This window comes from Umezawaea beigongshangensis, assembly GCF_016464305.1.
GTDB classification, from domain to species: domain Bacteria; phylum Actinomycetota; class Actinomycetes; order Mycobacteriales; family Pseudonocardiaceae; genus Umezawaea_A; species Umezawaea_A beigongshangensis.
On record NZ_JAEIOJ010000008.1, the window covers coordinates 6,870 to 62,647 of the forward strand.

58 protein-coding genes (1 of these 58 only partly in view) are annotated in these 55,778 nt (G+C 72.8%); 18 read left to right on the top strand and 40 right to left on the bottom strand.

From position 1 onward, the window contains the following. Positions 1–108: 108 nt before the first annotated feature. The 3 genes from nusB to IMZ35_RS19810 all read right to left on the bottom strand — a co-directional run bounded on the left by nusB (position 109) and on the right by IMZ35_RS19810 (position 2,254). A complete protein-coding gene (nusB, locus tag IMZ35_RS19800; protein ID WP_199442634.1) occupies positions 109–528 on the bottom strand; it encodes a transcription antitermination factor NusB in 420 nt (139 codons plus the stop codon). A 1-nt stretch (position 529) separates the two neighbouring features. After that, positions 530–1,093 (bottom strand): elongation factor P, encoded by a 564-nt coding sequence (gene efp, locus IMZ35_RS19805; protein ID WP_199442635.1) that lies wholly within the window; start codon positions 1,091–1,093, stop codon positions 530–532. Positions 1,094–1,168: 75 nt separating this feature from the next. Further along, the gene (locus IMZ35_RS19810; RefSeq protein ID WP_199442636.1) at positions 1,169–2,254 is read right to left on the bottom strand and encodes a M24 family metallopeptidase; all 1,086 of its coding nucleotides are present in this window, start codon (positions 2,252–2,254) and stop codon (positions 1,169–1,171) included. A gap of 134 nt (positions 2,255–2,388) precedes the next feature. Between IMZ35_RS19810 and IMZ35_RS19815 the strand changes: the two genes are divergently transcribed. Continuing rightward, a complete protein-coding gene (locus IMZ35_RS19815; protein WP_199442637.1) occupies positions 2,389–2,820 on the top strand; it encodes a B-4DMT family transporter in 432 nt (143 codons plus the stop codon). On the opposite strand, the gene IMZ35_RS19820 is transcribed toward IMZ35_RS19815, so the two are convergent. From IMZ35_RS19820 to IMZ35_RS19845, 6 genes are all read right to left on the bottom strand, one after another. After that, positions 2,784–4,286 carry a beta-xylosidase gene (locus tag IMZ35_RS19820; RefSeq protein ID WP_199442638.1) on the bottom strand — a complete coding sequence of 501 codons (1,503 nt, stop codon included), beginning with the start codon at positions 4,284–4,286 and terminating at the stop codon, positions 2,784–2,786. The genes IMZ35_RS19815 and IMZ35_RS19820 overlap by 37 nt on opposite strands. An 83-nt stretch (positions 4,287–4,369) precedes the next feature. After that, positions 4,370–5,281: a GNAT family N-acetyltransferase gene (locus IMZ35_RS19825; protein ID WP_199442639.1), complete on the bottom strand. Its 912-nt coding sequence runs from the start codon at positions 5,279–5,281 to the stop codon at positions 4,370–4,372. Then, on the bottom strand, positions 5,278–5,712 hold the full coding sequence (aroQ, locus tag IMZ35_RS19830; protein WP_199442640.1) for a type II 3-dehydroquinate dehydratase: 435 nt from the start codon (positions 5,710–5,712) through the stop codon (positions 5,278–5,280). Before aroQ ends, IMZ35_RS19825 begins: the two co-directional genes overlap by 4 nt. Then, complete coding sequence (gene aroB, locus IMZ35_RS19835; protein WP_199442641.1) at positions 5,709–6,815, bottom strand: 3-dehydroquinate synthase; 1,107 nt, start codon at positions 6,813–6,815, stop codon at positions 5,709–5,711. The genes aroQ and aroB overlap by 4 nt, the downstream gene beginning before the upstream one ends. A gap of 45 nt (positions 6,816–6,860) precedes the next feature. Further along, positions 6,861–7,859, bottom strand: coding sequence for a DNA glycosylase AlkZ-like family protein (locus IMZ35_RS19840; protein ID WP_199442642.1), 999 nt, complete (start codon positions 7,857–7,859; stop codon positions 6,861–6,863). A gap of 41 nt (positions 7,860–7,900) precedes the next feature. Next, positions 7,901–8,401 carry a shikimate kinase gene (locus IMZ35_RS19845; RefSeq protein ID WP_199442643.1) on the bottom strand — a complete coding sequence of 167 codons (501 nt, stop codon included), beginning with the start codon at positions 8,399–8,401 and terminating at the stop codon, positions 7,901–7,903. Between the two features lie 165 nt (positions 8,402–8,566). On the opposite strand from IMZ35_RS19845, the gene IMZ35_RS19850 reads away from it, so the two are divergent. Beyond that, on the top strand, positions 8,567–9,049 hold the full coding sequence (locus tag IMZ35_RS19850) for a metallophosphoesterase family protein (protein ID WP_307868438.1): 483 nt from the start codon (positions 8,567–8,569) through the stop codon (positions 9,047–9,049). 7 nt (positions 9,050–9,056) lie between these two features. On the opposite strand, the gene aroC is transcribed toward IMZ35_RS19850, so the two are convergent. The 4 genes from aroC to IMZ35_RS31805 all read right to left on the bottom strand — a co-directional run bounded on the left by aroC (position 9,057) and on the right by IMZ35_RS31805 (position 11,716). Continuing rightward, positions 9,057–10,253 (bottom strand): chorismate synthase, encoded by a 1,197-nt coding sequence (aroC, locus tag IMZ35_RS19855; RefSeq protein ID WP_199442644.1) that lies wholly within the window; start codon positions 10,251–10,253, stop codon positions 9,057–9,059. Positions 10,254–10,278: 25 nt separating this feature from the next. Next, complete coding sequence (locus IMZ35_RS19860; RefSeq protein WP_229372806.1) at positions 10,279–10,860, bottom strand: prepilin peptidase; 582 nt, start codon at positions 10,858–10,860, stop codon at positions 10,279–10,281. 131 nt (positions 10,861–10,991) lie between these two features. Continuing rightward, on the bottom strand, positions 10,992–11,447 hold the full coding sequence (locus IMZ35_RS19865) for a PTS sugar transporter subunit IIA (RefSeq protein ID WP_199442646.1): 456 nt from the start codon (positions 11,445–11,447) through the stop codon (positions 10,992–10,994). Then, positions 11,444–11,716 carry a PTS sugar transporter subunit IIB gene (locus IMZ35_RS31805; protein ID WP_307868440.1) on the bottom strand — a complete coding sequence of 91 codons (273 nt, stop codon included), beginning with the start codon at positions 11,714–11,716 and terminating at the stop codon, positions 11,444–11,446. Before IMZ35_RS31805 ends, IMZ35_RS19865 begins: the two co-directional genes overlap by 4 nt. A gap of 79 nt (positions 11,717–11,795) precedes the next feature. Here IMZ35_RS31805 and IMZ35_RS19875 point away from each other — a divergent pair, with 79 nt between their 5' ends. Genes IMZ35_RS19875 through IMZ35_RS19885 form a run of 3 tightly spaced genes read left to right on the top strand, consistent with a single transcriptional unit; the run spans position 11,796 to position 14,242 of the window. Next, positions 11,796–12,611, top strand: a complete 816-nt coding sequence (locus IMZ35_RS19875; RefSeq protein WP_199442648.1) for a GntR family transcriptional regulator — start codon at positions 11,796–11,798, stop codon at positions 12,609–12,611. After that, entirely contained in the window at positions 12,608–13,927 is a 1,320-nt protein-coding gene (locus IMZ35_RS19880) for a PTS transporter subunit EIIC (RefSeq protein WP_199442649.1), read from the top strand. The genes IMZ35_RS19875 and IMZ35_RS19880 overlap by 4 nt, the downstream gene beginning before the upstream one ends. A 45-nt stretch (positions 13,928–13,972) precedes the next feature. After that, positions 13,973–14,242 carry an HPr family phosphocarrier protein gene (locus IMZ35_RS19885; RefSeq protein ID WP_199442650.1) on the top strand — a complete coding sequence of 90 codons (270 nt, stop codon included), beginning with the start codon at positions 13,973–13,975 and terminating at the stop codon, positions 14,240–14,242. 58 nt (positions 14,243–14,300) lie between these two features. Here IMZ35_RS19885 and IMZ35_RS19890 read toward each other — a convergent pair whose 3' ends face one another. The 4 genes from IMZ35_RS19890 to IMZ35_RS19905 all read right to left on the bottom strand — a co-directional run bounded on the left by IMZ35_RS19890 (position 14,301) and on the right by IMZ35_RS19905 (position 20,781). Beyond that, entirely contained in the window at positions 14,301–15,158 is an 858-nt protein-coding gene (locus IMZ35_RS19890) for an SDR family oxidoreductase (RefSeq protein WP_199442651.1), read from the bottom strand. A gap of 183 nt (positions 15,159–15,341) precedes the next feature. Next, complete coding sequence (locus IMZ35_RS19895) at positions 15,342–15,737, bottom strand: TIGR03618 family F420-dependent PPOX class oxidoreductase (RefSeq protein WP_438816886.1); 396 nt, start codon at positions 15,735–15,737, stop codon at positions 15,342–15,344. 73 nt (positions 15,738–15,810) lie between these two features. Continuing rightward, positions 15,811–18,744: a glycoside hydrolase family 48 protein gene (locus tag IMZ35_RS19900; RefSeq protein WP_199442652.1), complete on the bottom strand. Its 2,934-nt coding sequence runs from the start codon at positions 18,742–18,744 to the stop codon at positions 15,811–15,813. Positions 18,745–18,855: 111 nt separating this feature from the next. Continuing rightward, a complete protein-coding gene (locus IMZ35_RS19905) occupies positions 18,856–20,781 on the bottom strand; it encodes a glycoside hydrolase family 9 protein (protein ID WP_199442653.1) in 1,926 nt (641 codons plus the stop codon). A gap of 1,215 nt (positions 20,782–21,996) precedes the next feature. Between IMZ35_RS19905 and IMZ35_RS19910 the strand changes: the two genes are divergently transcribed. Then, the gene (locus tag IMZ35_RS19910; RefSeq protein ID WP_199442654.1) at positions 21,997–23,748 is read left to right on the top strand and encodes a glycoside hydrolase family 6 protein; all 1,752 of its coding nucleotides are present in this window, start codon (positions 21,997–21,999) and stop codon (positions 23,746–23,748) included. Positions 23,749–23,827: 79 nt separating this feature from the next. Next, positions 23,828–24,793, top strand: a complete 966-nt coding sequence (locus tag IMZ35_RS19915) for a glycoside hydrolase family 6 protein (protein WP_229372781.1) — start codon at positions 23,828–23,830, stop codon at positions 24,791–24,793. Between the two features lie 53 nt (positions 24,794–24,846). On the opposite strand, the gene IMZ35_RS19920 is transcribed toward IMZ35_RS19915, so the two are convergent. The 5 genes from IMZ35_RS19920 to IMZ35_RS19940 all read right to left on the bottom strand — a co-directional run bounded on the left by IMZ35_RS19920 (position 24,847) and on the right by IMZ35_RS19940 (position 30,527). Next, positions 24,847–25,869, bottom strand: coding sequence for a LacI family DNA-binding transcriptional regulator (locus IMZ35_RS19920; RefSeq protein ID WP_199442655.1), 1,023 nt, complete (start codon positions 25,867–25,869; stop codon positions 24,847–24,849). Then, entirely contained in the window at positions 25,866–27,266 is a 1,401-nt protein-coding gene (locus IMZ35_RS19925; RefSeq protein WP_199442895.1) for a GH1 family beta-glucosidase, read from the bottom strand. The genes IMZ35_RS19920 and IMZ35_RS19925 overlap by 4 nt, the downstream gene beginning before the upstream one ends. Positions 27,267–27,307: 41 nt before the next feature. Then, the gene (locus tag IMZ35_RS19930; RefSeq protein WP_438816890.1) at positions 27,308–28,132 is read right to left on the bottom strand and encodes a carbohydrate ABC transporter permease; all 825 of its coding nucleotides are present in this window, start codon (positions 28,130–28,132) and stop codon (positions 27,308–27,310) included. Between the two features lie 68 nt (positions 28,133–28,200). Then, positions 28,201–29,160 (bottom strand): carbohydrate ABC transporter permease, encoded by a 960-nt coding sequence (locus IMZ35_RS19935; RefSeq protein WP_229372813.1) that lies wholly within the window; start codon positions 29,158–29,160, stop codon positions 28,201–28,203. A gap of 62 nt (positions 29,161–29,222) precedes the next feature. Then, positions 29,223–30,527 (bottom strand): ABC transporter substrate-binding protein, encoded by a 1,305-nt coding sequence (locus IMZ35_RS19940; RefSeq protein ID WP_199442657.1) that lies wholly within the window; start codon positions 30,525–30,527, stop codon positions 29,223–29,225. A 394-nt stretch (positions 30,528–30,921) separates the two neighbouring features. Between IMZ35_RS19940 and IMZ35_RS19945 the strand changes: the two genes are divergently transcribed. Beyond that, positions 30,922–31,338, top strand: coding sequence for a LapA family protein (locus IMZ35_RS19945; RefSeq protein WP_307868443.1), 417 nt, complete (start codon positions 30,922–30,924; stop codon positions 31,336–31,338). Positions 31,339–31,372: 34 nt separating this feature from the next. Here IMZ35_RS19945 and IMZ35_RS19950 read toward each other — a convergent pair whose 3' ends face one another. From IMZ35_RS19950 to IMZ35_RS19965, 4 genes are read right to left on the bottom strand one after another with little or no spacing between them, the layout of a single operon-like run. Next, entirely contained in the window at positions 31,373–33,151 is a 1,779-nt protein-coding gene (locus IMZ35_RS19950; protein ID WP_199442658.1) for an aminotransferase class V-fold PLP-dependent enzyme, read from the bottom strand. Further along, positions 33,152–33,919 (bottom strand): amino acid ABC transporter ATP-binding protein, encoded by a 768-nt coding sequence (locus IMZ35_RS19955; RefSeq protein ID WP_307868445.1) that lies wholly within the window; start codon positions 33,917–33,919, stop codon positions 33,152–33,154. It abuts the gene before it with no gap. Position 33,920: 1 nt separating this feature from the next. Then, complete coding sequence (locus IMZ35_RS19960; protein ID WP_199442659.1) at positions 33,921–34,823, bottom strand: amino acid ABC transporter permease; 903 nt, start codon at positions 34,821–34,823, stop codon at positions 33,921–33,923. Next, a complete protein-coding gene (locus IMZ35_RS19965) occupies positions 34,810–35,745 on the bottom strand; it encodes an ABC transporter substrate-binding protein (protein WP_438816887.1) in 936 nt (311 codons plus the stop codon). The genes IMZ35_RS19960 and IMZ35_RS19965 overlap by 14 nt, the downstream gene beginning before the upstream one ends. Positions 35,746–35,900: 155 nt before the next feature. On the opposite strand from IMZ35_RS19965, the gene trxA reads away from it, so the two are divergent. Next, complete coding sequence (gene trxA, locus IMZ35_RS19970) at positions 35,901–36,296, top strand: thioredoxin (RefSeq protein ID WP_199442660.1); 396 nt, start codon at positions 35,901–35,903, stop codon at positions 36,294–36,296. 74 nt (positions 36,297–36,370) lie between these two features. Here the strand turns inward: trxA and IMZ35_RS19975 are convergent, their stop codons facing one another. Beyond that, positions 36,371–37,348, bottom strand: coding sequence for a YihY/virulence factor BrkB family protein (locus IMZ35_RS19975; RefSeq protein WP_199442661.1), 978 nt, complete (start codon positions 37,346–37,348; stop codon positions 36,371–36,373). 130 nt (positions 37,349–37,478) lie between these two features. Between IMZ35_RS19975 and IMZ35_RS19980 the strand changes: the two genes are divergently transcribed. From IMZ35_RS19980 to IMZ35_RS19990, 3 genes are read left to right on the top strand one after another with little or no spacing between them, the layout of a single operon-like run. Beyond that, complete coding sequence (locus tag IMZ35_RS19980) at positions 37,479–37,883, top strand: phage holin family protein (RefSeq protein ID WP_199442662.1); 405 nt, start codon at positions 37,479–37,481, stop codon at positions 37,881–37,883. Next, the gene (locus tag IMZ35_RS19985; protein ID WP_199442663.1) at positions 37,880–38,215 is read left to right on the top strand and encodes a DUF3618 domain-containing protein; all 336 of its coding nucleotides are present in this window, start codon (positions 37,880–37,882) and stop codon (positions 38,213–38,215) included. Before IMZ35_RS19980 ends, IMZ35_RS19985 begins: the two co-directional genes overlap by 4 nt. Continuing rightward, the gene (locus IMZ35_RS19990) at positions 38,212–38,493 is read left to right on the top strand and encodes a DUF4235 domain-containing protein (protein ID WP_199442664.1); all 282 of its coding nucleotides are present in this window, start codon (positions 38,212–38,214) and stop codon (positions 38,491–38,493) included. The genes IMZ35_RS19985 and IMZ35_RS19990 overlap by 4 nt, the downstream gene beginning before the upstream one ends. Positions 38,494–38,552: 59 nt before the next feature. On the opposite strand, the gene IMZ35_RS19995 is transcribed toward IMZ35_RS19990, so the two are convergent. The 6 genes from IMZ35_RS19995 to IMZ35_RS20020 all read right to left on the bottom strand — a co-directional run bounded on the left by IMZ35_RS19995 (position 38,553) and on the right by IMZ35_RS20020 (position 42,175). Beyond that, the gene (locus tag IMZ35_RS19995; protein WP_229372782.1) at positions 38,553–38,831 is read right to left on the bottom strand and encodes a hypothetical protein; all 279 of its coding nucleotides are present in this window, start codon (positions 38,829–38,831) and stop codon (positions 38,553–38,555) included. A gap of 5 nt (positions 38,832–38,836) precedes the next feature. Further along, a complete protein-coding gene (locus tag IMZ35_RS20000; protein ID WP_199442665.1) occupies positions 38,837–39,001 on the bottom strand; it encodes a hypothetical protein in 165 nt (54 codons plus the stop codon). Positions 39,002–39,126: 125 nt separating this feature from the next. Next, positions 39,127–39,801, bottom strand: a complete 675-nt coding sequence (locus IMZ35_RS20005; protein WP_199442666.1) for a DUF3618 domain-containing protein — start codon at positions 39,799–39,801, stop codon at positions 39,127–39,129. Beyond that, positions 39,777–40,187, bottom strand: a complete 411-nt coding sequence (locus IMZ35_RS20010) for a phage holin family protein (RefSeq protein WP_199442667.1) — start codon at positions 40,185–40,187, stop codon at positions 39,777–39,779. The genes IMZ35_RS20005 and IMZ35_RS20010 overlap by 25 nt, the downstream gene beginning before the upstream one ends. Beyond that, positions 40,174–40,914 (bottom strand): hypothetical protein, encoded by a 741-nt coding sequence (locus tag IMZ35_RS20015; protein WP_199442668.1) that lies wholly within the window; start codon positions 40,912–40,914, stop codon positions 40,174–40,176. Before IMZ35_RS20015 ends, IMZ35_RS20010 begins: the two co-directional genes overlap by 14 nt. Positions 40,915–41,119: 205 nt before the next feature. Beyond that, positions 41,120–42,175 (bottom strand): LacI family DNA-binding transcriptional regulator, encoded by a 1,056-nt coding sequence (locus tag IMZ35_RS20020; protein WP_199442669.1) that lies wholly within the window; start codon positions 42,173–42,175, stop codon positions 41,120–41,122. A 256-nt stretch (positions 42,176–42,431) separates the two neighbouring features. Here IMZ35_RS20020 and IMZ35_RS20025 point away from each other — a divergent pair, with 256 nt between their 5' ends. From IMZ35_RS20025 to IMZ35_RS20040, 4 genes are read left to right on the top strand one after another with little or no spacing between them, the layout of a single operon-like run. Continuing rightward, positions 42,432–43,151 (top strand): (Fe-S)-binding protein, encoded by a 720-nt coding sequence (locus tag IMZ35_RS20025; RefSeq protein ID WP_199442670.1) that lies wholly within the window; start codon positions 42,432–42,434, stop codon positions 43,149–43,151. Next, entirely contained in the window at positions 43,130–44,563 is a 1,434-nt protein-coding gene (locus IMZ35_RS20030) for a lactate utilization protein B (RefSeq protein WP_199442671.1), read from the top strand. The genes IMZ35_RS20025 and IMZ35_RS20030 overlap by 22 nt, the downstream gene beginning before the upstream one ends. Continuing rightward, positions 44,556–45,182 (top strand): LutC/YkgG family protein, encoded by a 627-nt coding sequence (locus tag IMZ35_RS20035; RefSeq protein WP_199442672.1) that lies wholly within the window; start codon positions 44,556–44,558, stop codon positions 45,180–45,182. The genes IMZ35_RS20030 and IMZ35_RS20035 overlap by 8 nt, the downstream gene beginning before the upstream one ends. Positions 45,183–45,236: 54 nt before the next feature. Beyond that, positions 45,237–45,755: a VOC family protein gene (locus tag IMZ35_RS20040; RefSeq protein ID WP_199442673.1), complete on the top strand. Its 519-nt coding sequence runs from the start codon at positions 45,237–45,239 to the stop codon at positions 45,753–45,755. Positions 45,756–45,792: 37 nt separating this feature from the next. Here the strand turns inward: IMZ35_RS20040 and IMZ35_RS20045 are convergent, their stop codons facing one another. The 4 genes from IMZ35_RS20045 to IMZ35_RS20060 form a co-directional block, all read right to left on the bottom strand. After that, complete coding sequence (locus IMZ35_RS20045) at positions 45,793–46,266, bottom strand: GNAT family N-acetyltransferase (RefSeq protein WP_199442674.1); 474 nt, start codon at positions 46,264–46,266, stop codon at positions 45,793–45,795. 290 nt (positions 46,267–46,556) lie between these two features. Then, on the bottom strand, positions 46,557–47,105 hold the full coding sequence (locus IMZ35_RS20050) for a TetR/AcrR family transcriptional regulator (RefSeq protein WP_199442675.1): 549 nt from the start codon (positions 47,103–47,105) through the stop codon (positions 46,557–46,559). Positions 47,106–47,391: 286 nt separating this feature from the next. After that, on the bottom strand, positions 47,392–48,840 hold the full coding sequence (locus tag IMZ35_RS20055) for a serine/threonine-protein kinase (protein WP_199442676.1): 1,449 nt from the start codon (positions 48,838–48,840) through the stop codon (positions 47,392–47,394). Between the two features lie 88 nt (positions 48,841–48,928). Continuing rightward, the gene (locus IMZ35_RS20060) at positions 48,929–49,510 is read right to left on the bottom strand and encodes a pyridoxamine 5'-phosphate oxidase family protein (RefSeq protein WP_199442677.1); all 582 of its coding nucleotides are present in this window, start codon (positions 49,508–49,510) and stop codon (positions 48,929–48,931) included. 163 nt (positions 49,511–49,673) lie between these two features. Here IMZ35_RS20060 and IMZ35_RS20065 point away from each other — a divergent pair, with 163 nt between their 5' ends. Further along, the gene (locus tag IMZ35_RS20065; protein ID WP_229372823.1) at positions 49,674–50,447 is read left to right on the top strand and encodes an enoyl-CoA hydratase/isomerase family protein; all 774 of its coding nucleotides are present in this window, start codon (positions 49,674–49,676) and stop codon (positions 50,445–50,447) included. Between the two features lie 6 nt (positions 50,448–50,453). On the opposite strand, the gene IMZ35_RS20070 is transcribed toward IMZ35_RS20065, so the two are convergent. Beyond that, entirely contained in the window at positions 50,454–52,535 is a 2,082-nt protein-coding gene (locus tag IMZ35_RS20070; RefSeq protein ID WP_199442679.1) for a glycosyltransferase, read from the bottom strand. Positions 52,536–52,542: 7 nt separating this feature from the next. Beyond that, the gene (locus IMZ35_RS20075; protein WP_199442680.1) at positions 52,543–53,394 is read right to left on the bottom strand and encodes a WecB/TagA/CpsF family glycosyltransferase; all 852 of its coding nucleotides are present in this window, start codon (positions 53,392–53,394) and stop codon (positions 52,543–52,545) included. 177 nt (positions 53,395–53,571) lie between these two features. Here IMZ35_RS20075 and IMZ35_RS20080 point away from each other — a divergent pair, with 177 nt between their 5' ends. Next, complete coding sequence (locus IMZ35_RS20080) at positions 53,572–54,792, top strand: MFS transporter (protein WP_199442681.1); 1,221 nt, start codon at positions 53,572–53,574, stop codon at positions 54,790–54,792. Between the two features lie 204 nt (positions 54,793–54,996). Here the strand turns inward: IMZ35_RS20080 and IMZ35_RS20085 are convergent, their stop codons facing one another. Further along, positions 54,997–55,778 carry the 3' portion of a TolB family protein gene (locus IMZ35_RS20085; RefSeq protein WP_199442682.1) on the bottom strand. It continues 202 nt past the right edge of the window, so 782 of the gene's 984 nt are visible here — the last part of the coding sequence; its start codon lies off the right edge, out of view; its stop codon occupies positions 54,997–54,999.

Sequence of the window (55,778 nt, forward strand, 5' to 3'; positions counted from 1 at the left end):
CTCTCCGGGCGGGGGGCGGCCCCCCCCCCCCGCGCCCGCCCCGCCTCCGCTGGTGCGGGGGGGGGGGGGCGCCCCCCCCCCCCCCCCCCCCCCACCACCCACGAGGTGCTACAGGACGGCCCTGAGCTGGTCCGCGATCACCGCGATGCGGCCCAGCACGCCGTTGACGAAGCGCGGCGAGTCGTCCGTGGACAGGCCCTTGGCCAGCTCCACGGCCTCGTCGATCGCCACCGCGTCGGGCACGTCGTTGGCCCAGAGCAGCTCGTAGAGCCCGATGCGCAGCACCGCGCGGTCGACCGCGGGCATCCGCTGCAACGTCCAGCCCTCGGCGTGTTCGGAGATCAGGTCGTCGATGCGCGCGCGGTGCGCGGTGACGCCCTCGACGAGGGTGACCGTGTAGTCGTTGACCGGAGGCACGTCCGGCGAGCCGATCCGGCCCGAGATCAGCGTGACGGCGTCGTCGCCGCGCAGGTCCGCCTCGTAGAGGACGTCGACGGCGCGTTTGCGCGCCTTGCTGCGTGCACCCATGTCAGCTGTTCACTCGACCGAGGTAGCGGCCGTCGCGGGTGTCGACCTTGATCTTCTCGCCCGTGGTGACGAACAGGGGGACCTGGATCTCCGCGCCGGTCTCCAGCGTGGCGGGCTTGGTGCCGCCGGTGGAGCGGTCGCCCTGCAGGCCGGGGTCGGTGTGCTGGATCACCAGCTCGACGGAGGTCGGCAGCTCGACGAACAGGGGCACGCCCTCGTGCGTCGCGACCATGGCCTCCTGGTTCTCCAGCATGTAGTTGGCGGCGTCGGCCACCGTCTCGCCGGGAACGCTGATCTGGTCGTAGGTGTCGCCGTCCATGAAGATGAAGTCGGCGCCGTCCTTGTAGAGGTAGGTCATCGACCGCTTGTCCACGGTGGCGGTCTCGACCTTGGTGCCGGCGTTGAACGTCTTGTCCACGACCTTGCCGGTGAGCACGTGCTTCAGCGTGGTGCGGACGAAGGCGCCGCCCTTGCCGGGCTTGACGTGCTGGAAGGCGGTGACGGTCCAGAGCTGGCCGTCGAGGTTCAGGACCAGGCCGTTCTTGAGGTCGTTGGTGGTGGCCACGGTGGTGGTCTCTCCTGTGGGTCGACGGTCGGGCCCGGCACGCGGGCCGGCGGAAGGTGGACGCCCTGCTCGGCGTCAGACGACCACGAGCTCTTTCGTGGTCAGGGTGAGGAGCTCGGGTTCGCTCTCGCGCACCACGAGCGTGTCCTCGATGCGGACACCACCCCTCCCGACCAGGTAGACGCCGGGCTCGACGGTGACCGCCACACCGGCGAAGAGCATACCTTCACCGCTCGTGGACAGCGCCGGAGCCTCGTGGATCTCCAGGCCGACGCCGTGGCCGAGTCCGTGCGGGAACTGCTCGCCGAACCCGGCGCGCTCGATCACCTCGCGGGACGCGGCGTCCACGGCCCCGGTCCTGGTTCCCGCGGTCAGCGCGGCGCGGCCCGCGGCCTGGGAGGCCGCGACGAGGTCGTACAGCTCGCGCTGCCAGTCGGCCGGGCGGCCCACGACGAGGGTGCGGGTCATGTCCGAGTGGTAGCCGTCGACGAGCGCGCCGAAGTCGAGCTTCACCAGGTCGCCGGGGCACACCGCGGCGTCGGTGGGCCGGTGGTGCGGGACGGCGGAGTGCGGCCCGGCGGCGACGATCGTCTCGAACGACGGCGCGGCGGCGCCGTGGTCGAGCATCCTGGACTCCAGCTCGCGGGCGATCTCCCGCTCGGTGCGCCCGACGCGCAGCCCGCCGTGCTCGATCAGGTCGGCCAGCGCCCGGTCCGCCGCGGCGCACGCCATGCGCAGCGCCTCGACCTCGGCGTCGTCCTTGACCGTCCGCAGCCGCTCGACGAGGCCGGGCGCGCGCACCAGGTCGGTGCCGCTGGCGGCGGCGCTCAGCCGGTCGAGGCCCTCGACGGTCACGTGGTGGCTCTCGTAGCCCGTGCGCTCCAGCCCGTCGCGCGCCGCGCGCCGCGCCAGCGCGTCCGCGCACGAGCGGTCCACCAGCCGCTCCAGGTCGGGCACCTGCCGCTGGGACTGGGTGAGGTACCGGCCGTCGGTGCAGAACACGGTGCCGTCCTCGCCGTCGGAGCGCACCAGCAGCGCCGCGTTCGAGCCGGTGAACCCGGTGAGGTAGCGGACGTTGAGCGGGTTCGCGACCAGCAGCGCGTCCAGCTCCCGGTCCCGGAGCAGGGTCCGCAGGGCGTCGCGTCGAGAGCTGTGCGGCATGGTTCGAGCCTAGGCGTGTTCCGGAGGTCTCGTCCGGTGGTGCTCCGGCCGGGCGCGCTGTCCCCTCCGCACGACCCGGTGCGCGGTGACGCGGGCCGCCGTTGTCGTCGTGGCGCGGTCCTACACTGCCGGTCATGCGCGCGTGGATCGGCCGGGGCCTGTGGATGGCGCTGCTGCACGGCTCGGTGCAGACCGGGGTGGCGGCGGTGGCGGCGCGGAGGGCCGAGTCCGGCGAGGCGGTGCGTCCCGTCGCGCTGGTCCTGCTGGTCGCCGCGGCGGTCGTGTGGGGCGCGGTGGACGGCTGGCGGCAGCGGGAGGACCGGGGCACGACCTGGTTCGGCGCCGCGCTGCTGGCCGGTCCCCTCGCCGGTGTCCTGGGCGTGCTCGGCACGGCGCTGCTGGTCGACCAGTCGGGCACGGAGTCGCTGGGCGTCGCGCTGACCGGCGGCGCCGCGTTCACCGCGCTGCTGGTACTGGCGCCCGCCGCGGTGGGGCTGGGCCTGGGCGGCGCGCTGCCGGGGCCGGCGGATCAGCGCGACGAGGTCAGCACCGAGCGCCGGTCGTAGTCGCGCCACCGCTCGGCGTCCACGTCCTGCGTGGTGGAGCCGTTGAGCGCGACGATCTCGGCGGCGGTGGCCGCGGGCAGCTCCCACAGCCGCCCGTCGTCCAGGACGAGCCCGAGGGTGCCGTCGGGTCCGCGCACGGCCTGCGCGCCCGCGGACAGCCTGGCGGCGACGGGCATCTGCTCGACCAGCTCCGGCCGCCGCGACAGCAGGCCGCGGGCGAGCCGGTCGGCCACCGAGCGGCGTTCGACGCGCAGCAGCTCGCCGTCCACCACCAGGTCGACCGTGCGCTCGGGCGAGGGCACGGCGTGGCCCTGGAGCACCGCGCCCTGCCGCTCGGTGGCGCAGCCGGGCAGGTTCACCAGGTCGAGGCCGAAGTGGCTGAGGCCGGTCGGGGCGCCGGCCGCGCCGATGGTGGTCGCGCGCACGACGTCCACCGAGAGGCGGCCGCACGGGTCGGTGGTGCTGACGGGAGCGTGTCCCTCGCCGGTGCGCAGCAGGCCGGGGCCCTCCTGCCACGGGCCGGGGATCGTGGTGGGCGCGACGGGGTTGCGGGTGAAGTCCTCGTCCCAGAAGGTCAGCGTCGTGCCGCTCTCGGTCTCGTGGGCGATGGCGAAGGCGCCCAGCGCGTCGATCCACGTCCAGTCGGCGCTGAAGGCGTCGACGACGGAGCGCGTGCGCGGCTCGGCGGTGGTGGCGCTCGGGGCGAAGCCGCCGGTGCCCAGCGCCTCGACGCGGTCGACGAACAGCGGGTCCGTCGAGCGCAGCACGAACTGGCCGGCGCCGTTCCAGCCGGCCGCGCCACCGGTGGTGTCGGTGAACATCAGGTAGAACCAGCCGCCGACGTGCACCGCGGACGGCTGGCCAGCGCCGTAGGTGTTCTCGCGGCTCTCGTCGTAGGAGGGGCTGACGATCGGCCGGCCGCCGTTGGCCCGCGTCCAGTTCACCCCGTCGGGGCTGGTGGCGACCCCGATGGCGTTGCCGTGGGCGTGATCACCCGCGGCCCCGGTGTAGTAGAGGTAGTGGGTGCCGTTCACGTGGATCACCGACGGGTCGCAGGTGTGCATCCCGTCGAAGCCGTTCACGCTGCCGCTGAACACCGGCTTCGCGGGGCCGAACGGGCCGCCGACGGTCGCGCTCTCGGCGAGCAGGAGGTCGTCACCGGCCGGCTGGGCGTGGCCGAGCTGGCTGCACCACCACATCCGCACCCGGCCGCCGTCCAGCAGCAGGGTGGGGCCGTAGTCGTAGGGCGAGTCGCCGCCCCCGGCCGCGACGACGCCTCCGCTCTGCCGCGGCGCGTCGACCGCGGCGACGACCTGCTCGCGGGGCGGCGCGGGCTCGTCCTCCGCCGGCGAGGAGCCGACCGGGCTGCGCGAGGCGTCGCGCAGCTCGCCGCCCTCGGCGCTCGTGCACGCGGTGAGCAGCACCGAGACCAGCAGGGGCACGAGCAGCGTGACGGCCGATCTCATGCCCGACTGCCCCTCACGGTCGACCTGATTCATCACCGAGGGGAACGCTCATCACTCGGTGGGGGTTCAGTGTAGTGATCGATTCACCCGTTCGGGCAGGGCATCCGCTCCGCTACGAGTTCGACCTCGAACCCGTCCGCGTTCTCCAGGTAGGCGGCGTACTGCTCCGGTCCCCCCGCGTGCGGATGCCGGTCGGCGAACATCAGCCGCCACCCGTGCGCGGCCGACTCCGCCACCAGCGCCTCGACGTCGCCGGGAGACCCCGCGTGCAGCGCCAGGTGGTTGAGCCCGGCGGCCGTGCGGTCGTGCCCGCCGCGCCGGTCCGCCGAGTCCTCCACCACGACGTACGTGCGCCCCAGCTTCCAGCTCGCGCCCCGGCTCCACCGCTGGTGCTCCGTCCAGCCCAGCGCGCGCAGCAACCAGCCGATGCTCGCCTCCGCGCGCGGCAGGTCGGGCACCCACAGCTCCACGTGGTGCAGCGGTCCCGCGCCGCCGGGCAGCGCGACGAGCACGCGGTGCACGTCGCCGTGGTGCGTTCCCGAGCCCACGTCGAGCAGGCCGAGCTTCGCGGCGAGCGCCAGGCTTCCCGCGTCGCACTCGTGCACCAGCGCCCACACCGCGGGCAGTCCGAGGCGGTTCAGGCCGTGGTCGAGCAGCGCCGCCGCGGCCTCGGTGGCCAGGCCGCGGCCCTGGTGGGCGACTCCGACGTACCAGCCGATCTCCGGCACGTCGCCGGGCAGCTCCAGCGACGGCCACAGGTGACCGAGACCCACCAGCTCGTCGCCCAGCACGAACGCCCAGTGCCCCAGCCCCTCCGGGCACGTCCCGGCGAGCCCGCGCGCGACCACCGCCCGCGCCCGCTCCGGGTCGGTGAGGTCCGCCGCCAGGTACCGGCTCAACGCCGGAGCGGCGAAGAGCCGGACCACGTCCTCCGTGTCGTCGGCGCGCAGCGGACGCAGCTCCAGCCGCGCGGCGCGCAGCACCGGCGGGCTCACCGCCCGGCGAGGAACCGCAGCGCCGCCGCGTACCCCCGCACGCCCAGCCCGGCGATCACGCCCTCCGCCACCGGCGAGACGACGCTGGTGTGCCGGAACGCCTCGCGCTTGTGCACGTTCGAGATGTGCACCTCGACCAGCGGCGCGGTGAGCTGGGCGCACGCGTCGCGCACGGCGATCGAGTAGTGCGTCCACGCGGCCGGGTTCAGCACGACGGGCAGACCCTCGTCCGCGGCACCGTGCAGCCAGCCGAGCATCTCGCCCTCGAAGTCGGTCTGCCGCACCTCCACCTCGACGCCCAGCTCCGCGCCGGTGCTCTCGCACAGGGCCACGAGATCGGCGTAGGTGGTGCTGCCGTAGACGGCCGGCTCGCGGGTGCCCAGGCGACCGATGTTGGGGCCGTTGAGCACGAGGACCTTCGCGACGCTCACAGCGACACCGTCGTCCCGGAACGCCGCTCGCCCGCGACCGCCGAGTAGGCGGCGGCGATCAGCGACGGGTCGGGGCCCTCCAGGCGGCCCGGCTTCGCCAGCCCGTCCAGCACCACGAACCGCAGCACGCCCGAGCGGTTCTTCTTGTCCGAGCGCATCCCCTCCATCAGCTGCGGGAGGGCGTCCGGGTCGTAGGTGGTCGGCAGGCCCAGCGAGGTGAGCACCGCGCGGTGCCGGTCCGCCGTGGCGTCGTCGAGCCTGCCCGCGAGGCGCGCGAGCTCGGCGGCGAACACCAGGCCGACGCTCACCGCGGCGCCGTGCCGCCACGAGTACCGCTCGCGCCGCTCGATCGCGTGCCCGAGGGTGTGGCCGTAGTTGAGGATCTCGCGCAGGCCGGACTCGCGCAGGTCGGACGACACCACGTCCGCCTTGACCTGGATCTTGCGGCGGACCAGCTCCTCGAGCACGTCACCGGCCGGGTCCAGCGCGGCGACCGGGTCGGCCTCGATCAGGTCGAGGATGACGGGATCGGCGATGAAACCGCCCTTGACGATCTCCGCCGCGCCCGCGACCAGCTCGTTGCGCGGGAGCGTCTCCAGCGTGGCGAGGTCGGCGAACACCACCGTCGGCTCGTAGAACGTGCCGACGAGGTTCTTGCCGGCGTCGGTGTTGATGCCGGTCTTGCCGCCCACCGCCGCGTCGACCATGCCGAGCAGCGTCGTGGGGACGTTGACCAGCCGCACCCCGCGCATCCAGGTGGAGGCGACGAAACCGGCGAGGTCGGTCACCGCCCCGCCGCCCAGGCCGACCACGGCGTCGTCGCGGCCGAGGCCGATGCGCCCCAGGACGTCCCAGCAGAACCCGGCGACGCCGAGGTCCTTGCCCTCCTCCGCGTCGGGGATCTCCACGCGGTGCGCGTCGCACCCGGCGTCGGCCAGCTCGGCGCGCAGCGCCTCGGCGGTCTCCTTCAGGGTGGGCGGGTGGACGATCGCCACCGTGGAGGTGCCCCGCAGCGCGTCGACCAGGTCGCCCAGCAGACCGCGGCCCACCACAACCTCGTACGGTCGCTCCGCGGCAACGCGGATCCGGACCGGCTCACCCATCGTCGTTCTCCTCGGTTCGTTCTTCGTGCGTGTCGACACGGACCCTCACACCACCACGACGTGCGGCTCCAGGGCGTCGGCGCCCCGGACGTGCGCGAGCAGCTCCGCCTGCGCGGCCAGCTCGCGGCGCGGTGTCGTTCCCCGCGGCGCGTCGACCTCGACGGTCATCGTCCGCCCGGTGGTGGACGACCGCCACGTGCCGGTCACCACGCCGTCGACGACCACGGCGCCGGGCGAGCCGACCGGCCGCCACAACCGGCGCGCGACGTCCGCGTCGGGCGCGACGAGCCAGCGCGGGCCCAGCAGGTACGGGTCGCGGGGCGGCAGCAGCAGCACGCGCGGCGGATCGGGGGCGGGCAGCAGACCGGCGTCGTGCAGGAGCAGCAGCACGCGCTCGTCCACCACCACGGAGCGCAGCTCGGGCCACGGGTCGCGCGGCCCGGCGCCGAGCCACGTCCTGGCGTCCTGCCGGGTGACCGGACCCACCAGGCGCAGGTAGGCGGTGAGCAGCGTCGGCTCCCCCGGCGGTTCGACCGGCGGTGGCGGCCCCTGCGGGCGGCGGAACACCAGGCGCGACCCGGCGGGTTCCAGCTCGACGCCCGCGAGCAGCGTGCACAGCCGGAAGACGCCGTCGAGCACGTGCTCGGCGCCGCAGCCCTCGCACCAGCGGGTCAGCTCGCGCGGCGCGCGGGAGCCGACGGCGGCGGACAGCTCGCCCTTGGTGGCGGTGTCGCCGGGGAACTCCGACCGGATCAGCTCCACGAGCGCGTCGACGTGCTCCACGCCCGTCACGCCGTGGCCGGGCGCCCACTCGGCGAGCTGCGCGTCGCTGCGGGGGCGCAGCTCGCGGCGCAGCACGGGCAGGTCGGCGCGGCGGTGCAGGTGCGGAGCGCCGCGCAGGCTGAGCACGCGCACCGCGTCGAGGGCGTCGTGGTCGCGGCGGGTGGTGCGCTGGGCGAGGCTGACCGCGGCGGAGCCGGGCGGGGTGTCCTGGAGTCCGAGCGCCAGCACGTCGAGGCGCTCGTCGCGGTGCAGCCCCTGCACCGCCGCGCGGTGCGCGAGGACGGCGGCGCGGGACGACTCCGTCAGGACAGCTCTCCGTACCTCTCGGCGACGGCGGCCGCGACCTCGTCGGGGGACAGCGCGTCGGTGACGACCTCGATCACGGCGACCTCCCGGTACAGCGGGAGGCGGGCGTCGAGCAGCGCCTTGAACGTCGCGCGGGGGTTGATGCCGGTCAGCAGGGGCCGCGCGCTGGACATGCCGGTGCGGCGCACGCCCTCGGCCATGCCGACGTTGAGGAACACCACGGTGTGCCCGGCCAGGCGCGCGCGGGTCCGCTCGGACAGGATCGCGCCGCCGCCGAGGGCGAGAACGCCGTCGTGCTCCGCCAGCGCGGTGGCGACGGCCTCCTCCTCCAGCGCCCGGAAGACCGGCTCGCCGTCGGTGGTGAAGATGTCGGAGATCGGCTTGCCCGCACCGGCCACGACGTCGTCGTCCACGTCGCGGAACGGCACGTCCAGGCGCTCGGCGAGCAGCCTGCCGACGGTGGTCTTGCCCGCGCCGGGAGGGCCCAGGACGATCATGGTGGGGCGCGTGGTCACCCGACGAGCCTAGCGGCTGTTTGCGCAGGCCCCGCACGGGTAGCCGGGTGGCGTGAATCCCGCGCAGCCGCCCGGCCGGAGCCGTCGCGACGAGGACGGTCCCGCCGCGCGCGACGCGGGGGGACCGCGCTGAGCACCCGCGTGGTCGTGCTGTCCGACACGCACGCACCCCGGTTCTGGAAGGGCTGCCCGCCGTCCGTGGCCGAGCACCTGCGCGGAGCCGACCTGATCCTGCACGCGGGCGACGTGTGCACCGCCGGAGTGCTGGACGAGCTGGCCGGGTTCGCCCCGGTGCGCGTGGTGCTGGGCAACAACGACGGTCCCGACGTGGCGGCGTGGGGCGCGCCGGAGAGCCTGGAGCTGGAGGTCGACGGCCTGCGGGTGGCGATGGTCCACGACAGCGGCCAGAAGACGGGCCGGACCCGGCGCATGGCACGCCGGTTCCCCACCGCGGACCTGGTCGTGTTCGGCCACTCGCACGTCCCGCTGGACGCCGCGGGCGACGGCGTGCGGATCTTCAACCCCGGCTCGCCGACGGACAAGCGCCGTCAGCCCACCGGCACGCTGGGCGTCCTGCGCGTCGCGCGCGGGCGGCTGACCTCGGCACAGATCGTCCCGGTCACCCGCTGAGCCCGGCTCAGATGCCGTCCCAGCGGGCCTCCAGCGCCGCGAGGTAGGACTCGGCGTTGCGCCGGGTCTCCGCGAGGGAGTCGCCGCCGAACTTCTCCAGCGCCGCCTCGGCCAGCACGAGCGCCACGACGGACTCCAGCACGACACCGGCGCGCGGCACCGCGCACACGTCCGAGCGCTGGTGGATCGCGACGGCGGGCTCACCGGTGCGCACGTCCACCGTGGACAGCGCCTTGGGGACCGTCGAGATGGGCTTCATGGCGACGCGGGCGCGCAGCGGCTCGCCGTTGGTGATGCCGCCCTCCAGGCCACCGGCCCGGTTGGACCTGCGGGTCACCCCGGAGGGGCCGGGCCCCCGGTCGATCTCGTCGTGCGCCCGGCTGCCCCACCTCTCGGCGGTGGTGAAGCCGTCGCCGATCTCCACGCCCTTCATCGCCTGGACGCCCATCAGCGCGGCGGCGAGCCGGGCGTCGAGGCGGCGGTCCCAGTGCACGTGGGAGCCGAGGCCGGGCGGCAGGCCGTAGGCGAGGACCTCGATCACCCCGCCGACGGTGTCACCGGCGTTCTTCACCGCCTCGACCTCGGCGACCATCGCCTCGGTCCCGGCGGGGTCGAAGGCGCGGACGGGGCTCGCGTCGATCGCGGCGAGGTCCTCGGGACCGGGCAGCGGGCCGTCCGGCGTGCGCGCCCCGCCGATGGACACGACGTGGCTGATGATCTCGACGCCCAGCAGCTGGCGCAGGAACTGGCGGGCCACCGTGCCCAGAGCGGTGCGGGCCGCGGTCTCGCGAGCGCTTGCGCGCTCCAGCACGGGCCGGGCCTCGGTGAAGCCGTACTTCTGCATGCCGGGCAGGTCGGCGTGACCCGGCCGGGGGCGGGTGAGCGCCTCGTTGCGGCCGGTCGGCTTCAGCTCGGACGGGTCCACCGGGTCGGCCGACATGACCTTCTGCCACTTCGGCCACTCGGAGTTGTCGATCTTCACCGCGACGGGGCCGCCCTGGGTGACGCCGTGACGCACCCCGCCCAGGAACTCGACCTGGTCGGTCTCGAAGCCCATCCGCGGGCTGCGGCCGAAGCCGAGCCTGCGGCGTTCGAGCTGAACGGTCAGGTCGGACGTCGTGACCTCGACCCCGGCGACCATGCCCTCCAGCACGGCGACGAGGGCGGGTCCGTGTGATTCCCCAGCGGTGATCCAGCGCAGCACGGCCGAATCCTTTCACAGCGTTCTTTCAGAGCGCGAACACCGCGACCACCCAGGTGGCGACCAGCAGACCGGGCCCGTGCGGAATCCCCCGATCCAGCGATCTGCGCGCGACCAGGCCCAGGACCAGCGTCACCGCGCACGCCAGCACCGCGCCGACCAGGAGCGCGTACCACGACACCGCGCCCAGCACGGCGCCGAGGGTGAACGCGAGCTTGACGTCTCCCCCGCCCATCGCGGAGGGCACGAGCACGGCCACGAGGAGGTGGGCCGCGCCGAACACCACGGCCCCGGAGGCGGCGCGCGGGAGGTCGGAGGGGTCGTGCAGGGCGATGGCGGTGGCGAGCACGGGGAACGCGCTGAGGGTCAGCGCGTCGGGCAGCCTGCGCTGGGTGAGGTCCACCAGGCCGAGCAGGACGCCGAACCAGGCGAGGGCGAACACGACGGGCAGCCACGTGGGCGGTCCGCCGTGCAGCGCGGCGACCGCCCAGAGCACCGCGACGGCCGCCGCGCACGGCACCGCCCCGACGCTCGTGCCGCGTGCCAGCGCGCCCAGCAGCCGCGCGCCGATCGCTCCCGCGAACCAGCCGCCACCGAGCACCGCGAACATCTGTCCCACGTGGACGATGGGACCAGAGTCGCGGAGGTGCGGCAAGGCGAGTCCACCAACGGTCCACTCGCGACACGAAAGAGTCCGCCTCCCGCACGGAACGTGTCCGGGCGGGAGGCGGACTCCGCGGATCAGCGCGTCCAGGTGAACAGGGCGTCCCCGGCGGTGACGGCCGTGCCGTCGGCCAGGTCGCCCAGCGCCTCGGCCGTCGCGTCCAGCGCGACGACGGGGCAGATCGGCGAGAACCCGGCCGCCTCGACCTCGGCCGGGTCCCAGCTCACGACCGCCTGTCCGGCCCGGACCGTCTCGCCCTTCACCACGTGCAGCGAGAAGCCCTCGCCCTTGCGCTTCACCGTGTCAATGCCGAGGTGCACCAGCACGGCGGCGCCCTCGGCCGTCGCCACGACGAACGCGTGCGGGTGCAGCGTCACCACGGTGCCGTCGACCGGCGAGACGACCTCCGCCGCCGTCCGGTCCGGCTCGACGGCGACGCCGGGGCCGACCATCGCCTGCGAGAACACCGGATCGGGCACCTCGGACAGCGGCACCACCCGTCCCGCGACGGGCGACGCGACGCGCAGGGTCACAGCAGGTCCTCGATGTCGCTGGCGATCGTGTCGGCCTCGGGCCCCACGACGACCTGCACGACGTTGCCCGAGCGCATCACCCCGTGCGCGCCGAGCGCCTTGAGCGCGGCCTCGTCGACGAGCGAACCGTCTTCGAGTTCGCAGCGCAGCCGCGTGATGCACGGCTCGATCTCCACGATGTTGTCCGCCCCGCCCAGCGCGGCGAGGATCTTCTCCGGCCTGTCGTCAGCCACTTCGCGTCCCTTCTGCACTGCCGCCGGGTTCGGCACGAACCCGTAACGGCTGTTGACACCCGCTCGCGAACGGGAGCATTCTGCCGCACCAACTGGTCTAGACCGGAAAGTACCAATGAGAGCAACGCGGGGCGAGAGGCGGGGAGGTGTCGTGGCCGGACCGGAGCTGCCGGAGCTGATCGTCGACGGCCCGAAGCCCAAGCACGCCCAGCTCAGGGAGATCCTGCGCCGGCTCGCCGAGCAGGAGCTGTCCCCCGGTTCGCCCATCCCGTCCGAGCGCGATCTCGCCGAGCGCTACGGCGTCTCCCGGATGACGGTGCGCGCCGCGGTGGGCCAGCTGGTGACCGACGGGCTCCTGACCAGGTCGAAGGGCCGGGGCACGTTCACCGCGCGCCGCCGGGTGGACGCGCAGCTCTACCTGGAGTCCTTCACCGACGACATGCACCGGCGCGGGATGGTGCCCGCGACCGAGGTGCTGACCAGCACGGAGGGCGTGCCGCCGGAGAACGTGGCGACCGCGCTGGACCTCGCCGCGGCCGAACCAGCCCACCGGCTGGTCCGGCTGCGCCGCGCCGACGGCGTGCCGCTCGCCATCGAGCGCGGCTGGTACAACCGCCGGGTGGTCCCCGACCTGGGTGCGCACGACCTGAGCGGCTCCCTCTACTCGCTGTTCGCCGACGTCTACGGCGTGCAGCTCGACAACGCGCGGCAGACCGTCTGGGCCGAGGGGGCCGACGCGGAGACCGCGCGCCTGCTCGACGTCCGCAGGGGCAGCCCGCTGCTCTCCTTCCGCCGGATCTCCAGCTCCGCTGGCCGTCCGGTGGAGCACATGACCTCCTGGTACCGGGGCGATCTTTACCAGGTGACGATGCAGTTGGACCGGACGAACCCGGGAGCCGGCCCGAATTCCGCCAAGGGAGGTACCCGATGAGCGCCAGTGCCCCACAGGCAACGGGCGGTCGCGAGATCAAGGGTCTGGCCACGCTCCAGCGGTTCGGCCGCAGTCTCATGCTGCCGATCGCCGCGCTGCCCGCCGCCGGTCTGCTGCTGCGCCTGGGGCAGCCCGACCTGCTGGGCAAGGACGGCCTGGGCTGGAACAACGTGGCGGCGGTCATCGGCAACGCCGGTGACGCGATCTTCGCCAACCTGCCGCTGCTGTTCGCGGTCGGCATCGCGATCGGGTTCGCCCGCCGCGGCGACGGCTCCACCGCACTGGCCGCCGTGGTCGGCTACGTCGTCATGCAGGGCGTGTTCAAGGCGATGTCGCCGATCATGCTCCCCCTCGCGAACCCGGACGACCCGGCCGCGAAGCAGGAGCTGATCGACTACAAGGTGCTCGGCGGAATCGTGGTCGGCCTGATCGCCGCGCTGCTGTGGCAGCGGTTCCACCGCATCAAGCTGCCCCCGTACCTCGCCTTCTTCGGCGGTCGCCGGTTCGTGCCGATCCTGGTCGCGGGCGTGATGATCGTCGTGGCCGTCCTGCTCGGCCTGCTGTACCCGCTGTTCGACCGGGGCATCACCAGCCTGGGCAACGCGATCACCGGCAGCACCGTGATCGGCGCCGGCGTCTACGGCGTCGTCAACCGCCTGCTCATCCCGCTGGGCCTGCACCACATCCTCAACAACGTCGTGTGGTTCCAGTTCGGCGAGTACAACGAGAAGACCGGCGACATCCCGCGCTTCCTGGCCGGGGACCCGTCCGCTGGCACCTTCCAGACGGGCTTCTTCCCGATCTTCATGTTCGCGCTGCCCGCCGCCGCGCTGGCGATCGTGCACACCGCGCGCCCGAGCCAGAAGAAGATCATCGGCGGCATCATGGGATCGGCCGCGCTCACCGCGTTCATCACCGGCGTGACCGAGCCGCTCGAATTCGCGTTCATGTTCGTCGCCTGGCCGCTGTACCTGATCCACGCGGTGCTCACCGGCACCTCGCTGGCGATCAGCAACGCGCTGGGTGTCCACGACGGCTTCTCGTTCTCCGCCGGTGCGATCGACTACGTGCTGAACTGGAACATCGCGACCAAGCCCTACCTGCTGATGGTGCTCGGCGTGATCTACGCGGTGATCTACTACTTCGTGTTCCGCTTCGTCATCACCCGGTGGAACCTGAAGACGCCCGGCCGCGACGAGGACGAGTCCCCGGAGGCCGACGAGAGCGTGGTCACCGCGGGCGAGGCGTCGGCCGAGTCCCGCGCGGAGTCCAGGGCCGCGGCCCGTCGCGCAGCGCGCGACGAGACGACGACCTGACCGCGCACGACCCGCACCACCAGAACACGAGAGGGAGTACGGATCATGCCTGAGCGACGGGTCACCGTGGCGAGCAAGGTCGGTCTGCACGCGAGGCCGGCGGCGCTGCTCGCCAAGGCCGCCGCGGAGCAGCCCGCGCGGGTCACCATCCGCAAGGGGGACGGCGCCCCGGTGGAGGCGAGCAGCGTGCTGGGTCTGATGACGCTCGGCGCCATGCACGGCGACGAGGTGGTCCTCGCGGCCGACGGCGAGGGCGCGGACGCCGCGCTCGACGCCGTCGCCGCGCTCGTCGAGACCGATCACGACGCGGGCTGATCCGCACGGCCTCACCGGAGCCGGTGTTCCCCGTTCGGGGGACACCGGCTCCTTCGCGTCACACCAGGTGCTGCCAGCTCGCCGGTTCGGCCCGCAGGAATTCCTCCAACGTCCACGGGCGTCGCCCGGTCAGGTGCTCGATGGTGTGGCTGGTCACCGACGTCTCGCCGGTGGCGACGGCCTCGTAGGAGCCGACCCAGCCGTCGATCTGCCACTCCGGCGCCCCGGCGCGCGACGCGCGGGCCTCGTCCGGCGTCTCGTCGTGGTAGGTGATCCGGCGTCCGGTCACCTCGCCGAGCACCCGCGCGGTCTCCCGCAGGTCGATCGCGACGGGTCCGGTGACGTCGTAGACCTGCCCGGCGTGCGACGCGTCGAGCAGCACCTCCGCGGCGAGCCTCGCGACGTCCTCGCGCGCCACCCACGCGAGCCGCCCGTTCCCCGCCGGGCCGCGCAGCACCCCGTCCCCGCCGACGAAGTGCGGCGCCACGTCGGCGTACAGGGAGTTGCGCAGGGCGGTGAGCCGGACGCCCGAGTCGACGATCGCGCGCTCGGTCAGCGCGTGGTCGCGGGCGTAGGTGAACGTCGCCCGCGGCGAGGCGCCCAGGAAGGACGTGTAGACGACCCGCCGGACGCCCGCGGCGGCGACGGCCTCCACGGCGCGCAGGTGCAGGTCGAGACGCCGCGGGTCCTCGTGCCCCGACACCAGGAACAGGGTGCTCGCGCCGCGCAGGGCCTCGGTGAGCGCGGCGGGGTCCTCGAAGGACGCGACGGCGGTCTCGGCGCCGTCGACGTGGGGCGCCCTGGCCGGGTCGCGCACGACCAGTCGCTGGCGCGCCCCGCGCCCGGCGAGGTGGCGCACGACCCGCGCACCGAGCTGTCCGGTCGCCCCGGTGACTGCGATGATCTCCTCAGGCATGGTCGCCAGCCTGTCATCCGCGAACGGGACCCGCAGCCCTCAGCGCGCACCGCCCCGAGTTGAGCGTTCGAGCACCCCGGGTGGAGCGTTCGAGCACCCCGGGTGGAGCGTTCGCGACGCGGACGCGTCCCGCGCGGGTGCTCCGGGGGTCGACTCGCGGTGCCCGAACGGGCAACTCGCGGGTCACAGGCCCAGGACGCCGGTGATCTCGATCTCCAGGACCACCCTGGCCGGGTTCTCGCGGGGGGTGCGGTAGCGGCGGGCGTAGCGCTCCTCCGCGTCGGTCACGGACGCCGCGTCGGCGCGCACCACGGCCCGGCCCTCCAGGGTGGACCAGCGGCGGCCGTCGACCTGGCACACGGCGACCGCCGCCCCGGCCGGGCCCGCCGAGGCCACGAACCGCGCCTTGTACGACGTGCCCGAGGTGATGACGCGCGCCAGACCGGCCTCCGCGTCGAGGGTGACGCCGACGGGCACCACGTGCGGCGTGCCGTCCGGCCGCACGGTCGTCAGCGTGCACAGGTGGCGCTCGCGCCAGAACTCCAGGAACTCGTCGCCGCGCGCGGCCAGATCGATCACGGTTGAGATCCTACGGACGGGTCCGGCCCCCGCACGACGAGCGCGCGGGGGCCGGGCCGGTTCGAGCGAACTGCTATCCGAACAGCTCCGCTTGCAGCGAGAACGCCGTGGCGATCTCGGCCTGCGCCCAGAAGCGGTGGTAGGTGAACGTCGGGGCCGCCCCGCCGTCCAGGTACGCCTGGACCTTCGGCCAGTCCGGGTCGTCGCGGTAGAAGGACCTGATCGACAGGAACGTCGAGCTCTGGTTGATCACGTCCCCGTTGGGCATCTCGCCCGTCCAGCCCGGCGGGACGTAGGTGCCCTCGCCGGTCGAGGTGTTGTAGGCGTCGTCGAAGCGGTTGTAGTCGGTCCTGGTCTCCGGGGTGGCGATGCCCTTGTCGTCCTGGTGGGACAGCAGGGCGGTGAGCAGGCCCTCACCGGTGGTCCTCGCCGCCGCGTCGCCCGACTTCGCCGCGTAGTTCAGCAGCACCTTCGCGTACGAGGCCGCGATGCCGACGTCCTGGCTGTGGTTGAGCACCGACACCCGCAGGTTGGCGTTCGCACCCGGAGCGCTGGCGTTCCACGTGTCGGGCGCACCGGTCCACTGAAGGTCGGACGGGATCTGGAACGCCCCGTTCGCGCCCACGGTGGTGTTGGCGATGGCCCACGGCACCCACTTGTCGAGGATCTTCTTCGCCCGCGCGTCACCGGTCAGCTGGTACAGCGCCGCCGTGCGTTCGAGACCCCACACCTGGAAGCCGAACCACCGGTTGCTCGGCGGGTCGCGCCACACCGGGTGCGCGTCGTAGTACATGCCGTAGAAGGTCGGCGTCCCGGCCGGCGGGGCGGCGTACTGGCCCTCCCAGCTGTTGGTGACGCCACCGGCGATGCCGCCGTCGGCGGACTGGAGCCACTGGAGCATCTCCAGCTGCCGGTCCAGGCTCTTGGCCCAGTCGGCCTGCCCGGTCGCCGACGCGGGCTTCAGCGCCGCCACGTTCGCCAGCGCGTGCGCGGCGAGCGGGTTCTGGTAGCCCTGGTGCGACGCGCCGTCACCGATGCGCCACGCCCAGCCCGCCGAGGTGTCGGTCGCGCCGCCCCACGCGTAGTACCAGGACATCAGGTAGTGCGCGCTGTCCTTGCCGGTGGCGCCGGGGCAGCCGGAGGGACTCGTGCAGTTGCCGATGCGCTTGAAGTACTTGTCGAACATCGCGTAGCGCAGGTAGTCGCCCATCTTGGACGCCTTCTTGATCTCCGGCGCGATGTCGGCCGCCTTGCCCTGCGCGGTCGCCCAGTTCTGCGCCAGCAGCGCCACCTGCACCGCGCGCGCGTCGGCGTCGGGCGCGTTGGTGTACTTCCACTGCTTGGCGTAGGAGGCGTCCTTGGTGAACAGGTCGAGGTAGCCGTTGGGGCCACCGTGCGCGAACGTGTCGCAGGACGGGTGCGGGATGGTCTCCCACACCGACTCCGACGAGCCGCGCTGGTAGGTGTTGATGTAGGCGGGAGCGGTGGTGCCGTCGCCGCAGCGGCCGAAGCCGTAGGTGTTGTCCACGTCGATCAGCCAGTGCATCCCGTAGACGTCGCTGGTGCCGTAGGCGGACTTCAGCTCCGCGGCGATGGGGTCGCGGCCGACGGGCACGGTGCCGTCGAGCACGGCCGGGTAGCTGGTCATCCTCGGGTGCTCGGGCGCGTACGTCGCGGGCTTCGCCGGGTCGTACTTGTCGTTGGTGGGCTGGTCGGCCGTGGCCGGGATGATGAACTTCTCCATCGACGCCCACGCGGACTTGAACGGCGCCCAGTCACCGCTGACGCGACCGTAGCTCGCCTCCAGCCACAGGTAGTAGCTGAACGCCTCCGAGGTCGTCTGGTGACCGTGGTCCGGCGCCTCCACCATCAGCGTCTCCACCGAGTGGTAGGGCACCAGCAGGTTCCCGAACTGGCGGAAGTAGCCGCTCGCCGGGTCCTTGATCTTGTTGTACTGGTCCAGGAACGCCTGGTTGAAGTCCGACGTGGACGCCGAGATCTCCTTGACCGTCACGACCGCGGCCGTGTACCCGCTGGAGGTCGCGGAGAACGTCGCCGTGCCGAGGTCGCCGCCGTTGGCCGCGGACGCCACCGTGACGTTCTGCCTGGTGGACCAGTTGGCCGGGGTGAACGTCAGCGCCGACGGGCCGGCCGTCAGGTCGCTGCTGCCCGCGGTCCGCGTGAGCGCGACCACGACGGTGGAGGTCGGCGCGCTCGCCAGGGCCACGCCGAACGTGCCGGTCGAGCCCTGCTTGACGCTCACCGTGCTCGGCGTGGCCACGACGGTCGGGCCGTCGATGACCTTCACCGACACCGGGGTGGTGACCGCCGTGCCGCCGCGGTCGTCCGTGGCGCGCGCGGAGATCGAGTACTGGCCGGACGGGACGCTGCTCCACGAGCCCTCGAACGGCGCGGCCGTGTCGGTGGCCAGCAGCCGGTCGCCGTCGAAGAACTCGACCTTGGCGATCGTGCCGTCGGAGTCGAGGGCCGACGCGGAGAGCGGGATGGTGCCCGGCGCGTTGTAGGTCGCGCCGGCCGCGGGCGCGGTCAGCGAGATCGTCGGCGCGGCGTTGGCTCCCAGGCACGGCGTGCCGTTGACCGCGAAGTCCGTGGGCGGCCGGTTGTTCGCACCGGTCTTCACGCCGTTGAACCCGACCTCGACGCGACCGCCCACCGGGAGGCTCGTCGCCCAGTTCGGCGCGGCCACGGTCACCCGGGAACCGGACTGGCTGAACGTGCCGTTCCAGCCCTGGTCGACCCTCTGCCCGTCCGGGAACGTCCAGGACAGGTTCCAGTTGGCGACGGCGTCACCCTGGTTGCGGACCGCCACGGTCGCCCCGAAACCGGTTCCCCACTCCCTGGTCACGCTGTAGTCGACCGAACAGCTGACCGCGGCCGACGCGACGGGCGCGAACCCGGTGAGCACGCCGGAGACGATCAGCCCCACCGCGGCCAGCCACGGCAGCGGCCCTGTTCGGAGCGAGCGCGATCTGCCCCTGATCCTCATTCGGTCCTCCTCGTTCTCGGGTCCTCGTCGACCCGGACTGCTGGGGGTGGGGGCGGTGCGGGACGCCTGGACGCGCAGAACGCCCCGCACCGCGTCTGGGTGGTGATCGGGTCAGGGGGCGGTGCCCCACACGGGTGTGCCGCCCTGGAGCAGGACGATCCGGTCCGTCGTCGCGGGCTGGGCCCCGCCGCCGACGAGCCCGGTGTACGACCAGTCGTTCGAGGGGTCCCAGGTCCCGGAGCTGGTCAGCCGGAACTGGACCTCCTTGCGGTGCGCGGACTGCCCGGCCGGGGCGACACCCGTGCACTGCACGTCGACGAAGTGGGTGGAGCCGCTGTGCCGCACGGGCTTCCCCGCCGCGCCGCACTGGTTGTAGTTCGTCGTGACGGTGATCTGCTCGGGGGTCGTCGTGCCGTCGAGGGTGAAGAAGTAGCGCAGCGTCCCGTCGAACCGCCGCGCCGGCCAGGCCGACCTGTTGACCACGTACGCCTTGATCTCGGTGAAGCCCGTGTTCGCCTGGTTGATCGACGCCTGCGCGACGATCTCCGGCCCGTCCGGCGTCTCGGCCACCGGGAACGTCGCGAGCGGTGCGCCGCCGTACTCGCCGTACAGCCGGGCGAGCGCGCCGGTGAACCCGGCGTTGTAGTCGAGCGCCACCTCGTTGGACGTGTAGTCCTGCCTGCTGTCGGTGTAGGCGTCGTCGTTGCTCTTGGGGCCGCCCACCAGCGCTCCGTGCAGCACGTGCCGGTTGACCGCCGGTTCGGTGATGTTGTCGGCCCACGAGCCGTGCGCGGTGCGGTGGTGCGGGTTGCGCGGCGGGTTCGCGCCGAAGCCGACGACGTAGCTGGACCGGCGCGGGTTGTCGCCCAGCGCGTAGTCGATCTGGCGCACCGCGAAGTCGTGGTACCTGGCGGCGCGCGCGGGATCGGTGGCGCGCAGCCGGTCGCCGTGCACCAGGGCGGCGAACGCGGTGTTCGCCGCGTAGCGCAGCGAGCCCCAGGTGTCGAGCACGGCCTGCCCGCCGGGCGAGTAGCGCACCCGCTGGCCGTTGTGGCCGGTGGTCCAGAAGTCGAGCCAGCGGTTCGCGTCGTCCACGTAGACCTGCTCACCGGTGAGCTGGGCCATGAGCACGTAGGCGCCGTAGGACTTGTCGTCCCAGGCCAGCGTCCAGCGGTAGGAGCGCTCGGTGCTCTGCGGTTCCGTCCCGAGCTTCGCGTACTCGGTCCGCGCCTTCGCCAGGTAGCTCGCGTCACCGGTGGCGCGGTGCAGCCAGATCGCGCCCCACACCAGCTCGTCCTGGTAGCCGCTCCAGGAGTTGTAGTACGCGGCGGCGTCGCGGATGCAGTCGCTGTACTTCCCCCGGTGCGCGTCGGCGAAGGAGTAGAGCTGCTTCGCGTGGGTCAGCAGGGTCGCCGCGTGGGCGGGGTCGTCGTCGCGGAGCACCATCGAGGAGGAGGCCAGCGCGGCGGCGTACTCACCGGCGAGGTCCGAACCGGGGCACGAGGCGTCGACCCGGTAGGAGGGCCTGGCCATCGGCACGACCTCCGCCGACCCCCACCAGTTGTGGTCCGGACCGCCGGTGCCGACCTGGCCGTAGACGACGTCCGGCCGCGGGTGCGCCTTCAGGATCCAGTCGGTGCCCCACCGCAGGTTCGCCGTCAGGTGACCGAGCTGACCCGCGCTCTCGTACGCGGCGCGGTTCTCCAGCGCGCCCCAGGCGAGCATCGACATCGAGAACCCGAACGGCAGGCCGAACTTGACGTGGTCGCCCGCGTCGTAGAAGCCGCCGCTGAGGTCGAGGCCCGCGTCCGAGCCGTCCGTCAGCGCGGAGTCGCCGCGCCAGGACACCCGGTTGCCGGCGGGCAGGTCGCCGGAGCGCTGGGCGTCGTAGAACCAGACGGACTTCTGGAGCGCCTCGCCGTAGGCGAACCGGGGAGCGGCCTGCGGTGCGGCCGATCCGGTGCCGGCGCTCAGCAGAGCGGCGCAGAGCAGGGTGGCGAACACCGTCGCGCAGAACCTCGTCGTGCCTCGTCGCACGTGGTGCCTCCGATGAGCGCAGGGATCGGAAGGATTTCTGGGAGCGCTCCCAGTGGCACGGACTGTAACGGCAGCGAAACACGCGGAAAAGGGGGCGTGATCGATTCTCGTCTTTCTGATCACCGCACGAGCGGCGACGACACCACCAGAAGGACCCCGCCATTGGGACGTTCACGACCTGCGACGCGCGACCGGAAGGACCGAACGGCGGCAGGCGTACACCGTTCAGGTGGTTTGTTCGACGACGTCGACGATTCCGTCTTCATCGATCAACACGTTCTCGATCTTCCTCCGAACGGTCGAGGAAATCGCGTTCCGACTGACCCGGTGGACGGACGCGGCCAGTGGGCGCGCAGCGGTCGCAGCACCGCCGGGAGAGCTCCCGAGAATGTGGGCGGCGCCGCCGGTCCCCGCGGCCGTGTCACTCGTGCCCCGGTGTTCCGCCCCTCGCCGCGGTGCCGGAATCCGGGTTGTGCGCCGCGGTGCTCACCGCGGCGAGCGCGGTGTCGCCGGCGGCCCGAACCTGGTCCACGTGGCCGCGGGCACGTGCACCAACAGCCGGGGGCCCGGACAACGGCGCGGTCCTGCGGTCCGCGAACCGCGGCGCCACGTGGCAGAAGACCGTCCTGCTGTTCGAGATCGGCGGCGACGTGCCGGGTCGCGGCACGGGCGAGCGGCTCGCGATCGCCCCGAACGACCCCGGCGGCTGCCTGGACGACGACCGGGGCGTCGTGCGGGTGACGTGCGACGAGCCGGCACGAACGGCAAAGGCGCGGTCCGGGGCGACACGACGCCCGCCGGCTGACGAGGTCCGCGGCGGTGCCCGCCCGGCGGGCACCGCTCCCCCGCCCCCGAACGCTCGCCCCGCGGCGCTCGGCGGGCGACTCGGGAAACGGCCGGATCGGCGCGGTCGAGCCGCCGCTCCGGCTGCTCCACAATTCGACATATCGCATTTCCACTCGAACGGCCGCATTCGACGGACGTTCGACGCGGCGTTCGACGATTCGCTCACCCTGCGCACCGGATCGCCGAGCGGAGCGCGAAAAACACTTCGTCTCGAATCACCCGTTGCGAGCAGTTCGCGCGAACACCCGAAACCCCGCCCCGAAGTCCGCACTTCTCGTTCGAGAAACCTCGTGGTTACAGTCTCCGCATCTGGGAGCGCTCCCAGCCCTCTCGTCCTGCCGATCCCGACCACCGTTGCGAGGAATCCAGATGAGACCGAACCTCCTGCGCGGCCTCTCGGCCGCCGCGGCGCTCGCAGTCTGCGCCGGCACCCTCCTGCTCGCGGGCAGCCGGGCCGACGCGGCCCCCGGCTGCCGGGTCGACTACCGCACCGACCAGTGGAACACCGGCTTCACCGCGAGCATCACCGTCACCAACCTCGGTGAGCCGATCTCCGGCGGCTGGAAGCTGGAGTGGGACTTCCCCGGCGACCAGCGGGTGGGGGACGGCTGGAGCGCGACGTACACCCAGAGCGGTCAGCACGTGACCGCCGCGAGCCCGCCGTGGGGCGGTGCCCTGGCCACCGGCGGCACGGCGAGCACCGGGTTCACCGGCTCCCACTCCGGGACGAACGTCGCGCCCGCGTCGTTCTCCCTGAACGGCACGACGTGCACCGGCACCGTGCCGACGACCACCACGACCACGACCACGACGACCACCACGACGCCGCAGAACCCCGGCGAGCCCGGTGAGCACGTCGCCAACCCCTACGCGGGGGCGCGGGGCTACGTGAACCCCGACTACCAGGCGCAGGTCGAGGAGCTCGCCGACTCCACCGGCGGCACCCTGGGCGCGCAGATGCGCACGGTCGGCGCGACATCCACGGCCGTGTGGATGGACCGCATCGGCGCGATCACGGCCGGGCGCGGCCTGCGCGGTCACCTCGACGCCGCGCTGACGCAGCAGACCGGCGCGGAGCCGGTCGTGTTCACCGTCGTCGTCTACGACCTGCCCAACCGCGACTGCGCGGCGCTGGCCTCCAACGGCGAGCTCCAGGTCGGCCAGAACGGGCTGGCCAGGTACCGCACCGAGTACGTCGACCCGATCGCGGAGATCCTCGGCGACCCGAAGTACCGGAGCCTGCGGATCGTCGCGATCGTCGAGCCGGACTCGCTGCCGAACCTGATCACCAACACCGCGAAGCCCAAGTGCGCCGAGGCGAAGTCCAGCGGCGCCTACGTGCAGGGCGTCCAGCACGCGCTGAACCGGCTGGAGCCGATCCCCAACGTCTACTCCTACCTGGACGTGGCGCACTCCGGCTGGCTCGGCTGGGACAGCAACCTCGGCCCGGCGGTCGACCTGATCACCTCGACGGTGAAGGGCACCACCGCGGGCGTGAACAGCGTGGACGGCTTCATCACCAACACCGCCAACTACACGCCGTCCGAGGAGACCAACCTCCCCGACCCGACCCTGAACGTCGGCGGGCAGCAGATCAGGTCGGCGGCGTTCTACCAGTGGAACCCGTACTTCGACGAGAACGACTTCGGCACCGTGCTGTACGAGCGCTTCGTGGCCGCCGGGTTCCCGAGCTCCATCGGAATGCTGACCGACACCTCGCGCAACGGCTGGGGCGGCGCGAACCGTCCCGGCGCGGCCACCGGGACGACCGTGGACGCCCACGTGAACTCCGGCCGCGTCGACCGCAGGCTGCACCGCGGCAACTGGTGCAACCAGTCCGGCGCGGGCATCGGGGCCCGGCCGCAGGCCGACCCGCTGCCGCACTTCGACGCCTACGTGTGGGTCAAGCCTCCGGGCGAGTCGGACGGCACCAGCGAGAAGACCGACGGCCCGAACGAGGAGGGCAAGCAGCACGACCCGATGTGCGACCCGGCGTTCCGCGGTGACGAGCAGGCCAACGGCCGCAACCTCACCGGGGCTCTGGACGACGCGCCGCACGCGGGCAGGTGGTTCCCCGAGCAGTTCCGGATGCTCGTGCAGAACGCGTACCCGGTGCTGTAGCGACACCGCGGTCCCGCCGGGAGTCCCCCTCCCGGCGGGGCCGCGCACCGACCGTTCCCCCAGGACCAACGGAGATCCCATGGCGAACAAGAGCAGGGTCGTCGCGCTGACGGTCGCCCTCGCGGCGGCGCTCGCACCGGCCGGTCCGGCCACGGCCGCACCGGCCGACTCCGCCTACTACGTCGATCCCGCGACGAACGCGGCGAAGTGGGTGGCGGCCAACCCGAACGACTCGCGCACACCGGTGATCCGCGACCGGATCGCCGCCGTGCCGCAGGCGCGCTGGTTCACCACGACCAACACCTCGACCGTGCGCGGCGAGGTGTCCTCGTTCGTCGGTGCCGCCGCGGCGGCGGGCAAGATCCCGATCCTGGTCGTCTACGACATCCCCAACCGCGACTGCGGCGGCGCGAGCGGCGGCGGCGCGCCGTCGCACTCGGCGTACCGGGCGTGGATCGACGAGGTGGCGGCCGGGCTGGCCGGGCGGCCCGCGGCGATCGTGCTCGAACCGGACGTGCTGCCGCTGATGACGAACTGCCAGAACGAGGCCCAGCAGAACGAGACGAAGGCGTCGATGGCCTACGCGGGCAAGAAGCTCAAGGCGGGGTCGTCGCAGGCGAAGGTGTACTTCGACATCGGCCACTCGGCGTGGCTCGCCCCGGCGGAGGCGGCGGCGCGGCTGCGTGCCGCGGACGTCTCCAACAGCGCGGACGGCATCTCCACCAACGTCTCGAACTACCGCAGGACCTCCGACGAGGTGGCCTTCGCGAAGAACGTGCTGAACGCCCTCGGCGACTCGCGGCTGCGCGCCGTGGTGGACACCAGCCGCAACGGCAACGGTCCAGCGGGCGGCGAGTGGTGCGACCCGGCCGGGCGCGCGATCGGCACGCCGAGCACGACGAACACCGGCGACGCGCGGATCGACGCGTTCCTGTGGGTCAAGCTGCCCGGCGAGGCGGACGGCTGCATCGCGACGGCCGGTCAGTTCGTGCCGCAGCGCGCCTACGAGCTGGCGGTCGCGGCGCCGGCGCGCGAGCGGGGGTGACGACGACCGGTGGCTCCCGGTCGAGGACCGGGAGCCACCGGGAAGCGTGCGGATCAGGCGCTGGCGCGCTTGATCAGGGCGGTGGGCAGCAGCAGCGAGGGCGGCAGGCCGTCCTCACCGGCGAGTTCGCCCAGCAGCCGCCACGTCATCGTGCGGCCGAGCTGTTCGACGTCCTGCCGTATCGTCGTCAGCGGCGGCACGGAGGTGGCGGCGCTGACGAGGTCGTCGAAGCCGACCACCGCGACGTCGTCCGGCACCCTCTTGCCGTGCGCGTGCAGCACCTGGAGCGCGCCGAGCGCCATGATGTCGGCGGCGACGAACACCCCGTCGATGCCGGGGTTGCGGTCCAGCAGGTCCCGCATGGCCGCGGCCCCGCTCTCCGGGGTGAAGTCCCCGTAGGCGACGAGGTCCGCCGGTCGCCCGGCCTCCACCATGCCGCGCCGCCAGCCGGACAGGCGGTCCATGCCGACCGCCATGTCCTTCGCGCCGGCGATGGTCGCGATGCACGTGCGGCCCACCGACACGAGGTGGCGCGCAGCCTCCAGCGCGCCGTTGAAGTTGTCCGAGTCCACGTACGGCACGCCCTTGCCCGCCAGCGGCCGACCGCCCACGACCAGCGGCAACCCGGCCTCGGACAGCGTGAGCGGAAGCGGGTCCCTGCCGTGCAGACTGATCACCAGAGCGCCGTCGACGTGCCCGCCGACGAGGTAGCTGATCAGGTCCTGCTCGTCGCCCTGCTGGCTCATCATCAGCACGAGCTGGACGCGCCTGCCGGACAGCTCGGCGTGCACGCCGCGCAGCACCCCGGCGAAGAACGGGTCGGACAGCACCCGCCCCGCCTGCTCCGAGACGACCAGCGCGATGGCGTTGGCGCGGCTGCCCGCGAGGGTGCGGGCGGCCTGGTTCGGGCTGTACCCCAGGGTCAGGATGGCCTGGTGCACGGCCTCGCGGGAGCGCGTGCTGACGTACGGCTCCTCGTTGATCACCCTGGAGACGGTCGAACGCGACACCCCGGCCGCGCGGGCGACTTCTTCGAGCCGCGGGCCGGGGCGACGAATCCGTGAAGCGTCGGTCACGAGCCGTCCGGCGCGTTCAGGGCGTTCTCGCGAACCACGTTGGCGTACCACATGGCGCTCATCTTAGGAGTCCGGACCTGCGTGTCGTAGTCGACGTGCACGATCCCGAACCGCTTGGCGTAACCCTCGGCCCACTCGAAGTTGTCCATCAGCGACCAGCAGAAGTACCCCCGCAGGTCGACACCCTCCTGGATGGCGTCGTGCGCGGCCCGCAGGTGGCCCTCGATGAAGGTCACCCGATCGGAGTCGCCGACCGTGCCGTCGGCGCCGAGGACGTCGGGGTAGGCCGCGCCGTTCTCGGTGATGTAGAGCGGCAGCCGGGGGTACTCGGAGTGCAGCCGGAGCAGCACCGCGGTGAGTCCGGCCGGCTGGACCTCCCAGTCCATGTCGGTGCGCGGCAGGCCCCGGCTCGGGAAGGTCAGCTTGTCCAGCCCGATCCAGGGCGACCCCTTCTGGAGCCGGCCGTTGCGGGTCGGGTGGACCTCCACCTCCGGGCGCACGGCGACGTTGTGCTCGGAGTAGTAGTTCACGCCGAGCATGTCCAGCGGCGTCGAGATCACGTCGAGGTCGCCCTCGCGGACGTGGTCGGAGATGCCGTACGGCGCGAGGTCGTCCAGCACGTCCGCCGGGTAGGTGCCCCGCAGGACCGGGTCGAGGAAGATCCGGTTCTGCATCCCGTCGAGCCTGCGGGCGGCGTCCACGTCGGCCGGGTTGGCCGGGTCGGCGGGGAACACCGGGTACAGGTTCAGGGTGATGCCCACCTGCGCGGTCGGCTGCGCGGCGCGGATCGCCCGCGTCGCCAGGCCGTGACCCAGCAGGAGGTGGTGCACGGCGGCCACGGCGGCCTCCGGCTCCTGGCGGCCGGGCGCGTGCACACCGGCGGCGTAGCCGAGGAACGACGAGCACCACGGCTCGTTGAGCGTCGTCCAGCTCGACACCCGGTCGCCCAGGGCGCCGACGACGCTCTCCGCGTACTCGGCGAAGCGGTACGCGGTGTCGCGGTTCGCCCAGCCGCCCTTCTCCTCCAGCGCCTGCGGCAGGTCCCAGTGGTAGAGCGTCGGCCACGGGGTGATGCCGTTGGCGAGCAGGGTGTCGACCAGCCTGCTGTAGAAGTCCAGCCCGGCCTGGTTCACCGCGCCGCCGTCCGGCCGCACGCGCGGCCAGGCGATCGAGAACCGGTAGGCGCGCAGCCCGAGGTCCACCATGAGCGCGACGTCCTGCTCGACGCGGCGGTAGTGGTCGGCGGCCGGTTCCCCGGTGTCGCCGCCCACGACGTTGCCGGGCACGCGGCAGAACACGTCCCAGATGGAGTCGGTGCGCCCGTCGGCCGTGGTCGATCCCTCGACCTGGAAGGCCGCGGTGGCAGCGCCCCAGAGGAAGTCGGTCGGGAAGACCACCTCGCTCCGGTCGGTCGTCTCTTTGTTGATCAACTCCACAGCTACCCCTTCACAGCACCCTGCATGATCCCGGCGACGATCTGCCGCCCGAGGACGATGAAGACGATCAGAACCGGAACGGTGGCCATCGTGGTTCCGGCGAGCACGAGCGAGTAGTCGATGAAGTACCCGGCCTGGAGCTTCTCCAGGGCCACCTGGATGGTGGGGTCCTCCGGGCTCAGCGCGACCAGCGGCCACAGGAAGTCGTTCCAGGACGTCATGAACGTGAAGATGCCCAGCATCGCCGCCGCGGGGCGGACGGCGGGCAGGCACACGTGCCAGAAGGTCCTGATGAGGCTGCACCCGTCCATGCGGGCGGCCTCGATCAGCTCGTCCGGAACGGCGTCCACGATGTACTGGCGCATCCAGAACACGCCGAACGCGGTCACCAGGTTCGGCACGATCACCGCGCCCAGGCTGCTCGTCCAGCCCAGTTCGGCCATGACGATGAACAGCGGGATGATGCCCAGCTGCGTCGGCACGGCGAGCGTGGCGATCACGAACACCAGCAGCGGCCCGCGACCGCGGAACCGGAGCTTGGCGAAGGCGAACCCGGCCAGCGTCGAGAGCAGCACCACGGACAGCGTCACCGTGCCGGACACGACGATGCTGTTGCCCAGCGCCCGCCAGAACTCGATCGTGTCGAGCACGCGGCTGGCGTTGGCCAGGAAGTTCCCGCCGGGGAGCAGCGGCGGCACGGTGTCGGCGAAGACGTTCGCGTCGTGGCTCGCCACGAGGTAGGACCAGTAGAACGGGAACGCCGAGGCGAGGATGAACGCCGTCAGGATGCCGTAGACGAAGACGCCGGGCCGCTCCAGGTTGGCGATGGAGCGGCGCTTCTCCCTCCTCGGCGGTGTGGCCGTGCCCGCGGTGGGCGCGATGGTCGGAACGGCGGTCACTTCGCCTCCCCCGTACCCGCGATGCGCCGGGTGATCAGGAAGTTGATCCCGGCGATCACGATGATGATCAGGAACAGCACCCAGGCGATGGCCGAGCCGTAGCCGACGTCCTGGTTCAGGAAACCCTGCTGGTACATGTAGAGCACGACCGTCTGGTACTGGCCGTCCGAACCGCCGCCGCCACCGCTGTTCGGGTCGAACAGCTTGGGCTCGGTGAAGATCTGGAGGCCGCCGATGGTCGAGGTGACCACGACGAAGATGATCGTGGGTCGCAGCATCGGCAGCGTGATGCTGAAGAACCGCCGCATCACACCGGCGCCGTCGACGAGCGCCGCCTCGTGCACCTCGCGCGGGATCGCCTGCATGGCCGCGAGCACGATCAGCGCGTTGTAGCCCGTCCAGCGCCAGTTGACCATCGTGGCGATGGCGACGTGGCTGGAGAAGCGGTCGGCCTGCCACTGCACCGGGTCGACGCCGATCGCCTGGAGCAGGGTGTTGATCAGGCCGTACTGCTCGCCGAAGAGGTTGCTGAAGATGATCGCCAGCGCGACGAGGCTCGCGACGTAGGGCAGCAGCACGCCCATCCGCCACGCCACGCGCCCGCGCAGCGCGGTGTTCAGCAGCGCGGCCAGCAGCACCGCGACGATCACCTGCGGCACGGTCGACAGCAGGAAGATGCTGAACGTGTTGAGCAGCGCGTTCCAGAACTGCGCGTCGGAGAACAGTTCGACGTAGTTGCCGAGTCCGATGAACTCGGCGTCGTCGTTCGCGCCCAGCGTCCACTCGTACAGCGAGGTGTACGCCGTGTAGAGCAGGGGGAACAGCCCGGCCAGCGCGAAGATCAGGAAGAACGGCGCGATGAACAGGTAGGGCGAGAACTTCACGTCCAGCCTGGACAGCCGGTAGCGCCACGAGCGCGACGGGTCACCGCCGTCGTCCCCGGTCGTCGGGGGCAGATCACGGACGGGCGGGCGGGGCTCCAGGCCCCGCCCGCTCGCGATCCGAGTGGTGTCGGACGTCACTTGGCGACCTTCTCGGCGTTCTCGACCGCCTGGGTCCAGCCCTCGTCGGAGCTCTTGCCCTGCTCCACGGCCTGCAGAGCGTTGGCGAAGACCTCGTCCTGGAGCTGGCCGGAGGCCGGGCCCTTGTACTGGGCCTTGTCGAAGGCCTGCGCCTGCTTCGCGAACAGCTCACCGGCCTTGACGCCGTTGAAGTACTCGTTCGTCATGGCCTGGAGCTCGGGGGAGGACAGCGCCTCGACCTGGCTCGGGAAGGTGCCCGCGGTGGAGAACGCCTTGACCTGCTGCTCCGGCGCGGTCAGCCACGCGGCCAGCTCAGCGGCCTCCTTCGGGTGCTTGCTCTGCTTCGGCACGGTCAGGAAGGAGCCGCCCCAGTTGCCGCCGCCCTCGGGGAACGCGTCGATGACCTCCCACTTGCCCTTGTTCTCCGGGCCGGCGGACTCGGTGATCACGCCGAGCATCCACGACGGGCAGGTCTTGGTGGCGAAGGCGGAGTTCTTGGCGCCGGTCGTCCACTCGGGCTGACCGAAGGGCAGCTTGGCGGACAGGCCCTTGGAGATGGCCGAGGTGACCTGGTTCCAGTCCTCCTTGATGACCGGGTTCGACGTGACGACCAGCTTGTCGTCCTTGTCGTAGTAGCCCTGCTCCTCCTGGTTCACCATGGCGTTGAAGATCTGCGCGCCGGAGTCGAACCAGGCCTTGCCGGTGCCCGCGGTGGTGAACCGCTCACCGGCGGCGAAGTACTTGTCCCAGCTGGAGAACATGTCCTTGACCGCGGCCGGGTCGGTCGGCAGGTTCGCCGCTTCGAGCAGGTCCTTGCGGTAGCACATGGCCAGCGGGCCGATGTCCGTGCCGTAGCCGATCAGGTGGCCGTTCTTGTCCGTGGCCGAGTCGACCTTCCACTTCACCCAGCGGTTCGTGTCGAGGCCGGACGGGCCGATCTCCTTGAGGTCGTTGAACTGGCCGGAGCGGGCCAGCACCTTGCTCAGGTGGCCCTCCTCCACGGCTTCGACGTCCGACAGGCCGGAACCGGCGGCGAGCTTGGTGTAGAGGTTCTGGTGGTGCGCGTCGGACTTGCCGGTCTTGCGGTGGACGATCTTGACGTCCGAGTGGGCGGCCTCGTACTCGCTGATGAGGTCCTCGTACCCGAACTCGTTGAACGTGGCGAGCGTCAGCTCGATCTTGCCGTCTGCCGTCTTGCCGCTGTCGTCGCTCGAACCGCAGGCCGCCGTGGTGGCGGCGGTGGCGGCGAGCGCGGCGGTACAGGCCAGCACCTTGACCCATCGGCTGGAGCGGTGTCGCACGAATAACTCCTCTGCTGAGGCGGATTCAGCGGCTCCTCGGGGTCGAGGCGCCGGCGGGGACGCGGGCCAGAAGCGCCCCCGCACAACCTCTGAGCGGTTTCTGGGAGCGCTCCCAGGTGTCGGAAGTGTGTCCGGGGCCACTAGCCCTGTCAATACTTTGTGTCCTGCCTGTTACCGACAGCCCACGAACACGCGTCCAACGGGTGTGACCGGCGCAAACCAGCCGTCGCCGGAATGATCTGCGTCACAGTCCACCGTAGTCCGACGGAAGCGCTCCCAGAAGCCCGCGGTTCGAACGTGTGCTCTTTCCCGCCTGAATCTCCCGCGATTCCACCCCGCGCCGTGAAGAACCGCGTCGGTGGCGAGCCCGGCGCGCGAGGCGGAGAATCGGCGGGTGGCCACCTCTCGTGACGACAGCGTCGTTCCCCAGGACCCGAGCTCCCGCCACGCGACCGGCCGGGAGCTCGATCCGCTCACGCCCCCGCCCCTGGACGGCACGCCGCCCGTGGTCGCCCCCGACCCCGAGCCGCCCCTCGCCCCCGAGCACGCGCCCGAGCAGCCGTTCCACCGCACGCGCACCAGCGGCGCGTGGGTGGCCGTGGTCGTCGCCGCGATCCTGCTGATCTTCCTGCTGGTGTTCGTGCTCCAGAACCTCGACGGGGCGACCGTGCAGTTCCTCGGCATCGAGGCGACGATGCCGCTCGGCGTGGCGCTGCTGTTCGCCGCCGTCATCGGGGCGCTGCTGGTGGCCCTCGTCGGAGGAGCCCGCATCGTCCAGCTGCGCCGCCAGGCCAAGCGCGCGCTGCACTGACCGCCGCGGCGCCCGGCTCGACGTGCCCGAACGGTCAGCTCGCGGGTTTTGTCGTGCCTCTGATCTCGTTGAGGTAGTTGTAGATCGTGTAGCGGGTGACGTCCAGGTTGCCGGCCAGGTAGTCGACCGAGTCGCGGATCAGGAAGAAGCCCGACTCGTCCAGGACGCGGACCACGTGCGACTTGTGGGACTTCTTCATCAGCTGCACGGGGACGCCCGCCTCGGCGACCGCGCGCTCCACCAGCAGGCGCTGGAGGGTGTCCACGTCGCCGGGGAACGCCTCCACCTGCCGGTGCACGTCGTTGGACGACTCCGCGACCACTCCCGACCCCGGATCGCTGTTGACGCACAGGCAGCCGACCGCGACGCCGTTCGCGTCGCGGACGAACACCGTGGACGAGCGGATGACCCTGCCGTCGGGCGCGTAGGTCTCGTAGTTGGTGAGGTCCTGGGTCGTCCCGCGCCGGACCAGCCCGAGGAGCAGGTCCGTCATGGGACCTCCCACCTCGCGGCCGGTGAGGTCCCCGGCGATGGCGATGATCGAGTGGGGCAGCGCACCCAGGTCGTGCAGCACGACCTCGGTGCCCGGACCGAGCGCGGCGGCCAGGCCGTTGACCGTGGGCACGAGCGCGGCGAGCACGTCCGGCCCGCTCACCCCCGCCGACGGGGCCCCGGCCGGCGCCGCGGCGGGAGCGCGCAGCCTGCGCAGCGCAGCGGCGAACCGCGCCGCGGTCTCCGGCGTGGTGGAGGCGTGCGGGGAGAGCCGCACGTGCTCGGGCCGCACGGTGGCGGTGACGCCCTCGTCGACCAGCGCCGCGCCGACCACGGCGGCGGGGTGGTCGGGCAGCGTGAACGCGAGGATGCCGGCGCGGCGCAGCGGGTCGCGCTCCGACACGACGGTGCCCCCGGCCGCGGCGACGATCTCGGCGAGCTCGTCGACCCGCTCGGCGACGCGCTGCGCGACGGCGCCCACCCCGGCCAGCTCGACCAGCTCCAGCGCGTGCCCGAGCGCTCCGGCGGCGATCGGGCTGAGGTTGGTGACGGACCACGCGGCGGCACCGTCGGCGACCGGGTGGACCTCGTCGTCGAACAGCCCGGCGTCCAGCGCGCCGGTCCAGCCGGACAGCACCGGGTCGAGCCGCTCCAGCGCGCGGTCGGACAGCACGAGGAAGCCGGTGCCCCAGCCCGCGCGCAGCCACTTCTGACCGCCCACGACGAGCACGTCGGCGACGTCCCACGGCACCTCGGCGACCCCGAAGCCCTGGATGCCGTCGACGACGAGCAGCCGGTCCCCCACGACCTCGCGGATGCCCGCGAGGTCGGCGAGGTGACCGGTGCGGAAGTCGACCGCGCTGACCGACACGACCGAGGTCTGCGCCGTCAGCGCGGCGCGCACCGCCTCCGGGGTCATCGCGCCGCCCTCCGGCCGCACCCGCCGCAGCGCGAGCCGGCCGGCCTGCTCGGCGCGCGCCCACGGGTAGGTGTTGGCCGGGAACTCGGCCGCCGAGACGACGACCTCGCCACCTCGCACGCCGAACGCGACCTGGAACAGGCCGGTGCTGGTGTTGGGCAGCAGCGTCACGTGGTCGGTGTCGCTGTCGCACAGCCGGGCCACGGCCGCCCTGGCGCGCAGCTCCTGGCGCATCAGGTCGTCCACGGTCGACGGCCCGGCCGAGGCGGTGGCCTCCAGCAGCCTGGTGGAGGTGTCGACCACGGCGTGCGACGGCGGGCCGAAGCGGGCGAAGTCCAGGTACCCCTCGGGTTCGCCGAAGTTGACCAGGTAGGACGGGGACAGCCGGACGGGAGTGGTCACCTAGAGCACCTTCGCGAGGAACTGCCGCGTGCGCGGCTGCTGCGGATCGTCCAGGACCTGGCTCGGCGGGCCGGTTTCGACGACGGCCCCGTCCACCATGAACACCACGTGGTCGGCCACCTCCCGCGCGAAGCCGACCTCGTGCGTGACGACGATCATCGTCATGCCCTCGCGCGCGAGGTCCACCATCACCTCCAGCACCTCGCCCACCAGTTCGGGGTCCAGCGCGGACGTGGGCTCGTCGAACAGCATCAGCTTGGGCCTCATCGCCAGCGCTCGTGCGATGGCGACGCGCTGCTGCTGCCCGCCGGAGAGCTGGCGCGGGTAGGAGCCCGCCTTGTCCGCGAGGCCGACCCGGTCCAGCAGCGCGAGCGCCTGCTCGTGCGCCTGGCGCCGGTTCACGCCCTGCACGTGCACCGGCCCCTCCGCGACGTTCTGCACCGCCGTGCGGTGCGGGAACAGGTTGAACCGCTGGAACACCATGCCGATGGCGCGGCGCTGGGCGGCGGCCTCCCGCTCGCGCAGCTCGTGCAGCTTCCCGCCGCGCAGCCGGAACCCCACGGGCTTGGAGTCGACCCAGATCTGCCCGGCGTCGACGGTCTCCAGGTGGTTGATGCAGCGCAGGAACGTGCTCTTGCCCGCGCCGGACGGCCCGAGCAGGCACACCACCTGGCCCTGCTCCACCGTCATGTCGACACCGCGCAGCACCTCGGTGCGACCGTAGGACTTGCGCACGCCGTGGGCGCGCACGAGCGGAGTGCTCTCCACCTCAGCTCCTCACCGTCGGCGGGGTCCGGAAGGACCGCGCCACTCGCGACCAGGGCGTGAGCCCCCGGTCGACCCGGTCCGCGGCGCCGAAGGCGCGTTCCAGGTAGTACTGCCCCACGCTGGCGACGCTCACGACGATCATGTACCAGGCCGCCGCGGCGAGCAGCGTCTCCATGATCTCCAGGTTGCGGGAGGAGATGTTGTTGGCGGCGTGGATCAGCTCCAGGAAGCCGATCACCGACGCCATCGACGTGCCCTTGAGCATGTTGATGAAGTCGTTGCCGGTGGGCGGGATGATCACCCGCATCGCCTGCGGCAGCACGACCCTGCGCAGGGTCGTCGCGGGGGTCATGCCGATCGCCTTGGCCGCCTCCAGCTGACCGGGGTCGACGCTGTTGAGCCCGGCGCGCACGATCTCGGCCATGTAGGCGCTCTCGTTGAGCCCCAGACCCAGCAGGGCCGCGACGAACGCCGTGATCAGCGCGTTGGTCGGGGTGTCGATCAGGTGCGCGTCGGTGAACGGGATCGGCACGGAGATGGTCTTGAAGACCAGCGCCAGGTTGTACCAGAGCAGGATCTGCAGCAGCACGGGCACACCGCGGAAGATCCAGATGTAGACCCAGGCGACCCAGCGGGCGACCGGGTTGGCCGAGCGGCGCATCAGCGCCACCACCACGCCCAGCACGACCGCCGCCGCCTGCGCCACCACCGCGAGGACGACGGTGTTCACCAGTCCGTCGATCATCACGTCGGCGCTGAAGAACCCCGGCACGTCCTCGTAGAGGATCTGCGCGTCGGCCATCGCGCTGCCCAGCCCGACGAGCAGGGCGAGGATGACGACGCCGCTGACCCAGCGCCCCCAGTGCCGCAGGGGGACGACGGGCACGTCCTCAGGCAGCGCCATTGATCGTCACCTCGGTGATCGCGCCCCTGGACACGTCCCACGCGTCGAGGATCTTGCCGTAGGTGCCGTCGTCCACGAGCGACTGGAGCGCCGCCTTCAGCGACTGCGAGAGCTGCGGGGCGTCCTTGCCGACGCCGATGCCGTAGGGGCCGCCCTTGATCGGCTCGGAGTCGACGACCTCGAAGTACTCGCCGTCGCCCGCGGTCTTGGCGACGTAGACGGCGGTGGGCAGGTCGTTGAGGATGGCCGTGACGCGGCCGGTGCGCAGCTGGTTCTGGTTCTGGGTGTCGCTGTCGGTGGAGGTGATGGTGACCTCGCCCCTGCCCGCCTGCGTGCAGGTCGCGCTCTGCTCCCTGGCGAACTCCTCCTGGCTGGTGCCCAGGTTCACCGCGACGGACTTGCCGCACAGGTCGTCGGGCCCGCTCACGCCGTCCGGGTTGCCCTTCTGGACCATGATCGTGATGCCGGAGGTGAAGTAGTCGACGAAGTCGATCGCCTGCTGGCGCTCGGGGGTGTCGTTCATCGCGGCCATCGTGATGTCGATGCGCCCGGACTGCAGGCTCGTGATGAGCGAGCTGAACGCCATGTCGCTGTACTCGACCTCCAGCCCCAGCTTGGCCGCGACGGCCTTCGCGAGGTCCACCTCCGACCCGACGGGCGTCGTGCCGTCGGCGGCGTAGAAGTTGTTCGGCGGGTTCTGCACGTTCGAGCCGACCCGCAGCACGCCCGCGGAGGCGATCTGCGGCGGGAGGCCGGCCGCGAGCGCGTCGTCCTTCGTCACGGCGGAGACGATCGACTCCGTCTGCGGGAGGTCGTCGGTCCCCGCTCCCCCCGACGGCGCCGCGCCGTCCCCTCCCCCGCCGCCGCAGGCCACGAGCAGCGAGAACATCAGGGCGACCGGCGCGATCCTGCGTGGTGACACGGGAGCTCCCAACGGCTGGCGGAACTGGTTGGGACGGAAAGCTACAACAAAGTGTTGAAGAGGTCCATGAAAAGTTGAAGACCGCGGGGAATCTCCGGGTGTTCCTGATCGTTCTAGCGGGTAGCCAGGACAACACCGTCTAGCTAGGAGGACACATGGCCACCGTTGAGCTGACCACGGAGAACTTCGACGAGGTGGTCGGCGGCTCCACCATGGTCCTCGTCGACTTCTGGGCCGACTGGTGCGGTCCGTGCAAGCAGTTCGCCCCGGTCTTCGAGAAGTCGTCGGAGGAGCACGGCGACGTCGTGTTCGGCAAGGTCGACACGGAGGACCAGCAGCAGCTCGCCGGTGCCTTCGGCATCCGGTCGATCCCCACGCTGATGATCGTCCGCGACGGCGTGGTGCTCTACTCCGAGCCCGGCGCGCTGCCCCAGCCCGCGCTGGAGGAGCTGATCCAGAAGGCGCGCGAGGTCGACATGGACGAGGTGCACGCGAAGATCGCCGAGGCGCAGGCCGAGGAGGCCGAGAACCAGGCGAAGACCGCCCAGTAGCCAGGACCGCCCGACGCGACGGGGCCCGCCGGAGACGATCTCCGGCGGGCCCCGTCGCGCGTGGTGGACCGGGGTCAGGCCCGGCCCTCGTCGTCCATGGCCCTGGTGTCGCGCGGCGGCGCGACCGGGTCGTGGTCGGGTGACTGGCCCTGCTCGATGCGACGGCCGCGTTCCAGCTCGGCGTCGAACTCCGCGCCCAGCAGGATCACGATGTTCGAGATCCACAACCACACCAGGAACACGATGATGCCGGCCAGGGAGCCGTAGGTCTTGTTGTAGGAGCCGAAGTTCGCGACGTAGAACGCGAACCCGGCCGACGCGAGGATCCAGAGCAGCACGGCGAGGAACCCGCCCGGCGTGACCCACAGGAAGCTCGGCTGCCGCACGTTCGGCGAGGCCCAGTACAGCAGGCCGATCGCCCCGCTCACCAGCAGCAGCACGACGGGCCACTTGGCGATGTCCCACACGGTCACCACGGTCTGCCCCAGGCCCAGCCACTCCCCGACCTGATCGGCCACGCCACCGCTGAGGACGACGCCGACCGCGCCGAGCGCGAGCATGACCACGACCGCCAGGGTCAGCCCGATGCGCAGCGGGATCACCTTCCAGAACGGGCGTCCCTCCTCGACGTCGTAGACGGAGTTCGCGGCCCGCATGAACGCGCCGACGTACCCGGAGGCGGACCACAGGGCCGCCAGCAGACCGATGACGGCCAGCGGTCCGGCGATCGACGAGCTCTTCTGGAGCTCGGTGATCGCGTTGACGATCAGGTTGCGCGCGTCACCGGGCACGACGGCGGTGATCTGGTCCACCAGGGCCTGGGTGGTCGACTGCCCCATCAGGCCGACCAGGGTGGTGAGCACCAGGATCGCGGGGAACAGCGACAGCACCGCGTAGTAGGTCAGCGCGGCGGCCCAGTCGGTGAGGTTGTCGTCGGAGAACTCCTTGACCGTGCGCTTGAGCACGGCCCACCACGATCGCTTGGACAGGGCCGTCGGCGACGACGGCTCGTCGTCCGCTCTCGTCTCGTCCCGGTGTGCGTGCGCGGGCATCGTCACGTCCTCTCGCGGTGGGGATGGTCCCGGTTACCCGTTTCTGCTGGCGGCAAGCGCGCAGGCGCGGTGGTTGCCGGTGCCTGGTCGCGGGTAGTCACCGGGCAGGGGAGCGAGAGAGGAGACGGTGATGAGTCACGTCACCACCGATCGGGACGTGTCCACGGGCCAACTGGTGAGTCAGCTCACCGAGCAGGTCAGCAGACTGGCGCGCGAGGAGATCAAGCTCGCCGTGTCCGAGGTGCAGACCAAGGGGAAGCGGGTCGGCGTGGGAGCCGGCCTGTTCGGCGGCGCCGGTGTGCTGGCCTGGTTCGGCGGCATGTCGCTGGTCGCCGGGATCGTGCTGCTGCTCGCCACCGTGCTGGAGCCGTGGGCCGCCGCGTTCGTCGTGGCCGCCGTGATCTTCGTGCTCGCCGGAATCCTCGCGCTGCTCGGCAAGAAGCAGGTCCAGAAGGGCTCACCTCCGGTGCCCGAGCAGGCCATCGACGGCGTCAAGCGCGACATCGCGACCGTCAAGGAGGGCGCGCACCGATGAGCGAGAAGAAGACCGATCCGATTCCCGACGACCCGGAGACGCTGCGACTCGACATCGAGCTGACGCGCGAGGAGCTGGGGCAGACCGTCGAGGAGCTCGTGCACCGGCTCGACGTGCCGGCGCGCGTCAAGGAGCAGGCGTACGAGAAGGTCGAGCAGCTCAAGGGGCAGACGCACGAGACGGTGGGCCTGCTCAAGGAGAAGACCGGTGAGGCCAGGGCGCGGACCGAGGAGGTCCTGAACCGGGCTCCCGGCGGTCCGCGTCCCGTTCTGATCGGGGTCGGCGTGCTGCTCGCCGCGCTGGTCGCCTGGATGATCGGGAGGAACCGGTGACGAAGTTCCTCTACCGGCCGCTCGGGATGGTGTTCGGCGTCCTCGGCGGCATCGCGGCCAGCGCCGTGTTCGGGCAGGTGTGGAAGCTGATCAGCGGCGACAAGGTCGCCCCGACGGCCACCCAGCGCGACCGCTCGTGGGGCGAGGTCCTCCTCGCGGCGGCCGTGCAGGGCGCGATCTTCGGGCTGGTGAAGGCGGCCATCGACCGCGGTGGCGCGACCGGCTTCGACAAGCTCACGGGCGAGTGGCCCGGCGACACGCAGGACGTCGACGGCTGACGCCCGCTCCCCCGACCCGCCGTGAAGGCCGGTGACGCTCTCGCGAGCGTCACCGGCCTTCACGGTCTGCGGAAGCTCCGGTCGCGCTCGCGGCGGGGCTGCTCCGCCGCCCGGCACCTGCGGCACAGGTGCGGCGGGCGCTCCTGCGGCTGACCGGTGGCGGCCGCCCACTCCGCGTCGGCCCACGGCACGTGCGGGAAGCGCAGCAGGTGCGCCCGGCTCAGCTGCACCCCGCACACCGTCTGGTTCGTCCCCGGACGCCACGCGTGGACGTCGCCGGTCGGCTGCCGGACGCCGTCTGCGTCGGTCCACGTGCTGGACGCCGCCACCGAGTCCACGTCCGCTACTCCGGTTGCTCGGTCTCGGCGTCCTCGCCCGCCTCGCGCCGCGCCCGGCGCTCGTCGTCGTCGAGGAACTGCTCGGCGTCGACGTCCAGGTCCGGCGGCTCCGGCGTGCCGGGTGGCTGCGGGGCGTCGCGGGTCAGTGGTTCGTCCTCGTGTGCGCTCATGACGCGGGAGTACCCGTTTCCGGGGCGTCGGCACGGCGAAAGAGCCACTCGTGCGCGATCCGCACCCCGCACGCGCGCGGACGACCCGGCCCGCGTGGGCCGGGTCGTCCGCGTGGTGTCGTGCGTCAGGAGCGCGCCTGGTGCTGGACGTTCTGCGCGGAGTCCTTCGCGCTGTCCGTCACCTGGCCGGCCGCTTCCCTCGCGTGCTGCTGGGTCGTGCCGACCGCGTCGGTGGCGGTCTGCTTGACCTCCTCGACGGCCTGCTGGAGCTGGCCGCCCACGTCCTCCTTCAGCCGGTCGACCGCCTCGCCGGCGGCCTCCTTGACCGGCTCCACGAACCCGCTGGCCCGCTCGGCGACCTGCTGCACCGCCTGCTGCTCGGCCCGCGTCTTCGGCAGCAACGAGGCCGCGAGAAGACCGGCACCGAAGGCGATGAGCCCGGCCGCCAGGGGGTTGCCCTGCGCCTGCTCGCGCGCCAGCTGCGGCGCGGCCTGCACCGCGCCCGCCGCCTGCTGCGCGGTCGACGTCACGGCGTCCGCCGCCTGGTGCGCCGTGGACGTGACCGCGTCGGCCGCGCCGTGCGCCCGGTCCTGCACGGCGGTGCTCGCCTGGTACGTCGTGTCGGTGGCAGTACCCATGACCCGCTCCCGCATGGTGGTGAACCGGTTGCGCACAGCTCTGGTCTTGCGTTCGGCGATGCGCTTCGGACTCGTGTGCTCGACCAACCGGTTGGTGTCCGCGACGAGTTCCGCGCGGGTCCGGTCGATCTCGTTCCTCAGCTCGTCGGGTGACGTGCCCATTCCGCGTCCTCCTTCAGGCTCTCGACGGTCTGCTCCGGCTTGGGCGAGACCTGCTTCATCCGGGCGCGGCCCGCCGTGAACAGCACGGCCCCCGCGATGCCCCACAGCACGGCCACGATCAGCGTGGCCCAGCCGAGGTCCATCACGTTCGCCAGCCCGTAGGCCAGCGCGAAGCTCAGCAGCAGCGCGGTCATGTAGCCCGCGAACCCCGCCCCGCCGAGCATCCCGGCGGCCTTGCCCGCCTTGACGGCCTCCTCGCGGAGCTCCACCTTGGCCAGTTCCAGCTCCTGGCGCATCAACCGCGACAGGTCGGACGTCAGCTCACCGACGATCTGTCCCAGCGACTGGTCGTCCTGGCGCGGCAGACCGGTTTCAGGGCTGGACATGCGGCACACCTCCACCGGGCATCTCGGGCCGTCGGAACGGCGTGGTCTCGGGAGCGGGCGGTGCCAGCGGGTCGGACGGCGGGCCCGCGACGACGGGCGGCGCGGTCACCGGGACGGCCGGCGGCGGAAGGGTGCCGGCCGTCGTCGGGGGCGTCACCGTGCCGTGCATGGACGCGGGGTTCGTCGGCAGCGGGGCCGGCGGGCGCGGTGCGCTCGTCCCACCACCGCCGCCGGACGCGCTCTTCACGACCCGGCCCGCCAGGAACCCCGCGACGGCCGCGCCGAGGAGGAACGCTCCCGGCTTGCGCCGCGCGAAGTCCGTGGCGGAGTCGACCGCTCCGCGCACACCGCGCTCGTCCAGGAAACCGGCCGCCTGGCGACCCGAGTCGGCCACCTGGCGCAGCGCGCCGGTGGCCGGGGAGTCCGGCGATCCGTTGTCCGCCATGGAGGAGAGCTCGTCGGCCAGGCCGCGCAGTCCTCTCGCGACCCTCTTGGCCTGCTCCTCCGCCTCTTCGGCGAGTCGGCTCGTCGCGTCGCTCACGACGTTCTTGACCTGTCGGCTCGCCTCGTGGGCGACGTGGCCCACCTGCTCCTGCGCGGTGGACGCCACCTCCGTCGCGGCGTGCTTCGCGTCGTGCGCGACAGCGGTGGCCTCGTGCTGGGCGGTCTGCGCCGTGGCGCTCGCCTTGCTCTCCGGTCCGGTGGACCGGCTGTCGATGTCCGTCACCGGTTGACTCCTCGTCAGTGTTCGCCACTTGCTCGCTCCACCAACTACCCCGCTGGGCACGAAGTAATCACGTCCCGACCAGGTGTTTTTCACCCGGTACCACGGGTTTTGACCCGACCTGGGCGGGTACTCGCGCGCACCCGTGTGCCGACGCGACGATGCCCCGATCGGGGGTAGTCCGATCGGGGCTGAGGGTTCGAGAAGATCAGGCCGTGGCGGCCCGGCGCGACGGGGCGCGGCGCGATCGGCGCACCCGCCGGCTCGACTCGCGCACCACCAGCTCGGGCGCGAAGAGGACGTGCTCGTGCTCGTGGTCGTCGGGAGCGAGCGTCTCCGCGATCACCAGCTCGGCCGCGGTCCGCCCGATGAGCTGGCGCGGCTGGCGGACCGACGTCAGCGGCACGGCCGCGGCGGCGGCGAAGTCGATGTCGTCGTAGCCGACGATCGCGACCTCCTCCGGCACGCGCACGCCGGCCCGCACCATCACCTGCAGGACGCCGAGCGCCAGCAGGTCGTTGGCGCAGAAGATCGCGTCGGGCCGCGTGGAGCGGGCGAGGAGCTGCTCACCGGCGCGCTGTCCGGAGGCGACGTTGAGCGCGGGCACCACCAGCTCCTCCAGCACCGACTCGTCGCGCCCCGCCCTCTCCAGCGCGTCGCGCGCGCCGCGGTACCGCTCGCGCGCCTGGTGCAGCCGCGACGGGCCGTTGACCACCACGATCCGCTCGTACTCCTCGGCGAGCAGGTGCGTGACGGCCAGTTCACCGCCGGTGCGGTCGTCCAGCGCGACGGAGCACAGGTCCGGCTCCTGCGCCGGGTGGTCCAGCAGCACCACGGAGACGCCGCGCTCGCGCAGGCGGTGCACTGCGGTGAGGTCCGTCGTCACGGGCGTGATGAGCACGCCGTGCACGCGCTGCTCGGCCAGCAGCTCCACGTGCCGCGCCTCGCGCTGCGGCGACTCGTCGCTGTTGCACAGGATCACGGCGTGGCCCGCGTCGCTGGCCGCGTCCTCGACACCGCGCGCCACGTCGGTGAAGAACGGGTTGCCCACGTCGAGCACGACGAGGCCGATCGCGCGGGGCGTCCCGGAGCGGAGCTGGCGGGCGGACTCGTTGCGCACGAAGCCCAGCTCGCCGATCGCGCTCAGCACGCGCTCCCTGGTGGCGGGTGCGACGACCTCCGGCCGGTTGAGCACGTTGGAGACGGTGCCCACCGAGACCCTCGCGCGCGTCGCCACGTCGCGGATGCTGGCCGGTGGCTTCACCGTTCCTCCTGGTGGGAGCCGCAACTGCTGAAACGTGTCAAAGCGGAGTGTATCGAGCGTGCTGAGACGGCCCGCACCTGAGCCGCGCCAGGACGAACCGGGTTCCTCGACCAGTGGCGACGAGACCAGTGGCGACGACACGCCGTGTTCTCGCCTTGTCACTTGAATCGCTTCACTGTGAGACGCTCCGGACAGACACACCAGCCGCACGGAGGCCAACGCCGATGTCGCCGTCCCGCCCCGACGAGACGCAGCCGTGAGGGTCGCGCTGTTCGGCACCTGCCTCGCCGACACCCTCCACCCCGCGACGCTGCACGCCGTCGTGCGGTTGCTGGAGCGGCTCGGCTGCACGGTCGACTACCCCCTCGCGCAGACCTGCTGCGGGCAGATGCACCTGAACACCGGCTACCGCGACCACGCGGCCGCGCTGGCCCGGTCGCACACCGCCGCGTTCGCGGAGCACGACGTCGTCGTGACGCCGTCCGGGTCGTGCGCCGGGATGGTCAGGGACAACCACCCGAAGCTGGTGCCCGGCACGCGGACCAGGACGTTCGAGCTGTCGGAGTTCCTCGTCGACGTGCTCGGGGTGACCGACGTGGGCGCGTGGTTCCCCCACCGGGTGACCTACCACCCGACCTGCCACTCGCTGCGGACGCTCGGCGTCGGCGACAAGCCGCTGGCGCTGCTGCGCGCGGTGTCCGGCCTGGACCTGGTGGCGCTGCCCGAGGCGGAGTCGTGCTGCGGGTTCGGCGGCACGTTCGCGCTGAAGAACGCCGAGACGTCCACGGCGATGCTGGGCGACAAGATGCGCGCCGTGCTGGACACCCGCGCCGAGGTGCTGTGCGCGTCGGACCACTCGTGCCTGATGCACGTCGGCGGCGGGCTGTCCCGGCTGCGCGCGGGAGTGCGGCCGGTGCACCTGGCGGAGATCCTGGCGAGCACCGAGGAGGACCCGTGGCGACCCGCAACCCGGTGACGTGGCTCGGCGCACCCGCCTTCCCGAAGGCGGCTCGCGAGGCGCTGGCCGACACGCAGCTGCGGGCGAACCTGCGGCGCGCGACCGGCACGATCCGCGGCCGGCGGGCCGAGGCCGTGGGCGAGGTCGAGCAGTGGGAGGTGCTGCGCCGCGCCGGCGCGGCGATCAAGGACGACGTGCTGGCGAACCTCGACACCTACCTGGTGCGGCTGGAGGAGGCCGTGACGGCGCGCGGCGGGGTCGTGCACTGGGCGCGCGACGCCGCCGAGGCGAACGCGATCGTGCTGGACCTGGTGCGCGCGACCGGCGCCGACGAGGTGGTCAAGGTCAAGTCGATGGCGACCGCCGAGATCGGCCTCAACGAGGCCCTGGCCGAGGGCGGGGTCACGGCGGTCGAGACGGACCTGGCGGAGCTGATCGTGCAGCTCGGCGACGACCGGCCGTCGCACGTCCTGGTCCCGGCGATCCACCGCAACCGCTCGGAGATCCGGGAGATCTTCGCCCGCGAGATGCCCGACGCGCCCGAGGGGCTGACCGACGAACCGGCCGACCTGGCGGAGGCCGCGCGCGAGCACCTGCGGCGCAAGTTCCTCTCGGCGCGGGTGGCGATCTCCGGGGCGAACTTCGCCGTCGCCGACACGGGGTCGGTGGTGGTGCTGGAGTCCGAGGGCAACGGGCGGATGTGCCTCACGCTCCCGGAGACCCTGATCACCGTGATGGGCATCGAGAAGCTGGTGCCGACGTGGCGCGACCTGGAGGTGTTCCTCCAGCTCCTGCCGCGCTCGTCCACGGCGGAGCGGATGAACCCCTACACCTCGGTGTGGACGGGCGTGCACCCCGGCGACGGGCCGCGGGAGTTCCACCTGGTGCTGCTGGACAACGGCCGCACGGCGACGCTCGCCGACCCCGTGGGCCGCCAGGCGCTGCGCTGCATCCGCTGCTCGGCCTGCCTGAACGTGTGCCCGGTCTACGAGCGGACCGGCGGGAAGTCCTACGGCTCGGTCTACCCCGGCCCGATCGGGGCGATCCTCACCCCGCAGCTCGTGGACGATCCGCACGACGCGCAGGCGGCGTCGCTGCCCTTCGCGTCCTCGCTGTGCGGGGCGTGCTTCGAGGTGTGCCCGGTGCGGATCGACATCCCCGAGGTGCTGGTGCACCTGCGGGAGCGGTCGGTGCGGGCGAGGGGCAGGCGGTCTCCCGAGGCGGTCGCGATGGCCGCGGCGGCGTGGGTGTTCGGCTCGCCGCGGCGCTACGAGCGGGCGCAGCGGCTGGGCTCGCTCGCCCGGTTCGTCGCGCGCGGCGGCACGATCAGCCACCTGCCCTGGCCCGCTTCGCGGTGGACGGACGCCCGCGACGCGCCGGTGCCCGCGCCGGAGTCGTTCCGCACGTGGTGGAGGAACAACCGTGGCTGACGCCCGCGGCGAGATCCTGGCGCGCATCCGCGGCGCCCTGGCCGACCGGCCGGAGACGCCGGAGGTGCCCCGCGACTACCTGCGCGCGCTGCCGCGCGCGGCGGACCTGCTGGCCGAGCGGATCGCGCACTACCGGGCCACCGTGCACCGGGTGGACGCGGCGGGACTGCCGGTGGCGATCGGCGCCGCGCTGCGGCGGCGGGGGGCCGTCAGCGTGGCCGCGCCGGCCGACCTGCCGCCGGAGTGGCTGGTCAGCGGCGTGCGGTGGATGCCGGACTCGCCCCCGCTGAGCACCGAGCAGCTCGACGGCTGCGACGGCGTGGTCACCGGGTGCGCCGTGGCCGTCGCGGAGACCGGGACCCTCGTGCTGGACGCGGGTCCCGCTCAGGGACGGCGCGTGCTGACCCTGCTGCCCGACTACCACCTGTGCGTCGTCCGCGCGGAGCAGATCGCGGGCACGGTGCCCGAGGCGCTGGCCCGGCTGGAGCCGACCCGGCCGCTGACGTTCGTCAGCGGGCCGTCGGCGACGAGCGACATCGAGCTGGACCGGGTGGAGGGCGTGCACGGGCCGCGCACGCTGGAGGTGCTGCTGGTGGAGTCCCGCCCAGCAGAACATTGACGTGTCAACTAACGTTGGACCGGCCAGTGGACCCGGACGACGGAGGGCAGCACGATGCCGCAGCCGCAGGGCGCCGACCTCGAAGCAGTGCGAGCCAGGCGCGAGGACCTCAAGCAGAAGTACCTGCACCCGGCGGGTGAGCGGCCCGCCACCCCCGTGCGCGGCGTGCACCACCTCGCGCTGATCGCGCGGGACGTGGAGAAGACGATCCGCTTCTACCAGGAGTTCCTGGGCTTCCCGCTGGTGGAGCTGGTGGAGAACCGCGACTACGCCGGGTCGAGCCACTTCTTCTTCGACATCGGCAACCGCAACATGCTGGGCTTCTTCGACTTCCCCGGCCACGACCACCCCGACTTCACCGAGACGATCGGCGGCGTGCAGCACCTGGCGCTGTCGGTGTCGGCCGAGCACTACGACTCGATCAGGGCGAAGCTGGACGCCGAGGGCGTCGAGTACCTGGGCCCGGACCGCGGCGTCGAGGACAGCCTGTACGTCCGCGACCCGAACGGCGTGGGCCTGGAGTTCTACCGCGAGGAGCTGGGCGTGTTCGAGGGCGAGACGCTCGTCCGCTGACGCGGCGCGCGAGCGGCCCGCTCCCCGGCCGCTCGCGTCACCGCAGGGCCTTCTCGTAGAAGTGGTCGGCGTACGGGCCGTCGTGGTACCGCTCGATCTCCGCGTAGCCGTGCCGGGCGTAGAGGGCGCGCGCCTCGACCAGGTCGCGGCGGGTGTCCAGCCGCAGCGCGGTCGCGCCCAGTCCGGCCGCCGCGCGCTCGGCCTCGGCCAGCAGCAGCGCGGCGCCACCGGTCCGCCGGTGCTCCGCCGCGACGTACACGCGCTTGAGCTCGGCGGTCGCCCGCCCCAGCAGCCGCACGGCGGCGCACCCCGCCGGCACGCCGTCGTGCCGGGCCACCAGGAACACCGCCGCGTCGTCGGCCGGGTCGTCGACGAGTTCCCGGTCGATCTCCTCCTCCGTCGCGGGACGCTGGTAGAAGCGTCCGATGACCTCGGCGAGGTAGCGGCGCACCAGCGCCACGGCCTCCGGGTCGTCCTGCGGTGTCGCCGACACCGTCCACCGCGCGTTCACGCTCCCATTCTGCCGACGGGAGCCGGCCGAATTCCCGATCGGACCGGATCGGGGTGGTGGAGCGGACCGCGAACCGCGCGAGCAGGACCACCGCGACGGCCGGGACGGCCGTGCCCGCCAGCAGAGCGACGGCGCCTCGGCTCCGGCGACGAGGCCGCTGAGGGAGCCCGCGCCGACCGCGGCGTCGGTCCGCGGTCTCGTCCGTCGTCGCGCGACGGTCGATCCTCCGTTCGCCCGCACGAGAACGGCCTTCCGGTGGGATCGTCCACCGGAAGGCCGTGCCGGCGGGATCAGCGGCCGCTGAGGACGCGGGCCCAGGGTTCGTCGAGGTCGGCGAGGCCGAGGGTGGTGACGACGTTGTCCAGCATCCCGGCGCCGAACCACTGCCGGACGGCCTCCCCGTCGCCGCCGAGGAGGCCGCGGACGAGTTCGACCTGCTTCGCGTAGCACGAGCGCACGGCGTCGCCGACGAGCGGCTCGACGGCGGCGCAGTTGGCCTGCATCAGGAACATCAGGACGTCCCGGTCCTCGATCAGCACGGCGTAGGCCGTCCGCGCCACGCGCAGGGCCTGCGCCGAGGACCGCGGCGGCGGCGCCTCCCCGGCGACCCGCGTCAGGGTGCTCGCCATCAGCTCCGAGACGTGGTCGACCACGCTGGCGAAGAGCGCCTGCTTGTTCGCGAAGAGGCGGTAGACGTAGGGCTGCGAGATGCCGGCCCGCTCGGCGATCTCCTGGGTGGTCGTCCCGTAGAAGCCCTTGCGGGCGAAGCAGGCGACCGCGGCCTCCAGGACGACCCGACGCCGCTGGTCGCTCTTGGTGCTCGTGCCGCGCGCAGGCATGAGCGGTAGTCGATCACGAGGGACTCGGGTCGAGCGCCTCGACGGCGACGAGGGGGTTCCAGCAGTCGACGTAGCGGGTGATCCGGCCGGAGGAGATCAGGCGCAGGTGCTCGGCGAGGGCGCGCTGAGCGGGCGTCCGGCGTGCGACGGCCGAGGTGGTGCTCGTGTGCGCTCCTACGCTAGTGATTGACCAATCACTAGCGTGGTCGGCCGTTCGCGCCCCGGTCGAGAAGGACGGGAGCCACCGCTGATCGGCCGGCGATCAGCGGTGGCTCCCGGTGACGTGCTACGAGGGGTCGTAGGAGTGCGGCAGGTTCCAGGACAGGGCCGCCCGCAGCTCCTCCACGTGCCGGTCGCGCAGGGACGGGTGCTCGTCGTGCGCGATCGGGAACAGCCGCAGGCCGCCGTGGTGCCTGCCGAACGGGCGGTCGCCGAGCTGCGCCGGGGGCGCGGCGCCCTCGGCCAGCCAGACCACCAGCCACGGCCGCGTCTGGTGCGGCACGACCCGCACCCGCGCGATGCTGTACCACCACAGCTGCGAGCGCTGGCCGCCCTCGGACACCACGAGACCCTCGCGGCTGACGGCCAGCGTCCGGCGCGGGCGCAGCGCGGGCACGAGGAACCTCGCCGCCCCGCCCACCAGCGCCAGCAGCACGCCGAGGAACACCGCCTGCTCGTAGAGCCGCAGCGGCCCCTGCTCGGCGACGGCTCCCACCGCGAGCGCCGCCACCGCGAGGCACACCGAGCCCCACCGCAGCTGCGCCGCGCGCGAGGTCCGGAACCGCACACCGTTGCCGACCTGGAGCGGGGTGCGCTCGGGACCGGTGGGAACGCGCAGCGTGCCCGGCTTGGGCACCGACGCCTTCAGCTCGGTGTGCCGCTGCTCCACCAGCGTCTTCACCGGCGCCGGCAGCCAGTCCTGCTGCGCGGTGCCGCCCGGCGAGCCCAGCAGCCGCAGCACCTGCGCCGGGTCCGGCCTGCGGGCCGGGTCGCGCTCCAGGCACGCCGCCGCCACGGCCCGCAGACCCGGCGGCAGGTCCCCCAGCTCCGGCTCGGCGTGCACCGCCCGGTACAGCAGGGCGTTGGTGTTGCCGTCGCCCCACGGCCCGCGCGCGGACGCGGCGAACACGATGATCGCGCCGAGGGCGAACACGTCGCTGCGCGGACCGACCTCGGAACCGACGATCTGCTCCGGCGAGAGGAATCCGGGCGTGCCGAAGAACGCGCCGGTCTCGGTCAGCCCGGTGTGCTCCAGCGCGCGGGCGATGCCGAAGTCGATCACACGGGGCCCGTCCGCGCCGAGCAGCACGTTGGACGGTTTGAGGTCGCGGTGCACGAGTCCGGCTCCGTGGATGGCGCACAGCGCCTCCGCGAGTCCGGCCGCGAGCTTGCGCACGGCCTCCTCGGGCAGGGGGCCGCTGGTCTGCACGGCCTGGTGCAGCGTGGGGCCCGGCACGTACTCCGTGGCCATCCAGGGGCGGGGGGCGTCGGGGTCGGCGTCGATGACGGCGGCGGTCCAGAACCCGCCGACGGACCGCGCCATCTCGACCTCGCGGCGGAACCTCTCCCGGAACCCCGCGTCGTCGGCCAGCTCGGACTTCGCGACCTTCACGGCGACCGGCCGGCCACCGCGGGACCAGCCGAGGTACACCGCCCCCATCGCGCCCGACCCGAGACGACCCGCCAGAACGTACTCGCCGACCTGCTTCGGGTTGTCGACCTGCAGTGGCTGCACCTCGTCCTCTCCCTCGATCACCGATGTCTTCCGTCGAGAGTAGAGGTGCGACGGTCTCGGCGCGGTGACGTTCCGGTCAGGAGGTGTGTCAGGCGGTGCGCGGCGGCAGCGGGAGCGGCAGCGCGGGGAGCCCGTCGAGGCTCACGCCGACGCGCTCCTTCGCCGCGCAGTACTCGGCGAACTGCTCGTCGGTCTTGCGGCCGAAGAAGTCCGCGTGCAGCGAGCGGTCCTCGCGGTGCTCCATCAGCGGCACCGCGAACCCGCAGGAGTCGCTGACCCGCTCGGCGGTGACGACCACGATCGCCCGCACGGCGGGTTCGTCCGCGGCGGCGAAGTGCCCGACGAGACCGGCCCAGCGCGGGTCGTCGCGGAACACCGGCTCACCCCGGCCGTGCACCCGCACGATGTTCGGCGGCCCCTCGAAGGCGCACCACATGAGCGTGATCCGGCCGTTCTCCCGCAGGTGGGCGACGGTCTCCGCGCCGCTGCCGCCGAAGTCCAGGTAGGCCACGGTGCGGTCGTCGAGCACCGCCAGCGAGCCGGCCCGTCCCTTGGGGGAGACGTTGACGTGGCCGTCGCCGGCCAGCGGCGCGGTCGCGACGAAGAAGACGTGCTGCGCGTCGATGAACGACCGCAGCCGGTCGTCGATCCGCTCGTGAACCCTGCCCATCTCCCCATACTGCCCGACGCCGCACCACCGGTGCGCGCAGACCACCGGCCCTGCCGCCGCGACCGGCGCGATCACCCTCCGGGGCCCCGCACCCGCTGTCCGAGCGGCGTGGTTGGCTGTGGCGGTCGAGGCCGACGTCTTCGGGAGGCGCACCGTGGAGAAGCTGGTCCGGGTGGAGCGGGACGGGTCCGGGCTGGCCGTGCTGACGGTCGACGCTCCCCCGCTGAACCTCTACACCGCCGAGTTGCAGGACGCCCTGGACGCGGCGATCGGCGAGCTGGAGGCCGACCGGCCGCGGGCCGCGCTGCTGCGCGCGGAGGGCCGGGTCGTCAGCGGCGGGGTCGACGTGTCGCTGTTCGCGGCGCGGTCCGGTCCGGCGGCGGCGAAGGAGCTGCTCGACCAGATGCTCGCGGTTCCGCTGCGGATCGCGGAGCTGCCGTTCCCGACGGTGTTCGCCGCGCACGGCCTGTGCCTGACGTGGGCGTTCGAGGTCGCGCTCGCGTGCGACCTGCTCGTCGCGTCGGAGCGGGCGTCCTTCGGCCTGGTGGAGAAGGTCGTCGGGCTCACGCCGACGATGGGCGGCACGCAGCGGCTGGCCGCGCGGGCCGGGTCCGGCCGGGCGAAGGAGCTGGTGATGACCGGCGACCGGTACGACGCGGCCACCCTGGAGCGCTGGAACGTCGTCAACCGGGTGCTGCCCGCCGAGGACTTCGACGCGGCGGCGCGGGAGTTCGCGACCGCTCTGGCGATCGGCCCGACGAGGGCGCACGCCGCGACGAAGCGGGTCGTGGCGCACGTCGAGCACGGCGGTGTGGCCGAGGCCGACGCGCACGTCACCACGATCGCCGCCGAGCTGTTCGGCACGCGGGACCTGCGCGACGCGGTGACCTCGTTCCTGACCGACGGACCGGGCAGGGCGACGTTCACCGGCCGCTGACCCCGATCAGGACCGCTCGGCCTGCGCCACCAGCTCGGCGGCCCTGGACCGCCAGGAGAACGGCAGCACCGATCGGCGCAGCTCGTCCGCTGGCCGCGGCGCGCCCCGCTCCAGCGTGGTGCGCAGCGCGGCGATGAACTCCTCGTGGCCGGACGCGCGGCGCACCCGGTCGGCGTACTTGTCCAGTTCGGCGAAGTCCGTGCTGACCACGGGCAGCCCCAGCGCCAGGTACTCCTTGAGCTTGATCGGGTTGGAGTGCCGTATCCAGGAGTTGTTCTGCCACGGCATGATCGCGACGTCGAACCCGGAGCCGTAGGCGGGGATCGTCTCGTACGGCCGGAACCCGAGCCAGTGCACGTTCGCGTGCCCGGCGAACCGGTCCATCGGACTGCCCGCGTCCCCGACGAGCACGAGCGAGGCCCCCGGCAGGTCGACGGCGATCCGCTCCAGCAGGTCGAAGTCCACGACGAAGTCGTCCAGCGCGCCGAAGAACCCGATGCGCGGACCGGGCACCGCGGCGAGGTCGGCGGGCAGCTCCGCGCGCCGGGTGAAGTGCTCCACGTCGACACCGTGGTCCAGGAAGTGCGCGCGGTCGCCGGTGCGCGGCCGCTCCTCCTCCAGGAGTGCCTGGCTGACGTAGACGACGCGGTCGGCGCGGGCGAGCAGCTCGTGCTCCATCGCCTCGATCGTGGCGCGGTCGGACTCGGGGAAGTCGGAGTGCCGGTCGGAGCGGTTGAACACCAGGGAGTGCCGGCGCAGGGGGCGCACCACGTCCCACGCGGTCGGGATCGTCACGACGACGACCGGCACCCGCAGCCGCAGCACCGCGCACACGGCGCGGACCTGCGCCCGCACCAGGACCGCGTTGATCCGCCGCATCAGCGGTGAGCCGTAGAACGGCAGCGGGAGCGGTGACATCACGTGGAAGTTCGGCAGCTCCGGCAGGGGGCGGCGCACGAGCTTCGCGACGCTGCGCAGCTTGCGCGTGACGCGGCGCAGGACGTGCGTGCTGCGGCCCGGCGACGGCATCCGCATCCCGATGCTGTTGACCACCAGCACCCTGCGGTGCTCGGCGACCGAGCGCATGAGCTGGAAGTCCGAGTGAGCCCTGTTGTGGTACCACCAGTCCTGCGCCGAGAAGCAGACCCAGCCGGGACCCCCCACCGGCGCGCTCGGCCGCGACGGCCACCGTCTCATCAGGACCAGGTCGCGCAGCGCGCGGCGGTGCTTGGCTCCCCGGACCCGGCCGCGCGCGACGGCGCGGATCAGCTCGTTCAGCACGACGGCGCACCACATGGCGACGGCGGCGGCCCGCCCGGCGCGCTCGCGGCGCAGCCGCACCCGGTTCGTGGCCGACATCGACCACAGGACCGGTGACGTGCCCTGCTCGCCGCCGAGGTGCACGACGACCGCCTCCGGCTCGTAGCGCACCGCGAACCCGCGGTCGCCCGCGCGCAGCATGTACTCGGTCTCCTCGGAGTACAGGAAGTACCGCTCCTCCAGCTCCCCGGTGGCCTCGACGCACTCCCGCGAGACCAGCCAGGCCGCGCCGGTCGCCCAGTCCGCGTCGGTGCGCGCGGAGTAGACGCGCTGGTCCGTCACCACCTCGCCCAGCGCGGGGAACGCGCCGGCGCGGGTGCCGCCGAGCAGCGCCTCGCCGAGGGCGCGCAGCGCGGTGGGCTCGCGGCGCAGCGACGGCGCCGGTGTGCCGTCGGCGTCGACCACGTGCGGCACGGCGATGCCCGTGCCGGGAACGGCGAGCCGCTCCCGGAGCTTGCGGACGGCGAGCACGTCGAGCCGGACGTCGGGGTTGAGCACGAGCACGTCGCTGCCGCGCGCCGCGGCCAGACCCGCGTTGACGCCAGCGGCGAAGCCGTCGTTGCTCGCGCGGGCGATCACCGTCGCACCGGGGGCGACGCGAGCGACGACGGCGAGGGTGTCGTCGGAGGAGGCGTTGTCCACCACCACGATCCGCGAGTCCGGCACCGGGTCCAGAGCGGCGGCCGCCGAGCGCAGGCATCCCACGACGACGTCCGCGCTGTTGTAGGTGATGATCACGATCGCGAGCGGGCGGGCACTGGTGGTCATGCGGGTGTCACGACTCCCGGAATCCGGTGAAGCGCGCGGTGGCGGGTCTGCGGCGCAGGGCGCCGGTGAGTCTGCGGCGCAGCGCGCCGGCGAGCAGGCGCAGCGCGAACGGCACGTCGTGCAGCAGGTAGCGGCGGGCCAGCCGGCGCGGTTCGAGCAGCAACCGGTGCAGCCACTCGGCTCCCGCGCGCTGCACCGCGGCCGACGCGCGCTGGAAGTCGCCGGCGGCCATCGGGATTCCCGCGCCGCAGCCCAGGTACCACGCCAGCGGCACCTCGCGGCGCAGCCGCTCGATCAGCCTCTCCTGCCGGGGAAAACCCAGTCCGACGAGCACCAGGTCGGGCCGGGCGGCGGCGACGCGCCCGACGACCGCGCGCACGCCGTCCTCGGTGGCGTCGAAGCCGAACGGCGGCGAGTCGGCCCCGGCGACCCGCAGTCCGGGGAACCGCTCCGCGAGCACCCGGCCCGCCCGGTCCGGGACGCCGGGCTCACCGCCGAGCAGGTAGACCGAGCGGCCCTCCCGCGCGGCGGCCCCGGCGAGGGTGAACACCAGCGACGCGCCCGTGACGCGCTCGGGGACCGGCTCACCGGCGAGACGGGTGGCCCACACGACGGGCATCCCGTCCGCGACGACGACCTCCGCGCGGCGCACCAGCGCCGCGAGTCCGGGGTTCCCGGTGGCGGCTCGCACGATGTCGACGTTGGCGGTGACGATCGAGCCGCCCTCGCCGCGCGCCCACCGTCGGCACACGTGGTCGGCGACGGCGCTCTCGCTCAGCGCCATCACCTCGACCGCTCCGACCGGGACGCGTCGCGGCAGCGCACCACCTGTCCCCCGCGAGCGAGATCCTTGCGCCATCTGCGTTTCTCCACTCGATCGTCGCGGGTGACTACTGCGCACATCGAGCGGTCACCGGACCTCGTTACGGAAGTTCGCGCACAGCCGTTCACGGGCCGTAACGAGCGGCCGAACGGACCGATATCCGTTGTGAGGGGGGCGTCTCAGCACGACGCACCGACGGACGAGGCGGTGCTCATGTACGTGGCGTCGGTCAGGACCGGCACACCGGAGCGGGGACGGGGTCGGGTCCCCGGCACGGTGATCGCCCTGGGGACGGTCAGCCTGCTCACCGACGTCTCCTCGGAGATGATCACGGCGTTCATGCCCGTGTACCTGCTGTTCACGCTCCAGCTCGGCTACGCCCGGTTCGGGGTGCTCGACGGCCTCCACACCGGCGCGACGGCCGTCCTGCGGCTCGTCGGCGGGCACCTCTCCGACCGGCTGGGCCGCCCCAAGGCCGTCGCGGGCGTCGGCTACGGCCTGTCCGCGGCGACGAAGCTGCTGTTCCCCGCGGTGGGCACGTCGGCGTTCGGGATCGGCGCGCTGCTCGCGGTGGACCGCGCGGGCAAGGGCCTGCGCACGGCGCCGCGCGACGCGATGATCGCCCTGGCCACCCCGGCCGACCGGCTGGGCGCGGCGTTCGGCGTGCACCGCGGCATGGACACCGCGGGCGCGCTGCTCGGTCCGCTGGTGACGTTCGCGCTCCTGGCGCAGATCGGGACGGTGCCCGGACCGGTCTTCGTGGTGAGCTCGTGCTTCGCCGTCGCCGGGCTCGTCGTGCTCGCGGCGTTCGTGCGCGAACCGGCCGCGCCGCGACGGCACGCGGGGCCGACGCCGTCGGTCGGGGCCGGGCTCGCGCTGCTGCGCGACCCGCGGTTCCGCCGCACCACCGTCGCCACGGCGGTGCTCGGCCTGGCCACCCTGTCCGACGCCTTCGTCCACGTCCTGGTGCAGCGCTCGACCGGCGTGTCCCCCGGCCTGCTGCCGCTGCTGCCGCTCGGCACGGCGCTGGTGTTCCTGGCGGCGGCGGCCCCGGTGGGCCGGCTGGCCGACCGGTGCGGCCGGTGGCGGACGTTCCTCGCGGGACACGTGCTGCTGCTCGGCGTCTACGCGCTCCTGCTGGGCCCGGTCGGCGGGACGCCCGTCGTCGTGGCGGTCCTGCTGCTGCACGGCCTGTTCTACGCGGCCACGGACGGCGTGCTCTCGGCGCGGGTCAGCACGCTGGCCCCGGAGTCGCTGCGCGGTTCGGCGCTGTCGGTCGTGCAGACCGGTCAGGCGCTGGGCCGGCTGGTGTCGTCGGTCGTGTTCGGCCTCCTGCTCCAGTTCGCCGACTTCGGCTCCGCGGTGCTGCTCGCCGCCGGCTCGCTCGTCGCGGCGCTCGTCGTGGCCCGGTTCCTCACCCGGTCCACCTCGTGAGCGGTCGTGGCCGCTGGGGGTGGCCACGACCGCTCGCGAGAGCTCTCGGAGGAGCCCGACGCCGCCGCGGGCGGCGGCGGTGCGGTGCGCCGGGGTGCCGTCCACGCCCGCGGTGAAGCCCTGGAGCAGGGTGCGACGCCCACCAGCAGCGGCACCGAGGCGTCGCACCGCCGGAGTCCCTCCGCGGAGCGCGGGGTCACCGGGTCATCTGACCGGAACCGGTGACGAGGCGTGGGGGACGAGGAGTTCGGGACCGGCCGATCCGTCGGCCGGGACGCGGTAGATCGACGGCTTCTGCCCCGCCGCGGCCTTGCCGTAGGCGAGCGTGGCGTCGTCGAGCCAGACGGCCTGGTCGTCGACACCACCGGTGCCCGGCAGAGAGTGCTCCCGGTCGGTGGTGAGGTCGAGGACGACCAGCTCCCACGGGCCGAGCCTGCCGTCGGTGCGCTTCTTGTAGGCGACCCTCGTGCCGTCCGGCGACAGCGACGGGCACTCGGCGCCCGGCCGCACGGTGCGCGTCGTCCTGGCCGCGAGGTCGCCCTCGACCAGCCAGGTGCGCCCGCCGGAGGACATGGTGGCGTAGAACGTGCGGTCGTCCGCCGCCACGGTGACGCCCCAGAAGTTGCGGTCCTCCGCGCTGCGCGCCACGCCGTCCACAGTGGACGTGAAGCCCTCCAGGGACTCCACCAGCTCGCCGCTGCGCAGGTCCAGCACGCCGGTGCGGGTGGAGAACCCGCCCGCCACCAGGTAGGAGTCGCCGGAGACGAACGTCGTCCACGACACGACGTTCCCGGAGGCCGACACCCTGGCGCGGCTGGGCGTGCCGGGCAGCGGCACGGTCCGCACCTCCCGGCCGCCGTCGTCGACGATCGCCGCCTCGTAGCTCGGACCGGGTCCGGCCAGGCGCAGGCACGCGGTGGTGCCACCGGCGGCGTAGACCCGCTGGCAGCGCCACGGGGTGCCGCCGCGCGGTCCGCCGGGGTCGG

Coding starts and splice junctions, on each gene's coding strand:
- IMZ35_RS20075 (WP_199442680.1), bottom strand. CDS start 53,394: ATGGCGCAAGGATCTCGCTCGCGGGGGACAGGTGGTGCGCTGCCGCGA.
- IMZ35_RS19960 (WP_199442659.1), bottom strand. CDS start 34,823: ATGGCGCTGCCTGAGGACGTGCCCGTCGTCCCCCTGCGGCACTGGGGG.
- IMZ35_RS19820 (WP_199442638.1), bottom strand. CDS start 4,286: ATGAGATCGGCCGTCACGCTGCTCGTGCCCCTGCTGGTCTCGGTGCTG.
- IMZ35_RS19810 (WP_199442636.1), bottom strand. CDS start 2,254: ATGCCGCACAGCTCTCGACGCGACGCCCTGCGGACCCTGCTCCGGGAC.
- IMZ35_RS19880 (WP_199442649.1), top strand. CDS start 12,608: ATGAGCGCCAGTGCCCCACAGGCAACGGGCGGTCGCGAGATCAAGGGT.
- IMZ35_RS19875 (WP_199442648.1), top strand. CDS start 11,796: ATGAGAGCAACGCGGGGCGAGAGGCGGGGAGGTGTCGTGGCCGGACCG.
- IMZ35_RS19860 (WP_229372806.1), bottom strand. CDS start 10,860: ATGTTCGCGGTGCTCGGTGGCGGCTGGTTCGCGGGAGCGATCGGCGCG.
- IMZ35_RS20005 (WP_199442666.1), bottom strand. CDS start 39,801: ATGGGCACGTCACCCGACGAGCTGAGGAACGAGATCGACCGGACCCGC.
- IMZ35_RS19885 (WP_199442650.1), top strand. CDS start 13,973: ATGCCTGAGCGACGGGTCACCGTGGCGAGCAAGGTCGGTCTGCACGCG.
- IMZ35_RS20080 (WP_199442681.1), top strand. CDS start 53,572: ATGTACGTGGCGTCGGTCAGGACCGGCACACCGGAGCGGGGACGGGGT.
- trxA (WP_199442660.1), top strand. CDS start 35,901: ATGGCCACCGTTGAGCTGACCACGGAGAACTTCGACGAGGTGGTCGGC.
- IMZ35_RS19815 (WP_199442637.1), top strand. CDS start 2,389: ATGCGCGCGTGGATCGGCCGGGGCCTGTGGATGGCGCTGCTGCACGGC.
- IMZ35_RS19985 (WP_199442663.1), top strand. CDS start 37,880: ATGAGCGAGAAGAAGACCGATCCGATTCCCGACGACCCGGAGACGCTG.
- IMZ35_RS19845 (WP_199442643.1), bottom strand. CDS start 8,401: ATGATCGTCCTGGGCCCTCCCGGCGCGGGCAAGACCACCGTCGGCAGG.
- IMZ35_RS19975 (WP_199442661.1), bottom strand. CDS start 37,348: ATGCCCGCGCACGCACACCGGGACGAGACGAGAGCGGACGACGAGCCG.
- IMZ35_RS20040 (WP_199442673.1), top strand. CDS start 45,237: ATGCCGCAGCCGCAGGGCGCCGACCTCGAAGCAGTGCGAGCCAGGCGC.
- nusB (WP_199442634.1), bottom strand. CDS start 528: ATGGGTGCACGCAGCAAGGCGCGCAAACGCGCCGTCGACGTCCTCTAC.
- IMZ35_RS20010 (WP_199442667.1), bottom strand. CDS start 40,187: ATGTCCAGCCCTGAAACCGGTCTGCCGCGCCAGGACGACCAGTCGCTG.
- IMZ35_RS19915 (WP_229372781.1), top strand. CDS start 23,828: ATGGCGAACAAGAGCAGGGTCGTCGCGCTGACGGTCGCCCTCGCGGCG.
- IMZ35_RS19890 (WP_199442651.1), bottom strand. CDS start 15,158: ATGCCTGAGGAGATCATCGCAGTCACCGGGGCGACCGGACAGCTCGGT.
- IMZ35_RS20050 (WP_199442675.1), bottom strand. CDS start 47,105: ATGCCTGCGCGCGGCACGAGCACCAAGAGCGACCAGCGGCGTCGGGTC.
- IMZ35_RS20070 (WP_199442679.1), bottom strand. CDS start 52,535: ATGACCACCAGTGCCCGCCCGCTCGCGATCGTGATCATCACCTACAAC.
- IMZ35_RS19910 (WP_199442654.1), top strand. CDS start 21,997: ATGAGACCGAACCTCCTGCGCGGCCTCTCGGCCGCCGCGGCGCTCGCA.
- IMZ35_RS20000 (WP_199442665.1), bottom strand. CDS start 39,001: ATGAGCGCACACGAGGACGAACCACTGACCCGCGACGCCCCGCAGCCA.
- IMZ35_RS20060 (WP_199442677.1), bottom strand. CDS start 49,510: ATGGGCAGGGTTCACGAGCGGATCGACGACCGGCTGCGGTCGTTCATC.
- IMZ35_RS19980 (WP_199442662.1), top strand. CDS start 37,479: ATGAGTCACGTCACCACCGATCGGGACGTGTCCACGGGCCAACTGGTG.
- aroB (WP_199442641.1), bottom strand. CDS start 6,815: ATGGGTGAGCCGGTCCGGATCCGCGTTGCCGCGGAGCGACCGTACGAG.
- IMZ35_RS19900 (WP_199442652.1), bottom strand. CDS start 18,744: ATGAGGATCAGGGGCAGATCGCGCTCGCTCCGAACAGGGCCGCTGCCG.